At 35.3% G+C, this 57,671-nt stretch carries 53 protein-coding genes (1 of these 53 cut by a window edge); 39 read left to right on the top strand and 14 right to left on the bottom strand.

From position 1 onward, the window contains the following. The first annotated feature begins 19 nt into the window (after positions 1-19). The 6 genes from CHB72_RS09580 (at position 20) to CHB72_RS09555 (ending at position 5,591) form a co-directional block, all read left to right on the top strand. Positions 20-226, top strand: coding sequence for a hypothetical protein (locus tag CHB72_RS09580; protein WP_207652534.1), 207 nt, complete (start codon positions 20-22; stop codon positions 224-226). A 1,023-nt stretch (positions 227-1,249) separates the two neighbouring features. Beyond that, positions 1,250-1,891: a PAQR family membrane homeostasis protein TrhA gene (gene trhA / locus CHB72_RS09575; RefSeq protein ID WP_089282689.1), complete on the top strand. Its 642-nt coding sequence runs from the start codon at positions 1,250-1,252 to the stop codon at positions 1,889-1,891. A gap of 68 nt (positions 1,892-1,959) precedes the next feature. Then, the gene (locus CHB72_RS09570; protein WP_089282661.1) at positions 1,960-2,718 is read left to right on the top strand and encodes a transposase; all 759 of its coding nucleotides are present in this window, start codon (positions 1,960-1,962) and stop codon (positions 2,716-2,718) included. 149 nt (positions 2,719-2,867) lie between these two features. Further along, positions 2,868-3,968, top strand: coding sequence for an NAD/NADP octopine/nopaline dehydrogenase family protein (locus CHB72_RS09565; RefSeq protein WP_089282660.1), 1,101 nt, complete (start codon positions 2,868-2,870; stop codon positions 3,966-3,968). Positions 3,969-4,324: 356 nt separating this feature from the next. After that, on the top strand, positions 4,325-5,311 hold the full coding sequence (locus CHB72_RS09560) for a Gfo/Idh/MocA family protein (RefSeq protein ID WP_089282659.1): 987 nt from the start codon (positions 4,325-4,327) through the stop codon (positions 5,309-5,311). Between the two features lie 118 nt (positions 5,312-5,429). Further along, positions 5,430-5,591 (top strand): transposase, encoded by a 162-nt coding sequence (locus CHB72_RS09555; RefSeq protein ID WP_207652532.1) that lies wholly within the window; start codon positions 5,430-5,432, stop codon positions 5,589-5,591. Positions 5,592-5,711: 120 nt separating this feature from the next. Here CHB72_RS09555 and CHB72_RS09550 read toward each other — a convergent pair whose 3' ends face one another. Further along, positions 5,712-6,503, bottom strand: a complete 792-nt coding sequence (locus CHB72_RS09550) for a hypothetical protein (RefSeq protein WP_176431295.1) — start codon at positions 6,501-6,503, stop codon at positions 5,712-5,714. A gap of 524 nt (positions 6,504-7,027) precedes the next feature. Beyond that, entirely contained in the window at positions 7,028-8,446 is a 1,419-nt protein-coding gene (locus CHB72_RS09540; protein ID WP_089282656.1) for an aminotransferase-like domain-containing protein, read from the bottom strand. Between the two features lie 139 nt (positions 8,447-8,585). Between CHB72_RS09540 and CHB72_RS09535 the strand changes: the two genes are divergently transcribed. The 4 genes from CHB72_RS09535 (at position 8,586) to CHB72_RS09520 (ending at position 11,058) form a co-directional block, all read left to right on the top strand. Next, a complete protein-coding gene (locus tag CHB72_RS09535) occupies positions 8,586-9,566 on the top strand; it encodes a threonine ammonia-lyase (protein WP_089282655.1) in 981 nt (326 codons plus the stop codon). A gap of 1 nt (position 9,567) precedes the next feature. Next, positions 9,568-9,699: a peptide deformylase gene (locus CHB72_RS28090; RefSeq protein WP_089282688.1), complete on the top strand. Its 132-nt coding sequence runs from the start codon at positions 9,568-9,570 to the stop codon at positions 9,697-9,699. Positions 9,700-9,814: 115 nt separating this feature from the next. Further along, on the top strand, positions 9,815-10,396 hold the full coding sequence (locus tag CHB72_RS09525) for a helix-turn-helix domain-containing protein (RefSeq protein WP_089282654.1): 582 nt from the start codon (positions 9,815-9,817) through the stop codon (positions 10,394-10,396). Continuing rightward, positions 10,396-11,058 carry a CatA-like O-acetyltransferase gene (locus CHB72_RS09520; RefSeq protein ID WP_089282653.1) on the top strand — a complete coding sequence of 221 codons (663 nt, stop codon included), beginning with the start codon at positions 10,396-10,398 and terminating at the stop codon, positions 11,056-11,058. The genes CHB72_RS09525 and CHB72_RS09520 overlap by 1 nt, the downstream gene beginning before the upstream one ends. Positions 11,059-11,706: 648 nt before the next feature. Here CHB72_RS09520 and CHB72_RS09515 read toward each other — a convergent pair. Continuing rightward, the gene (locus CHB72_RS09515) at positions 11,707-13,059 is read right to left on the bottom strand and encodes an MATE family efflux transporter (protein ID WP_089282652.1); all 1,353 of its coding nucleotides are present in this window, start codon (positions 13,057-13,059) and stop codon (positions 11,707-11,709) included. A 97-nt stretch (positions 13,060-13,156) separates the two neighbouring features. Here CHB72_RS09515 and CHB72_RS09510 point away from each other — a divergent pair, with 97 nt between their 5' ends. Beyond that, entirely contained in the window at positions 13,157-13,981 is an 825-nt protein-coding gene (locus CHB72_RS09510) for a MerR family transcriptional regulator (protein WP_089282651.1), read from the top strand. Between the two features lie 236 nt (positions 13,982-14,217). Here CHB72_RS09510 and CHB72_RS09500 read toward each other — a convergent pair whose 3' ends face one another. After that, positions 14,218-14,415, bottom strand: coding sequence for a hypothetical protein (locus CHB72_RS09500; protein ID WP_089282650.1), 198 nt, complete (start codon positions 14,413-14,415; stop codon positions 14,218-14,220). A gap of 155 nt (positions 14,416-14,570) precedes the next feature. On the opposite strand from CHB72_RS09500, the gene CHB72_RS27015 reads away from it, so the two are divergent. From CHB72_RS27015 to CHB72_RS09490, 3 genes are all read left to right on the top strand, one after another. After that, complete coding sequence (locus CHB72_RS27015) at positions 14,571-14,714, top strand: hypothetical protein (protein WP_207652531.1); 144 nt, start codon at positions 14,571-14,573, stop codon at positions 14,712-14,714. 598 nt (positions 14,715-15,312) lie between these two features. Further along, positions 15,313-15,852 (top strand): nitroreductase family protein, encoded by a 540-nt coding sequence (locus CHB72_RS09495; RefSeq protein ID WP_089282649.1) that lies wholly within the window; start codon positions 15,313-15,315, stop codon positions 15,850-15,852. Between the two features lie 47 nt (positions 15,853-15,899). After that, positions 15,900-16,529: a CatA-like O-acetyltransferase gene (locus tag CHB72_RS09490; RefSeq protein WP_089282648.1), complete on the top strand. Its 630-nt coding sequence runs from the start codon at positions 15,900-15,902 to the stop codon at positions 16,527-16,529. A 514-nt stretch (positions 16,530-17,043) separates the two neighbouring features. Here the strand turns inward: CHB72_RS09490 and CHB72_RS09480 are convergent. The 3 genes from CHB72_RS09480 to CHB72_RS09470 form a co-directional block, all read right to left on the bottom strand. Beyond that, positions 17,044-17,787, bottom strand: a complete 744-nt coding sequence (locus tag CHB72_RS09480) for an ABC transporter permease (protein ID WP_089282646.1) — start codon at positions 17,785-17,787, stop codon at positions 17,044-17,046. 1 nt (position 17,788) lies between these two features. Then, positions 17,789-18,736: an ABC transporter ATP-binding protein gene (locus tag CHB72_RS09475; RefSeq protein WP_089282645.1), complete on the bottom strand. Its 948-nt coding sequence runs from the start codon at positions 18,734-18,736 to the stop codon at positions 17,789-17,791. 131 nt (positions 18,737-18,867) lie between these two features. Then, positions 18,868-19,809, bottom strand: a complete 942-nt coding sequence (locus CHB72_RS09470; protein ID WP_330397027.1) for a MerR family transcriptional regulator — start codon at positions 19,807-19,809, stop codon at positions 18,868-18,870. 195 nt (positions 19,810-20,004) lie between these two features. Between CHB72_RS09470 and CHB72_RS09465 the strand changes: the two genes are divergently transcribed. Beyond that, a complete protein-coding gene (locus tag CHB72_RS09465) occupies positions 20,005-20,577 on the top strand; it encodes an immunoglobulin-like domain-containing protein (protein ID WP_089282644.1) in 573 nt (190 codons plus the stop codon). Between the two features lie 101 nt (positions 20,578-20,678). Further along, positions 20,679-20,846, top strand: coding sequence for a hypothetical protein (locus tag CHB72_RS26490; protein WP_176431294.1), 168 nt, complete (start codon positions 20,679-20,681; stop codon positions 20,844-20,846). Positions 20,847-20,956: 110 nt separating this feature from the next. On the opposite strand, the gene CHB72_RS09460 is transcribed toward CHB72_RS26490, so the two are convergent. After that, positions 20,957-22,324, bottom strand: a complete 1,368-nt coding sequence (locus CHB72_RS09460) for an IS1634 family transposase (protein WP_089282643.1) — start codon at positions 22,322-22,324, stop codon at positions 20,957-20,959. A gap of 13 nt (positions 22,325-22,337) precedes the next feature. Here CHB72_RS09460 and CHB72_RS09455 point away from each other — a divergent pair, with 13 nt between their 5' ends. Genes CHB72_RS09455 through CHB72_RS09445 form a run of 3 tightly spaced genes read left to right on the top strand, consistent with a single transcriptional unit; the run spans position 22,338 to position 24,131 of the window. Then, on the top strand, positions 22,338-23,126 hold the full coding sequence (locus CHB72_RS09455) for a hypothetical protein (protein WP_089282642.1): 789 nt from the start codon (positions 22,338-22,340) through the stop codon (positions 23,124-23,126). A 34-nt stretch (positions 23,127-23,160) separates the two neighbouring features. After that, positions 23,161-23,556, top strand: a complete 396-nt coding sequence (locus tag CHB72_RS09450; protein WP_089282641.1) for a GLUG motif-containing protein — start codon at positions 23,161-23,163, stop codon at positions 23,554-23,556. Then, a complete protein-coding gene (locus CHB72_RS09445; RefSeq protein WP_330397030.1) occupies positions 23,508-24,131 on the top strand; it encodes an RHS repeat domain-containing protein in 624 nt (207 codons plus the stop codon). Before CHB72_RS09450 ends, CHB72_RS09445 begins: the two co-directional genes overlap by 49 nt. Before the next feature lie 103 nt (positions 24,132-24,234). Here CHB72_RS09445 and CHB72_RS09440 read toward each other — a convergent pair whose 3' ends face one another. Beyond that, positions 24,235-24,942: a response regulator transcription factor gene (locus CHB72_RS09440; protein ID WP_089282639.1), complete on the bottom strand. Its 708-nt coding sequence runs from the start codon at positions 24,940-24,942 to the stop codon at positions 24,235-24,237. A 24-nt stretch (positions 24,943-24,966) separates the two neighbouring features. Further along, entirely contained in the window at positions 24,967-26,835 is a 1,869-nt protein-coding gene (locus CHB72_RS09435) for a sensor histidine kinase (protein ID WP_089282638.1), read from the bottom strand. A gap of 301 nt (positions 26,836-27,136) precedes the next feature. Here CHB72_RS09435 and CHB72_RS09430 point away from each other — a divergent pair, with 301 nt between their 5' ends. The 3 genes from CHB72_RS09430 (at position 27,137) to CHB72_RS09420 (ending at position 32,223) form a co-directional block, all read left to right on the top strand. Further along, the gene (locus CHB72_RS09430; protein WP_242975088.1) at positions 27,137-28,456 is read left to right on the top strand and encodes a YjiH family protein; all 1,320 of its coding nucleotides are present in this window, start codon (positions 27,137-27,139) and stop codon (positions 28,454-28,456) included. Between the two features lie 622 nt (positions 28,457-29,078). After that, positions 29,079-30,554: a protein adenylyltransferase SelO gene (locus CHB72_RS09425; protein ID WP_089282636.1), complete on the top strand. Its 1,476-nt coding sequence runs from the start codon at positions 29,079-29,081 to the stop codon at positions 30,552-30,554. Between the two features lie 271 nt (positions 30,555-30,825). After that, on the top strand, positions 30,826-32,223 hold the full coding sequence (locus CHB72_RS09420; protein ID WP_089282635.1) for a L,D-transpeptidase: 1,398 nt from the start codon (positions 30,826-30,828) through the stop codon (positions 32,221-32,223). A 280-nt stretch (positions 32,224-32,503) separates the two neighbouring features. On the opposite strand, the gene CHB72_RS09415 is transcribed toward CHB72_RS09420, so the two are convergent. Further along, positions 32,504-33,547 carry a YeiH family protein gene (locus CHB72_RS09415; protein WP_176431293.1) on the bottom strand — a complete coding sequence of 348 codons (1,044 nt, stop codon included), beginning with the start codon at positions 33,545-33,547 and terminating at the stop codon, positions 32,504-32,506. A 137-nt stretch (positions 33,548-33,684) separates the two neighbouring features. Here CHB72_RS09415 and CHB72_RS09410 point away from each other — a divergent pair, with 137 nt between their 5' ends. The 10 genes from CHB72_RS09410 (at position 33,685) to CHB72_RS09365 (ending at position 47,365) form a co-directional block, all read left to right on the top strand. Further along, positions 33,685-34,572, top strand: coding sequence for a LysR family transcriptional regulator (locus CHB72_RS09410; RefSeq protein WP_089282634.1), 888 nt, complete (start codon positions 33,685-33,687; stop codon positions 34,570-34,572). A gap of 666 nt (positions 34,573-35,238) precedes the next feature. Next, positions 35,239-36,633, top strand: coding sequence for a M20/M25/M40 family metallo-hydrolase (locus CHB72_RS27735; RefSeq protein ID WP_089282633.1), 1,395 nt, complete (start codon positions 35,239-35,241; stop codon positions 36,631-36,633). A gap of 444 nt (positions 36,634-37,077) precedes the next feature. After that, positions 37,078-38,412: a magnesium transporter gene (gene mgtE / locus CHB72_RS09400; RefSeq protein WP_089282632.1), complete on the top strand. Its 1,335-nt coding sequence runs from the start codon at positions 37,078-37,080 to the stop codon at positions 38,410-38,412. 375 nt (positions 38,413-38,787) lie between these two features. Continuing rightward, positions 38,788-40,767, top strand: a complete 1,980-nt coding sequence (locus CHB72_RS09395; protein WP_089282631.1) for a toprim domain-containing protein — start codon at positions 38,788-38,790, stop codon at positions 40,765-40,767. 22 nt (positions 40,768-40,789) lie between these two features. Then, a complete protein-coding gene (locus CHB72_RS09390) occupies positions 40,790-42,985 on the top strand; it encodes a DNA gyrase/topoisomerase IV subunit A (RefSeq protein ID WP_089282630.1) in 2,196 nt (731 codons plus the stop codon). 391 nt (positions 42,986-43,376) lie between these two features. Continuing rightward, entirely contained in the window at positions 43,377-44,495 is a 1,119-nt protein-coding gene (locus CHB72_RS09385) for a coiled-coil domain-containing protein (RefSeq protein ID WP_089282629.1), read from the top strand. Between the two features lie 89 nt (positions 44,496-44,584). After that, positions 44,585-45,259: a cell division ATP-binding protein FtsE gene (locus CHB72_RS09380; RefSeq protein WP_089282628.1), complete on the top strand. Its 675-nt coding sequence runs from the start codon at positions 44,585-44,587 to the stop codon at positions 45,257-45,259. Next, positions 45,228-46,148 (top strand): cell division protein FtsX, encoded by a 921-nt coding sequence (locus CHB72_RS09375; protein WP_242975087.1) that lies wholly within the window; start codon positions 45,228-45,230, stop codon positions 46,146-46,148. Before CHB72_RS09380 ends, CHB72_RS09375 begins: the two co-directional genes overlap by 32 nt. Positions 46,149-46,316: 168 nt before the next feature. Then, the gene (locus tag CHB72_RS09370) at positions 46,317-46,799 is read left to right on the top strand and encodes a permease (protein WP_089282627.1); all 483 of its coding nucleotides are present in this window, start codon (positions 46,317-46,319) and stop codon (positions 46,797-46,799) included. Next, positions 46,796-47,365 carry a permease gene (locus tag CHB72_RS09365; RefSeq protein ID WP_242975086.1) on the top strand — a complete coding sequence of 190 codons (570 nt, stop codon included), beginning with the start codon at positions 46,796-46,798 and terminating at the stop codon, positions 47,363-47,365. The genes CHB72_RS09370 and CHB72_RS09365 overlap by 4 nt, the downstream gene beginning before the upstream one ends. 154 nt (positions 47,366-47,519) lie before the next feature. On the opposite strand, the gene CHB72_RS09360 is transcribed toward CHB72_RS09365, so the two are convergent. Then, entirely contained in the window at positions 47,520-47,948 is a 429-nt protein-coding gene (locus CHB72_RS09360) for a hypothetical protein (RefSeq protein WP_089282626.1), read from the bottom strand. Positions 47,949-48,277: 329 nt separating this feature from the next. Between CHB72_RS09360 and cotE (CHB72_RS09355) the strand changes: the two genes are divergently transcribed. The 5 genes from cotE (CHB72_RS09355) (at position 48,278) to CHB72_RS09335 (ending at position 52,660) form a co-directional block, all read left to right on the top strand. Beyond that, positions 48,278-48,856, top strand: a complete 579-nt coding sequence (gene cotE, locus CHB72_RS09355) for an outer spore coat protein CotE (RefSeq protein WP_176431292.1) — start codon at positions 48,278-48,280, stop codon at positions 48,854-48,856. Between the two features lie 218 nt (positions 48,857-49,074). Then, the gene (locus CHB72_RS09350) at positions 49,075-49,329 is read left to right on the top strand and encodes a hypothetical protein (protein WP_089282624.1); all 255 of its coding nucleotides are present in this window, start codon (positions 49,075-49,077) and stop codon (positions 49,327-49,329) included. Positions 49,330-49,450: 121 nt separating this feature from the next. Beyond that, positions 49,451-50,479, top strand: coding sequence for a CotS family spore coat protein (locus CHB72_RS09345; protein WP_089282623.1), 1,029 nt, complete (start codon positions 49,451-49,453; stop codon positions 50,477-50,479). A gap of 17 nt (positions 50,480-50,496) precedes the next feature. Next, positions 50,497-51,519 carry a CotS family spore coat protein gene (locus tag CHB72_RS09340; protein ID WP_089282622.1) on the top strand — a complete coding sequence of 341 codons (1,023 nt, stop codon included), beginning with the start codon at positions 50,497-50,499 and terminating at the stop codon, positions 51,517-51,519. Position 51,520: 1 nt separating this feature from the next. Next, positions 51,521-52,660, top strand: coding sequence for a glycosyltransferase family 4 protein (locus tag CHB72_RS09335; RefSeq protein WP_089282621.1), 1,140 nt, complete (start codon positions 51,521-51,523; stop codon positions 52,658-52,660). A 70-nt stretch (positions 52,661-52,730) separates the two neighbouring features. On the opposite strand, the gene CHB72_RS09330 is transcribed toward CHB72_RS09335, so the two are convergent. Both CHB72_RS09330 and CHB72_RS09325 read right to left on the bottom strand, forming a co-directional pair. Continuing rightward, entirely contained in the window at positions 52,731-53,729 is a 999-nt protein-coding gene (locus tag CHB72_RS09330; RefSeq protein ID WP_089282620.1) for a GDP-mannose 4,6-dehydratase, read from the bottom strand. A gap of 5 nt (positions 53,730-53,734) precedes the next feature. After that, positions 53,735-55,057: a UDP-glucose dehydrogenase family protein gene (locus tag CHB72_RS09325; RefSeq protein ID WP_089282619.1), complete on the bottom strand. Its 1,323-nt coding sequence runs from the start codon at positions 55,055-55,057 to the stop codon at positions 53,735-53,737. A gap of 304 nt (positions 55,058-55,361) precedes the next feature. Here CHB72_RS09325 and cotE (CHB72_RS09320) point away from each other — a divergent pair, with 304 nt between their 5' ends. Further along, positions 55,362-55,991, top strand: coding sequence for an outer spore coat protein CotE (gene cotE / locus CHB72_RS09320; RefSeq protein WP_176431291.1), 630 nt, complete (start codon positions 55,362-55,364; stop codon positions 55,989-55,991). A gap of 418 nt (positions 55,992-56,409) precedes the next feature. Beyond that, on the top strand, positions 56,410-57,671 hold the 5' portion of the coding sequence (locus CHB72_RS09315; RefSeq protein ID WP_176431290.1) for a phospholipase D family protein. The gene runs 190 nt beyond the window's last position; 1,262 of the gene's 1,452 nt are visible here — the first part of the coding sequence; the start codon lies at positions 56,410-56,412; its stop codon lies beyond the right edge, outside the window.

Here is a 57,671-nt window from a genome sequence, read left to right as displayed (position 1 = left end):
AAAATTGAGAATGGTGAAAATGAAACAATGGAAAACCTATAAGGCAATGCATAAAGAAATGAGAAAGAAAGGCATCAAGGGAAATGGTTTGAAAATGGATGTCACAAAGTGGAAAAATTCTAATGTTCACATTGTGCATCAGATATTACCGAATCAATACTTTGAAGACATAGGTCTCATTAATATGCATAAATACGAAGTTGGGTTGTTGTCGAATTATTATTAATTCGGTGAGAAATTTCAGGAGCCGGATACGGCAAACGTAAGTCCGGTTCTGTGAGAGCAAAGAAAACAGGATTAATTATCCTGTTTTCTAGCTACTCGATTCAACAGTGAATTCCCAAAATCTGAGGTGATATGTAAGTATTAACCAGACTTCGGGAATTCAAGGGACGTTATGCAAGAGATGATTATTTTAAGAATAACCTAATAAAGGGGTATTTACCTGCGGACGGGAATATAATGCTTTTTGGGACATCAGGAGCAGGGATATTGATACAGGAATATCTTGCAAAATATGGCGACCATGTTTCCAGGGTTATTTTGGAAGCAACTGGAGCCCCTGTAATTTCCTGCGTGTGAATTGACAGGTAAGCTTACCCAATCGAAAAAAAGGATAGCTGAAGGATTATAGGGAGCCGGATTAACCCATAGTGTGTGACTTGAAAGTTGCTGTTTAAATTGTACGTAAGTACTTCCACATCCATTTCATGGTATTCCTACCGATAAGTGCCTAGTAAGAAATGAATGGTGCAGAGCAATCGGGACAAAGTGAAATCAATGGTAGTCACGCCATACTATTGCGAGGAAAGATGAGCATGATTGACAAATGTGAATTGCCATAAGGGTCGTCAGTCGATAAGGAGTGAAATGTGACTGTTACACTTCAACCAAAATGGTACGAAGACAGGGGGATAGCAGGATTCTGAAAGAGTTTATGAAGTGTGGATATGTATATCAAAAACAGATGTTTCCAACCGATGATGGTACTCATCAAGGAGGATTATGCTAAGCTTTGCATAAGGTGGAGTAATTAGTCCTTTATTAGCTAATATCTATCTACATGTAATGAATATGTATTGGAAAAAGAAATTTAAAGAGTTAGGTCAAATTTTTAGATGAAATAAACGGCTCATGTTGAGTGATAATGATTGAGATATTATGCTATAATATGAAATAGTGAAGTTAAAAATAGTGAAGTTAAAAATAGTGAAGTTGAAAATAGGAAAGAAGTGCGTATACTTTGAAGATGACAAAGATTATTGTAAGAAAAGATTTTTCTATGGGAGAAGAAATTGCAAATGCCGTAACTCACGGTCTGGGAGTGCTATTAGGTATTGCTGCTCTAGTTATATTTGCTATTAAAGGTGCAAAAACTCAGGATATTTTATATACAGTAAGTATGATGATTTATTCAGTATCTACTATTGTTTTATATGCAAACTCTATGCTATATCATGCTTTTAAAGAAGGAAAGACGAAGAATGTATTTGAGAGGTTGGATCATTTATCTATTTACATTCTAATAGCAGGCAGTTACACTCCCTTATGCTTAATTGCTATTGGCGGCATGAAGGGAATCATTATCTGTAGCATTCAATGGACATTGGCAATTGTCGGAGTTACATTTAAGGCGATATGGATTGATCGATTTGTCAAAATACATGTATTAATTTATTTGATTATGGGATGGATGATTAGCTTTTTCATTAGCAGTATTTTTAAATCTGTATCATTTACTGGATTCTATTTGTTGTTGGCTGGAGGCATAGCCTACAGTATAGGTGTTTTGTTTTACGTGTTCAACTGGTTTAAATATCATCATTTTGTTTGGCATATCTTTGTATTGGCTGGAAGTATATTAATATTCTTTAGTTTATATTCACTATAGAAAGACAGGGGGACAGGGACTTGTCCGGACGGGTGAAATATGATATAATCTTGAAGAGGTGGTAGGATATGCCAAGACAAGCACGAAAAAAGAGTAAAACAGGGATTTATCATATAATGGCAAGAGGAAATAACCGTCAAAACATATTTGAAGATGACGAGGACTGTATGAAATTCATTGAAATAATACAGCAAAGCAAAGAAAAAAGTGGAATTAAGCTTTATGGATACTGCTTAATGGGAAACCATGTACACTTATTATTATGTGAAGGTATGGAATCATTATCTTTGACAATGCAAAGAATATGTTCTAGTTTTGTATATTGGTATAATTGGAAATATGATCGTTTTGGACATTTGTTTCAGGAACGGTATAAAAGTGAAGTTGTAGAAAATGAGGCGTACTTGATAACAGTATTAAGATATATCCATCAGAATCCGATTAAGGCAGGAATAACAAATTCAGTAGCAGGATATAGATGGAGTAGCTATCATGAATATATAAATAAGCAGAATATTATAGATACAGAATTTATATTAGAATTATTTGCCACAGAAAAACAAATAGCAAAGAAAGAATTTGAAAAATACATGCATGAGAAGAACAAAGATGTATGTTTAGATTATGAAGAAAGACATAGGATTGACGATGAGGAGATAATTAAATTAATTGAAGAGAAATACGGAGTTAAAAAGGGGTTTTTTCATTTATTGGGGAGACAAGAAAAGGAAATGATACTGAAAAATTTAAAGGAAATAAACGGTATTACAATAAGACAACTTGCGAGAGTAACAGGGGTAAGCAAGTATATGGTTGAAAAAGCATAGCAGACAAGTCCCTGTCCCTTTGTCTTTCCTTTGTCTTTTTTGATAGCTTTAATACAATAGAACTCAATTGTACCTACTGCAATTGAGTTCTATTAAAGTCCATTCAAATTATGCAAAGCACATAAAATTTTTAAATAGGAGGAGATATTATGATTAAAAGAATTGCTATCATTGGTGGAGGTAATGGAGCTTTTGCTGCAGCAGCAGACCTGACATTGGCAGGATATGAGATTACTTTATATGAAAATGAAAGATTCAAAAACAATATAAAGGAGTTATTACAAACAAAAACCATCAACTTAACTGGATTTGGCAGAACAGGTGAAGCCAATATCCATAAAGTTACCACCGACTTAGAAGAGGCAATAGATGGAGTGGATTTAATTATGCCTATAGTTCCAGCATATGCATTGAAAATATTTGCTGAAAATATTGCTCCTTATATTAAAAAAGGTGATAGAATTGTTTTAGCCCCTGGAAGTACTGGTGGATCATTAATTGTTGCTAAAGTATTAAATGAAAAGGGTAAATTAGATGGGGTAAAAATAGCAGAAATGCATACGTTACCCTATGCGACACGTAAAATAGGGCCAACCAGTGTTAAAATATTATTAGAATGTAGAAAATTATATTTTGCCGCTTTTCCATCCAAGTATAACCAAGAAATGTATGATATAGTAAAGGAATTTTATCCTACGGTAGAGTTAGTAAATGATGTTTTAGAGAGTTCATTGAATAATGGAAATCCAGTATCTCATCCAGCTCCAGTGGTATTAAATGCTGGGAAAATTGAATATCCTAAAGGTGAACATTATCATTATAGGGAAGGTATCACACCATCAGTTGCCCGCGTTAATGAGAAAATAGATAATGAAAGAATAAACATATGTAAAAAGTTTGGATATAACTCCATAAATGTTAAAGATAGATTGTTCTTAATGGGATATGCACCAAAACGAGAAACTCTTTATGAATGTTATAGAGATAGTGAAGTATTTAACCCATTAAAGGGTCCAAATGATTTAAATGATAGATATTTGACAGAGGATACTCCATGTTCGTTAGTTGGGCTATCTAGCCTTGGGAAGGCTATAGGAATAAATACGCCTGTAATGGATGCTGTAATAACATTGGCGTCAGCTTTAAAAGACGAAAATTATTGGGACACTGGTTATACAGTTAAGGACTTAGGGTTAGAAGGTATGAGTATTGAAGAGATAAAAGCGTTTTTACAAAAAGGTTATAAATAATTAGCTTAATAGGTTATCCTTTTATCTATATGAAATTGCTTTGAATTTAAGGAGAAAAGCTGAAATTGCAAAAAAGATATTAAAGCAGAAGAGGGTAAAGCATATGCGAAATGGCTAAAGGATTTGTTGATTTTAAGTACAGAGGAATAAAATTTTTAGGTGATAAGTTTTTAAAATTCATCAGGGTACGGTATTACAATAAGACAACTTGCGAGAATAACAGGGGTAAGCAAGTATATGGTTGAAAAGGCATAGCAGACAAATCCCTGTCCCTTTGTCTTTTTCATAATTGTGCTTGATTTGTTTCGGAATAAGTATTACTATATTCCTATAAATGGAAGACGGGGGAGACAAATATGGGAAAAATTAGAGTTGGGTTAATCGGGTTTGGTGCATGGACGAGAAATGCATATTTATGTGCTTTACGGTATGATGGACGTGCTGTAGTAACAGCAGTAACTGCTGCAACAGAAAGAACAAGGAAGCTTGCTCGCGAGATACTAGGGAATAGTGCAACGGTTTATGATAATTTTGAATTGCTTTTGAAGAGAGCAGAAATCGATGCAGTGATGATAGCGGTTCCTGATGAAGCTCATCAAGCTGTACTGTCAGTAGCAATAGATTCCGGAATACCGGTATTTTATGAGCCGCCAATTGCAGTGAAAAGGGATCAAATTCCGATTATGTTAAACTCTTTACTAAGAGCGAAACAGATTACTTATGCAGATTTGGAGCTGGGCTGCCATCCAATGATTTACCGTGCAATTGAGTTAATTGAAAATAACATGGTTGGATGCTTACATAATGTTACGATAACTCTGCATGCGGGCTGGGGGCCTTCTGATTCGGATTTATGCCTAATGAACCGTATGTCTTGCTGGTATGTGGATATATTAAACCAGATTATAGGGAAAATTCCCAAACGAGTTTTGGTACTTGACGGTTATGGTAATACTGGTCGGATGCAGGCGATAAGTACGGCGGTATATGATTACGACAGAATATGGGGCGTCTTTAAAGCTAATATTTACAGCCAGGAGGATTTATCCATCAATATAGAGATAAGTGGGGATGAAGGCATCATTTATTTGAATTATTTCACAGGTGAAATCCGTTATCGTTCGATAAAAGATTCTTACTGGATTGTTGAAGCCTGTCCTTCATTGACACCTTATGCAGATTGGCCTGGGGTACGTGAGTCCGTTTCTACATTTCTTGATATAATTTCAAGCGGAGAAGCATCCAGGGGAAATGCAAAAAAGGTTGCTCAACTGAACATAATTGGTCTTGCTGCCGATGAATCAAAGGATTTGGGAGCATGGGCAGAGGTACAGATAATATAGGAGTAAGACGAGGGGACAGGGACTTGTCTGGACGGGTGAAATATGATATAATCTTGCAGATATGGTAAGATATGACAAGACAAGCACGAAAAAGAGTAAAACAAGAATTTATCATATAATGGCAAGAGAAAATAACCGTCAAAACATATTTGAAGATGATGAGGACTGTATGAAATTCATTGAAATAATACAGCAAAGCAAAGAAAAAAGTGGAATTAAGCTTTATGGATACTGCTTAATGGGAAACCATGTACACTTATTATTAGAAGAAGGAATTTAAAAAATACATGAATGAGATCAACGAAGATGTATGTTTAGATTATGAAGACAGACATAGGATTGACGATGAGGAGATAATTAAATCAATTGAAGAGAAATACGGAGTTAAAAAGGGGTTTTTTCATTGTTTCCCGTAGGCATCCACCCATACTTCTTTCCACCAGAATTTATTTTCCTCAGTGTAGCCATACCGCGCCTTTGGTGCCCTCATGGATATTTCTTCCAGATAAGCGCTGGTTATATGTTGCATATGGCGGTCATTGGCCACATGCTTCAGCCCGTCCCTTGTATAGATTACAATCAGTCCGAGCCGCATTCTTGTTGCCAGAGACATTGTATCCGGCCTTGAGAACATATTCACATGCATGTATTTTATGTAGCACCAGGCGATTTCCTCATACGGAATATAGTTCGTAAATCCTATATAACATCTGTCATTGAAGTACATACCCTCTTCTCCAAAAACAATATTCTTTACACGATGTATCTCTTCCAATTCCTTATGAATCTGCTGCTTCGTTTCCATTGGCCGGGCCTCATAGACGCCATAGACATACTTTTTTACCTTGCTGTATTTAAACAGCAAAACGCATATCATACCGACTACAATCAAATAACTGAATCCCAGGCAGCCAACAATCACCAGCATGTCCCCATCCCATTCAAAACCATAGGTCCTGGCATCCATAATAAACAGTGGTATCAGCCCGGTGAGAATTATGCCAAAAAAAACAGGAATAGTCATGAGTAAGTAAAAATTCTTAAGCTTCCGCTCCCTTTGTATTAAATAAAATGCTTGTTTTTTGGTCATATAAGTCCCTCCAAAAATTGAGATAATATAAATATATCGGTAGCAGGTATCTATTTTTTTACGGTTTTCTTCAAAGAACAAAGCGGTTGCAGTTATTGTCATTTTTTAGAACTCCAAAAGATTCTTCTACCTGTATTGAACGGTTTACCCATAAATTGAAACAGAAATCTCCATATATTTCAGGCAAATTAAAGTCCTTGGATTGGAACAAGCAGAGGCAATGCAGCTGAATTTACCTGAAGAACAAAAGCCGTTTGGATTAGCTTTCTGTAATATCATCATTTCGGTCGGTATAGTATTTCGTAATTTCTTTTTGGTTCTCTCCCCGAACCAGTTCCGCGAAAGCTGTGCTGGAGCCGGGATAGTCTGTCTGGCAATCACATCATCGACCGCAACATGCTTTAAAAAGCGGTAATGAGCCAAAAACGCATGACCGGAAAAGCGGGTTTTACCGGAAAGCTGCGCGGAATCCGCTCGGGTTTCTTCGCCGCCAAGGAGCTACCATCTTCAACAGTCATCTTTTTTATATCCTCAAGATATGTGGAATGTGTCGTGAGGATCGAGAGGGAGCGAGAAATAGGGTCAGGCTTGAAATATTCACTAGCAGTAAATTTAAAGAGGTATCTTTAAACAATGAACTCATATTTTAAGGTGGAAATATCTTTGTTTTCTAGCAATGACTTTATTATTTTAAGTCCCTTTTCGAGTTCTGCAATATCTGTCGGGGAAGAAAGGGCAATACGTGCATAAGTCTGTCGCTTAGTATTCCCAACTGCAAATCTATCTGAGCAGAATACGTGAACCCCATGAACTTTTGACAATTTTTCGAAGAAGTTACCATCCATATGTTTTGGCAGCGGAAGCCATTGAAAGAAGCAAAGATTATCTGCATTTATTTCATGATTTGAGAAATGCCTTAAAAATACATCCTTTCTCTCTTTTGCTAAATCAATTTTTTTATTAACAATTTTTTCTGCGGCTCCGCTGCAAATCAATTCGGCAATAACCTCGGCATTAAATGAGGAAGTTTTTAAATTGATATTATAAATACCGCTTATGATACGTGACCGGTAGCAATCCGGAAAAGCAGCAAATGCAACTCTTAAGCCTGCACAAAGAGATTTTGAAGTACTGCAGATATAGACAGAGTTTTCTGGAATCATTCCTGTAATTGGTGCTATTTTCTGTGGCTGTAAAAACGCGTACACATCATCTTCTATCAAGATAAGTTTATGCTTTGTTATGACATCTGCAAGCTCTTTTCTACGCGCTAGACTAATTGTAATATTGGTGGGATTACTGAAGTTTGGCATTAAGTAAATCCCGGAAATATTGTTTGTTTTGCATATTGTATCCAACGCATCAGGCAACATTCCGCATTCATCTCCCGCAATAGAGACAAGTTGAATATCCATCAAGTTGGCGAGATTCATGAAATTTGGATGTGTAAATGTATCGGTTGCAATTTTATCTCCCGGTTTAAATAATGATATGAGCGTTATGGTCAAAGCATTTTGAGCTCCGGAAGCAATCATAATATTATCTATGGACGTATTGAGCTGAAATCTGGCAAGCCACTTTTGTGCGGCTTGTTTCTGAAAAGGGGTTCCCAGAGGGTTGCTATATTCCAAAAGCCTTTCGGCGCAAGGCTTATTTAAAACAGATTGAATCGTATTTAAAATAATTGAATTGGTTTGATAAAACGGTTTTATGACACCCATTTCAATAAAATCTATAGCTGATTCGTGATTTGTAAATACATTGGGCATATTTGCACCTGGAGATACAAAGGTTCCTTTTCCAGTGGTGGCATAGATCAGCCCTTTTAGCTCACAAATTTTAAAAGCTCGTGTAATTGTGCTCAGGTTTACATCCAAAAAGTCAGCCAGCTCTCTTTGAGGTGGCAGCTTTGTGTGTGGAGCTAATATACCCGCTGCAATATCTTGTTCAAGTAGCTTTGTAATTGATACATACAAGGGATTTGTCAGTTGATTCCGTTCTGGTTTCCAAGACATTGGGTAATGCTCAAATGAATTTACCGGCATGTTTGTTATTCCTTTCAAATTGTATTGCATACAATTATATCATTTATTTTCCATATTTTCAATGATATAATGATAACAATGTATGCATTGTGTGAATTGTATGCATAATTACAGACAATGAATTGGAGGGTGAAAGTAAATGATTGCCGGAAAAAATGAGTATCCCATTTCGCTTAAGGAAGTGCTAAGAGCCGAACAGCTGGTGTATAAATTAATTAAACCCACACCGCTTGTTAATTATAAAAGTCTTTCAGATGCAGTTGGTGCGGATATTTATATCAAACATGAGAACCATTTGCCTGGAGGAAGCTTCAAAATTCGCGGCGGTCTCAATATAATGTATCACTTAAAGCAACAAAAGGTAAAAGGAGTCATTACATTTTCGACAGGAAACCATGGAATTTCAATTGCAACAGCGGCGAAAGTGTATGGGATTGAAGCGACCGTCGTTGTACCAAAAGGAAATAATCCGGAAAAGAATCAGCGGATAAAAGACGCGGGTGCGATTTTAGTGGAGGCGGGAGATAATTTTGAACAGGCGGCTCATGCAGGGATGCAGATTCAAAAAGAGAGGGATCTTTATTATATCCATGCGGCAAATGAACCTCATTTGATTAATGGAGTCGGTACTGAGTTTATAGAAATTTTGAGAGAACTACCTGATATCGATGCCATCATTCTGCCGATTGGCGGGGGAAGTGAACTGGCGGCAGCCGTTACCGTTTTCAAATCAATCAACCCTGAAATTGAAATTTACGCTGTACAGGCTGAAGCCTCCAAAGCTGCTTATCTTTCGTGGAAGACGGGCAAAATTATACAATCTTCCAATCAGACGTTTGCGGGTGGATTTGCCACTGGAGCGGCTTATGAAATTCCTTTTGGAATCTATAAGAATCAGCTGACTGATTTCATCTTATTATCTGAAGATGAGATAAGAAAGGGAATCTATCTGGCGCTGTATCATACGCACAATCTGGCGGAGGGCGCTGGTGCTTCGACAATAATTGCCGCTCAAAAAATCAGCCAAAGATTAAATGGGAAAAAGGTTGTTCTGCAAATGAGCGGTTGTAATGAAACAATGAGCAGTGTCCGCGATTCATTAAAGACCTGCAAGTGTTAAGATCCGTGCATTAGATGAAAATGGGGAGGAAATAACTCTCGAAAGAAAAGGAGACCTTGCAAAGTGTTTCTGTCATGAAATAGACCATTTAGAAGGAAGTCTATTCACTGATTTAGTTACAGAATATATATAACAAATCTCTGACTTTCCCGCAGTCTTTGTTCTTAAAGATACTTTACCAACTCTACGGAGCGTTTATTGAAATTTAATTCGTCTGCGTTTATTCTTAGTATATGGAGGTGAGCAATATGGATTGCAATAAGGTTGGAAAGCTGATACTCGGCTTGCGCAAAGAAAAAGGTATGACTCAAAAGCAGCTTGCCGATGCAATGAATATCAGTGACAAAGCAATCTCTAAGTGGGAGCGTGGGTTGGGTTGCCCTGATGTAGCCTTGCTCTATGAACTCTCCGAAGTATTAGGTGTAAACATTGAAAAAATATTATTGGGGAATTTAGAACCCAATGATGCAGACGGAGGAAATATGAAGAAAATTAAATTTTATGTATGTCCAACCTGTGGAAACATACTTACCGCTACCGGGGAAGCAGAGGTTTCTTGTTGCGGACGGAAGCTTGTGCCCCTCATCCCTAAGCCATCTGATGAAATGCATAGATTAGTTGTGGAAAAAGTAGAGGATGATTTTTATGTCACCTTTACGCATGAGATGAGCAAGACACATTATCTTAGTTTTATAGCTTATATTGCCTGCGATAGAATACTTTTGATTAAGTTATATCCGGAACAAGGTGGAGAAGTGCGTTTCCCAAGGATGTATGGCGAAAAAATTTACTTTTGTTGCAGTAAGCATGGATTGTGGGTGAATGAATAATGAATATACAAACAAGTTTTCACCCCATCGATATGCAGGCATGGCAAATGGCACAAGCGTTTCATTATTATACGCAAATGGCTCCTACCACATATACTGTCACTGTGACAATAGATGTCACAGTTCTTAGGAAAACATTAAAAAGTAAAGGATATAAGTTTTTTCCTGCATACCTTTATTTAGTAACCAGAGCTATCAGCAAGCAACAGGAACTGCGTATAGCTATTCAAGATGGTGTTCTGGGATATTGGGACAATCTTACTCCTGCTTATCCGCAATTTCACGAGGATGATAAGACAACGTCATTGCTTTGGACGGAATATGATGAGCATTTTGAGGTGTTTTATAAACAGTATATTGAAGATACGACACAGCATGGGGACAGCCACGGTATCCTATCATCAAAAGGGCTACCGCTTCCTAATGCTTATATCATATCTTGTATTCCATGGTTTACTTTCAACAGTTTCTCATTACACAATCATGGAATAAAGGATTATTATGTTCCTAGTTTTGAAGCAGGCGGTTTTATGGAAGTGGAGGGAAAGATTACAATGCCTCTTTCAGTTACAGTCCACCATGCAACAACAGACGGTTACCACTTAAAAGTATTTTTTGAGGAATTGCAACGGACAATGAATCATCCGAATGAGTGGCTGTAAGATTATGCCCCCCTTTACCATCAAAAATAATAAGAAAACACGAAGGCATTGAGATGAAATAATCTTGATGCCTCTGTTTTCATATAAACCCAAAATACAATTTAATAAATCTGCCATCGGGCAAAAGGTTATTCTAGCATCAAATACGAATTATGATAATGAATAAGTTATTATCTATTGTCTTTGCTTATTTTACCTTTTTAAGGGTTCTATTTTCTAAAATTGGCGAACGACTATGTCCGCATTGTGGACAAATATTTTATGGAGAAGTTAAAGAAAAGGTTGAATAGTGACATTTTTTTAGTAAGTTTTAAGGCAAAGAAATTGATGAGAATTTAAACAAATGCAGAGATATAGAAAAAATTGATATAGATTGGCTTTTTAGGATAATAGTACTCTTTCTTCTATTGCAGAAGGAATAAAGAAGTAGTATAGTATTTGTTAAATTGAAGATGCCTCCATTAGGTTTCAGGGAGGTTTACTTGTGGGATAGTCAGTTGTACATTTATAAACGATGGTTTTAAAATTCTAAATACTAGAAATAGTAAAGGTGAGTCTAGAACTTGGGAACTCAAAAGTTCTTTAAGGTGGAAGAATTTTGCTAGGAGTGATGATCCAACCTAGGAAGCCTAGTCTAGGATAATGAGGCTAATTTCTAGAGACATAAGGGGTTTCTTTTAAGGCAAATTTAGACTTAAAGTATATTACTAAGGTGACACTTAAAGATAAAGCCTCATAAAATAATGGGGCAACCCAAATACCAAAATTTCCCCATGCGGCCGGCAAAATAAATAATACGATACACATTAATATATATCCTCTTAAGGATGAAATAATAGTAGCTTTTTTTGTTTCTTTCAATGCAGTGAAATATCCAGAAAAAATAATATTAAATCCACAAATTAAAAATCCAAAACTAAATATTTTTAGGCCTACTAACGAAATTTTGAGAGCTTGTTTGTTTGCGGTATCTATAAAAAGAGAAACCAACTGTTCGGTAAATAGTTGAGAGGAGACAAAAAACAATAACCCAAAGACTAAAGATGTTTTTAAAGCTAACTGCAGTAATTTTTTTATACTTTTATAATCATTTTTCCCATTATAAAAACTAATTAAGGGTTGCATTCCTTGATTTACCCCTATCATTGTCATTAATACAAGGTTATTCAGATACATAATTATACTGAAGGCTGCTAAACCATAAGATCCAATATACTTTATAACAACAAAGTTAAAGGCAAAGGTAGTGAATCCAGTAGATAATTCAGTCAGGGATTCAGGAGTACCTATGGTAAGTATACTTTTTATCAAGGTGAAATTCAGTTTGGGCTTAACAAATTTTAGGTTGGATTTTCCTAAAATGAAATGTATTAAAAAAGTAATACAGGATATAAGCTGAGAAAAGCCTGTTGCTAGAGCTGCTCCTTTTACACCATAACCTAAATGAATTACTAAAATATAATCTAATAATATATTTATTAAAGCAGCAAGCATCACAAATATAATAGAATAAATTGGAAAACCATCTGCTTTAACAAGTACTTCTAAAGAATATGCCACTATAAAAAAGGTACTAAAAATAATAATTATTCTTAAATAATCCTTTACATAAAGTAAAGTGTCCTCAGTTGCTCCTAAAAAAATAGCTATTTCTTCCAAAACGATCAAGGAAAAAACACTTATGGTAATGCCTAAAACAGAAAGAATGATTACATTCAAAGTAAATATTTCGTTACTTTTCTCTCTTTCATCCTGTCCGAGATAAAAGGTAATTAAAGTAGAAGAACCAATTGCTACTAAAAGTGAAATGGCAAATACAGTGTTAATATAGGGCATAGATAAATTAACAGCTGCAAGGGCTAAAGGCCCAACTCCTCTTCCTACAAATATACCATCAATCATTGTATAGATAGAGAAAAACCACATAGCACTTACTGAAGGTATTAAATACTTAAAAAACTCTTTTGCTAATTGTGTTGCTTGTGAAACTTGTTGTTGCATGAATATCGACTCCTTATTTTTTGTTATGGATGTCCTTGCTTAGTACTATAAACCTTGGTATAGTACTAAGGTCAAGAGAAAAATAGAGGTGATTTATGTGAAAAAAAAATATGAATACAGAATAGGAGAAATATGTAAACTGTATGATATAGGTCCTGACTCTATTCGTTACTATGAAGAGAAAGGCTTAATTTTTCCTGCGAGAAAAGAAAATGGTTATAGAGTATATTCTCTTGAGGATATTTGGAGATTAAATGTAATAAAAGATTTAAGGAAGTTGAACTTCTCCATCAAACAGATAAAAAGATATTTAGAGGATAGAAACATAAATACAACGATTCATTTAATGGAAAAGGAAATCAGCTTAATAGAGAAAGAAATTATGCCTCTAGTAACATTGAAAAGAAATTTAGAGAAAAGGATTAAGGTACTTAAAGATGTCGAAAAAATAGATGATTATGGAAAGATAAAGATAAGAAAATTAAAGACTAGAAAAATTATTTTGATAGAAGAATCCATGTCTAAAGAAGAAGAAATAAACTTGGCATTTCGTAAGCTGGAAGGTAGAAATGACTCAAAATTATTTTTATTTGCTAATAAGGATATGGGGGTGTTTATCTCGGAGCAAGGCATGAAAAAGGGAGACTATACCTTATACCAAAATGCTTTCTTTTTTGTTGATGACAATGAAGAAAAATATAATATGATCTTACCGGAAGGTTATTTTGCAGTCTTGGTTTATAGAGGAACTTATGGAAAAAGCCAGCAATTATTTGAAAAAATGGTAGAATTTATCGAAATGGAAGGATATTTTATAAAAGGGAGTTCTATGGAAATTTATCGCTTGGATATCCATGGCACATCTAGAGAAGAAGAATTTATAACTGAAATACAGATTCCAATAGAGAAAGAGAATAATTAACTTGAGTTGCTTAACTACTAATAATGCATAAGAAAAGTTGGATAAGTCCACAGGTGAGTAGCATCCATTTGAAGGTTTCCTTGGTACAAAGCATAAAGACCATTATAGCTTCCGATATAGGAACGTAAAGCTTGAACTCCTTTGGGATGGACATGAAGATGACGAGATAGAATATCCAGCAAGACATCCTGGCCACAGATGACAAAGCCGCTGCTTTATTATTGGACGTACCACGGTTAAAAACCTTCATTAATGCCTATAACTCTAATAATAACGTTCTTAAGCAAGTAGGGACGGTTTTTGTCTTGACTGTAATAAGCAAGTCTTACCAACTGATAGTTCATCACATATTTTGCAACGCTCTTTTTGCTCTTTAAATAGTCTTCTACAGCTGTTATTTTTATTTCAGATAATACATCAGATTTTCTTCCCATAATAAAACTCCCCTCATAATAAACGGTTATATTATTTTAACTGTCTACTATAAGGGGAGCATATCATTTTGTGACGGCTTCAGAGATAACAATTCATTTTTTAATTTTTATGGTATAATATCCATGGTAATTCTATGATAGGAGGTATTGTTATAATGATGAACTTATACGGAGCGGATGATCATTTGCTGGCTTTAACCAACACGATTGATGCCGATTTCCATCAGCACTTATTTATACAGGTGTCCATTTCGCTTGAGTCTCCTTTTGAAATACAAGTTGACAAAGATCTTCTTTAGCTGCAAAGGTATTATTATCGATTCCAATGTCAGTCACCAGTTCAATGGTCATCACAATTTATTGCTTTTTCTGTTAATCGACAGCACCTCTAGCTTGGCAGAGCCGTTTAAAAAACGAATTGATAATCGAAAGATATATATTTTTCCTGATGATATGATAAATAATATCACAGCGTTTGTGAAAAACAACTCTAATAGTATCGTTGACAGTATCGGTTACGCTCACTTTTTAGCACAGCTTCTTCAGTTTTGCTGTTGTTTTCACCGTCTATAACTAACATGTCGGGTATTCACGCAAGGCCCAAACGCAACGAAAGGTGTTGCCGCAGATGAAGTGATCTGTGTTGAATTTGATGATGGAGAGAGCTATTATGTCGAGAAATTCTTGGATACGGACATCTTCTTGTGAAGCTACTTGGACTTTTGTTTTTCTTGGCATAGAGATCATTCCTTTCTGGTATGATTTTAAGCATAAAAAAGGCCGCCACGAGTGTGACAGTTAGGAGGATAACAGTTCACTTTTATTACATTTTATGGTACAATAACAAAGGCTGATGCTCAGGCCTTTATTTATATTTGCACACGGAGGAATTTTAAAATGAATTTTTTAGAATTAGCAAAACAACGGTGTACGACTCGAGGATTTACAGATAAACAAATTGATAAAGATGATCTTGACGGAATTTTATCTGCTGGACGTATGGCACCAACCGCTTGCAATAAGCAACCACAGCAGATTATTGTTGTTCAGCGGCCGGATAATATTCTCAAGGTTCAAAAAGCATATCAAACTTTCGGTTCTCAATGTATACTTATTGTTTGTCAGGACAAAAGAAATGCTTTAATACGACCTTTTGACGAAAAATGTTCGGGTGATTTAGATATTGGTATTATTTGTGATCACATGATGCTGGCTGCAAGGGAATTAAATATTGGGAGCGTAATGGTGGGGTTGTTCGATCCTCATATTATAAGAAAAGAATTTAACATACCCGAATACATTGAACCAACTGCATTACTTGTCTTAGGTTACCCCGCCAAGGGATTTTTGAGTCCTAACCGCCATAATACTGAGAGAAAACCACTTGAGGATACAGTAATGTATGAGAACTATAGCGAGGACAGGTCGCAAAACTAAAAAGGAAATATATTGTAATGTAGATTATATTGAACGAAGGTGTGAATATGGGAAACAGATACAAAATAATAGATTTTGAAACATGGAAAAGAAAAGAGTATTGTCAAATATATAGGAATGCGGTGCAGCCTCAATATTGTGTGAGTTTTGAACTTGATGTGAGTAATTTTAAAAAGCATGTTAAAGAAAAAAATTGGTCATTTACGATGGCATTCATATTTACTATTACGAAATGTGCAAATGAAATCGAGGAATTTCGGTATCGTTTTCTTGATGGTGAAGTTGTGTTATATGAATCCATTGATACATCATTTACTTATTTGGATAAAGAAACAGAATTATTTAAAGTAGTAAATGTACCCATACAGGATACAATTGAGAAGTTTGTGCAATTGGCAATCATAACAGCAGAAAATCAAAAAGTACATTTCACAGGACCTGTAGAAAATGATGTATATCAATTTTCTGCCTTGCCATGGATAACATTTACGCATATTTCGCACACAGATTTTGGAAATAGGGAAAAAGCGCAACCCATATTTGATTGGGGGAAATATTATGAAAGCGAAGGCAAATTCATGATGCCGTTTGCAGTCCAGGTTCATCATGCATTTGTTGATGGTATTCATATTGGTAAACTTGCGGACAAGCTGCAGCGATACCTTGATGAAATGTAGATTATAAGTATAATGAGAAGTCGCTAGCTAACTCATAACTGCCCATTTTATAATCCATCTACGCTGTTTTTTCATCCTCTAATAAGTTAAAGGTAGGATATTCACGGAGTGCCCACACGCAGCGGTAGGTATTACCGCAGATAAAGTAGTCGGTGTAAAATTTAATTACCGATGGGGCAATCATGTCAAGGAATTCTTGGATACGCACATCCTCTTGTGAAAAAACTAGGGATTTCGTTTTTCTTACCATAGGAATCATTCCTTTTGTATTTTTATTTGATGCATTAGAAAAGCCGCCACAATAATGTAACGACTTGAAGTCAAAATATTTGTTATAGAACTTTGTAGTATGAAGAGGTGACCTAACTAAAAAATATTATTGAATAGAACAGCTTACTGACAAATTACGATTTGACATACAATGAATTGGGCAAATCAATCTAAGAAACGATTGCAATACAGCGCGGCACCCTATCCACTGATTTCTCTCAGCTTAAATGTTCATCAATCAAAATTACTGGCTATCCCTTTTTAATGAATGGATAGCTAGTACGAAGCTACAAATACACAAAATCAGCAGTAATCCTACTGTAAATAGAAATTGCCCCCAATCCACTAAGCCCCCCGATACAAACCTCCGCAGACTATTGATAACATGGGTAAACGGGTTGATAAGTACAGGGATACGAAAACCCCTCGGTATTTGCTCATATGGTATCAGTGCCGAACTGACAAAGAATAATGGCAAAGTAAATGTATTCACGAGGGCGATAAAAGAATTTTCATCTGGCAAAGCATGGCTTATCGCATATGAAATAGCTGCTACAAATGCCACGGTTAAAAACAGCAATAACGCCATGAGGAACACTCCACTTACCCCCGATGCAATCCGAACCGACATCATAAAAGAAATTCCCATCAAAATCGCAATTTGAATAAACGACAATACGGCAGCATCCAAAATATGGCTTAACACAATGGAACTTTTTTTGACTGGGGAAATGTAAATACGGTAATAGCTTCCCCCTGTTTTTAATGAATAGTTTGCAATTCCGCTCATTCCTGAACTGGATAATACGCACATCAGCAGGATTCCGGGAAGGATAAAAGCCGTATAATTCCCGTTTGTTTGATTTCCACTGAATATTGTGCTAAACAGTAAAAGCCATAGCAGCGGCTGAGTCAAAGTCATGATGATGATCACCGGGTTTTGAAAGCGCCACTTGACACTTCTCCAAAGGAGATTGAAAGTTTCCATTTTAAACACTCCTTCCTTTGCTTTGCGTGAGGGACAGAAAAACATCATCAAGGCTGGGTGTTACAATACCGATTGAGGAATAGCGTATTTGCTTGTCCATCATCAATTGATTGAGGATGTGAAAATCCTGCGCTGCATTTTGAATGTTAGCATAAACGGTATTTTGTTCCTGCCGTATTCCTCTGACAAATTGCAGGTCTGAAATCCAGTTTCCAAAATCCCGCTGATTTTCCGAACTATCCAAATCAATTCTGATTGTATTTTGGTGAGTATGCTGCCGCAAATTTTCGGGCGTATCCTGCACCAATTGGTGTCCATCCTGCATAATGCAGACTGTATCGCTTAGCATATCGGCTTCTTCTAAATAGTGGGTCGTAAGAAAAATGGTTGTGCCGAAATCATCCTTGATTTTCTTCACAATATCCCACATGGCTTTGCGCGATTCAATGTCCATCCCCACGGTCGGTTCATCCAGAAACAGAATTTTGGGAAAAGACATCATACTCATGGCAATATCCAAGCGTCGTTTAATCCCTCCAGAATAAGCTGCGATCCTGTGCTTTTCATATTCCTTTAGTCCAAATGCAGCAATAAGCGCATCCATCCGCTTGTTAGCGGTTGCGGTATCCAGCTTGTATAATCGGCTCTGGAACAGCATATTTTCTTTTAGAGATAGGTGGTTATCAATAGATTCCTTTTGTGCCACACAGGCAATAAGACAACAAATGGATTTTTGTTCCGTACATACATCCTTACCCATTATGGATACCTTCCCAGCGGTAGGTTGCAGATAAGTTGTCAGAATATTGATTAACGTTGATTTACCTGCTCCATTCGGCCCCAATAAAGAAAATATCTCGCTTTCTTTTACCGTGAGGCTTAATCCGTCCAGCGCTTTTTTTCCGCTTTTATATACTTTTGATAGATTGTTGATTGAAATTGCTTCCAAATTCGATTCCCCCTTTTTGTTTTAATTCAAGTGTAAAGTATCGCATTGTGCTAGAGTCAATAGGTGGAAACGAAATATTTTGCAAAAAAATCACTGCCTTGTGAAGGACAGTGATTCAATCGGACAAATGCCTATTTGCTTTTTATCGGAAAACAGACTTCGGTAATAAAATTGTCCGGTTCGGGTTCTGTTTCCGGCGAAACATGGTAGATGTTAAAGATGGAACCATTGAATTCATAACCATTGTCGGAAATCCAGCTTGCAATTGCTTCGTTAACTTCTCTTAGCTGAATATAACCGCCTTTGTAGGTCAGCGTGGCGGCAGTTACAGGGTCAACGGTTTTAAATTTAATTGTGTCTGTATCTTGGTATGTTCCCACAACCGCCCGTTGAACTTCTGTGTCAATTCCATGCTCTACAAAACCCTCATTGTGGAATATTGCAATGTTGTAGCACGGATTGGCAAACTGTACCTTCTGCGCTGAAATTTCTTCGGACAATTTCTTCCATAATATGCCCTCCTGATCGTAGGTGGCTATCGTGCTGCGATAGCTTATCACATTTCTTTTGGGAAGTTCCTTGATGGCGATATTGCACTTAGGAAGATGGGAAGTCTTTTCAAGGCTTTTAATGGTCGTTTGAAGGAGCAACAACTGCTTTTGCATGGTGACTATTTCTTCCTGTTTTTGAGTCGCTTGAAGCATTAGATATCTTTTGAGGCTCTCTTCATTATCGTATTCCGATAAAATATCCTTGATAATGGATAAACCCAATCCCATACTTTTAAGTGCCTGTATCCGATTCGCAACGGGAAGCTGTTCCTTGCTATAGTAGCGGTAACCCGTAAATTCGTCAATATGAGCCGGAATGAGGAGCCCTATTTCATTGTAGTGTCGAAGCATATAGATGCTTATTTTAGACAGGGCGGAAAAGTCCCCAATTTTCAACATGAATATCACCTCCACATTACCTGCGCAATGTCTGATTCTATCTTTATCAGTCTTCGTAAGCGGCATGCCTTCCATTGACATTGAGCCGTTAACCTGATCAATTAGTTTTTCCAAATCTCTCATATAGACACCACCTTATCTATATATTATACTATATTTTCGCATTCAAAGTAGAAGCCATTGGCGCCGATCTTTCCTGAGTAGTCTTTATGGTACAATATTCCGATTATTTATAGAACCCCGTAGGAACCTTTTTAGATTTCTTTCGTCTAATAAGCAAAGGGCTAAAAAAGGAAATCGGATGAAGGAGGATTACTCATGAAAAAGAAACTGTTAACCATGCTTATGTCAGGCGCCTTGATTTTCGTACTAACCGCCTGCTCTGCCAGTGGCTCCGAAGTCAGTAACGGCCTCGATGGTGCAAGCAACAGTTACACTGATGTCGATGGCAATGCAATTGCCGTTGACGGTGTCAAAGGTGAAATTGGCGAAACCGACTTCGAAGTGGTGACTACCGACTATGCAGTTGTAAATGAATTGAAAGGCGTTACGCTTCGTGTCAAGAAGGACAGCATCTCACCTACCAGCATTACACTGATATTTGAAAACAACAGCGATAAAGAGTACCAATATGGCACTTTTTATTGTATCGAAAGGAAAAATGATGATACATGGACCAAGCTTTCCTATGATATAGAAGGAGCGGTGGGCTGGAATGATATTGCGTATATGCTTCCGGCAAAGCAATCTCTGGAGGAAACCGTTGAATGGGATTGGCTATACAGCTCCTTGGCTGAAGGAGAATATCGCATTATTAAGCAATTCTTCGATTTTAGGTCAGCCGGAGATTATGACAGCTATGATTTAGCTGCTGAATTTGTTATTGAATAAAATAGCTCATGATCATAACGGGAAGCAGTGAGTAGAGACAAGGGGACAGGGACTTGTCCGGACGAGTGACATATGATATATTCTTGCAGAGATGGTAAGATATGACAAGACAAGCACGAAAAAAGAGTAAAACAGGGATTTATCATATAATGGCAAGAGAAAATAACCGTCAAAACATATTTGAAGATGATGAGGACTGTGTGAAATTCATTGAAATAACCGATATTTCGCAGGATGAAAATACCATACAAATAAATACGCATACATAGATAAAAAGTAGGATATTACTCTACCGATTAGCCAAATAACAACAGACTATACAACAGAACTACCAGTTTGTAGCAGGGATTTCTATTTTGTGGCATAGCAAACAGAGCTTCTAATAAGACTTTGAAGCATTAAAGAGATTTTGGAGTCTATGCAATGTATTCTGTTGTTTGGTTATCAGTACGAATAAGCCAGCCTTTTCCTTGTGCTGATCAATCTTTACATGTTCTTCAAAAACCCTGATCTTTACTTTATGCCAGGTTGCTACTTCCTTCGTTTCGTTTTTTCGGGGCTGTCCTTGGTGGGAGCGCTTTTTTACCTTTTTCTCTACTGTTGTTTTGCCGGAAAGGCTGTGATATTCTAAGGGATTCTCGGCGATGAACTTGTCTAAAGCTGCCTTTGCATCTTCGTCGCAGTAATAATCAACAGCTTCAAGTTCAGCCACGGCCTTGGTAATCTGATCATTCTCTCTTTTTATAACTGCCTGCAGAGCTTTGAGCTTACGTCCGTCTAGATGGTTGGAATGACAGACAATAAATCGGTACGGAATATCGTAAAGGAAATCGGTAAAGCTCTGGATTTTGTAGATAGCAGCATTCTTTTTATCATGAAGAGTGCCTACCTGGACCCAAGCTTCAGGTGCTGACAAGGCCTTTAGCTTTAGTTTTTCCTCTAGATTGAAGTTTCCGGGGAGTCTTGAGATAAAGATGGTCTTAGGAGTCTTATCATTTCCCTTTGCCACCGTTAGGTTATCCTCTGTAACAAAGCTGCCGTCTGATGTATAGATGATATCTTCTATGCCAGCTTGACACAAGGTCTTACGGATCTTCTGGATGAAAGCATTGTTCCAAGTTTTATCACTGGTATTTCCATTTAAAACTTCACCACCTACAAGGACCTTCTTGTTGGTATTGGCAAGCCCAAACATAATCTGTTTAAGATCCGGGCGGTGATCTTTGCTATGACCCCTGACAATCTGAAGATCATTCTCTTCACAGGTGTTATACTCGCCATACACCGACATACTGGTGGTGTCGGCATGGATGGTCTTTACCTTGATGTTGTAGGTTTCAATACTCTTTAAGGCAATACTGGTGAATATCTCCTTGGGATTCGCCTCATAGAAGGCATCCAGGATGCGGCCTAATGTGTCATCATTAAAATGTTTAGCTTGAATCCCGGGCCAAAAAAATTTTTCCACATCCTTATCCGCGTAGAATTCCTGGATCTTGTACAGTGCTTTACGGTCTGTAAGGATGTTGGCAATGATAGCTTCTATACCCATACCAGTAGAGATGATGCTCTTCTCGTCATCACGGGTAGTACGACTATTTATTTCATCGGCTATTCCCAATTTCCTTGCATGACTTAATATTAAGGGGATAGGCCCATCAATTACGGAAGTTATCTTATCGGTATTGATATTCATGTGATTTCCTCCATTAGGATATTTTCCTTCATAGTACCACAATTTATCCATCTGGAGGATCGGTTTGCATAATTATTCTAATGGCATTTTATACCTGCGGAATATCAGATGTAAGCATATCTCAGTTATTTTAATAATAGCATTTTTTGTCCAAATCCTGTTTTTATCAGGAATACTTTTTACTAGTAATCATGTTTTTGCAGAACAAACCGGTGTAGATGCCAAAGTAACAAATGCCCTAGTCAACCAGACAAGTCCGCTGCAAACAGATACAGCAGAAGAGCTTGCAGGAGAGCTTCCTACTCATCTACGGGATATTCTTAAAAGCCATCCCAGGTTCTTGAAATCATCGACAGAGGGATTGAGGGACGGGTTAATAATGAATGATGAGCAGAGGGATACTACTCATGAAAAACACCTGCTAGAAACAGAAGACCTGGAAGAGGAACAGCTGACTTTACTGAAAGAAGAAGCAATTAACAAAACCACAATATCTATGGGGGATGGTACTCCGGAAAACCCTTATCAGATATGGACTGCCGAAGACCTAAATAATGTACGTTATGATTTATCAGCCCATTACATACAAATGGCAGATATTGATTTGAGTGGATATAGAAATTGGCAGCCTATTTGGGATAAAAATTTATGGATTCCATTCACTGGAACCTATGATGGTAACTTTTTTTCAATATCTAACTTGAAAATTGAAAGTAGTGAAAGCTTTTTAGGATTGTTTGGTGCTTGTTGTGATGCTATTCTTACCAAGATAAAAATAATCAATACAGACATAATAGGTACTGGTTCGGGCTTTTTTCAATATGCCGGGATACTATGTGCCGTAGCTGGATAATACCCTCATAAAGCATTGTTCCTTAAATGGACAAGTGGAAACAATATCAAGTGCATCTGGTAGCACAAGAGGTGCTAGTGGTGGAATAGCTGGTGTAATAGAATATGGCTCTACTGTTTCTGAATGTCTTGTTAAGGCAACTTTAAAAGGAGCTTTTGTTGGTGGTCTATGCAGTTTTACAAGTGGTAAAATTATAGATTCATACTTTATAGGGAGTATAATTAATGATCAAACAAATGCTTATTATAGCTTAGGTGTTTTAGTTGGCCAAGCATATGACTATACAGATATACAAAACTGTTATTCTGTTTCGGAAATATCTGAACAAGGAATTAGTTATTCAGATGTGGGAGGTCTTATAGGTAGTTTCTATGGAACCATATCAGTTATAAACTCTTTCTCAGAGCAATTCCTGAAACTCCTGCATTAAAGTATATTACAGGTTTAAATGCAGAATGGGAAATAGCAAAAATAGATCCAGCTAAAATTTGGCTCTTATCTTTATGCAATGACCCAATAGATACTTCAACAGGTGCTCAAATTATTGATTTTCCCTTACTTACTGTAAAAGGAGCACAACCAATTGTGTTTTCTATAAATTACAATTCCCTTTTACTAAACGAAGGCTCTTTAGGCAAAGCCTGGAGTCATCCCTTTGAAGCAAAATTAGAATTTCTTCCCGATGAAAATATTAACATTTTATGGTCTCAAAACCGAAGAAATCTATTTATAAAAGAAAATGACAATAAGTATTTTTCTTCAGATTATTCCGTCCGATTTGACACTATAACAAAAAAAGAAGATGAAAGCTATGAGTTGGTACGAAAGGATAAAACCACTTACCTTTTTGATTCAACAGGAAAACTGACTGAAATCATAAATCCCGACCAATTTTCAACTGTTTTAAGTTATGATGAGTCGAACCGATTAAAGGAGATTATTGAACCTATATCGAATAAAAAATTGATCTTTTTCTATGATGAGAATAACCTGATTCAAAAGTAAGCGCTCTTTGTCGCTTACGTATTTCAGTAGTACGAACATAAGTATATCCGGCCCTGCCTTTGGTATATTGGTATCAGTTCAGCAAAGACAGCAACAATCTCTGCTAAAAATTTTTATCGGATTCTGCCTCAAACATATACCCTATGCCTCTGACTGATCTTATATATTGTTTACCTTCATTATTTCTCTCCAGTTTCTGCCTAATTCTCTTAATATATGTATTTACAATTGCTTCATCATATAATTGACTGTTCCATACATTTTTTAAAATTTCTTTCCTAGAAAGTACAATAAATGGATGTTCTACTAAATATATTAACAACTTAAATTCCGTTTTAGAAAGCTTAATCTCCTTATCTTGTTTTAAAATCTTATGGGCATCCTTATATATTTTTATATCTGCAAATGTTATAGTTTTGTTCTCATACTTTGAAGGGCTATATCTTCTTGCTCTTCCTATGTGAGCTTTAATCCTAGCAATTAGTTCCATAGGATCAAACGGCTTTATCACATAGTCATCTCCTCCAACCCCAAAGGCACGAATTTTGTCATAGGAAGCTGTATTTGCACTTAAAAAAATTACTGGTACATCAAAGTTTTGTCTTACTTTTTCACAAACTTGTATACCATCAAAATGATTCATGTTTATGTCTAGTATTATTAAATCAATGGTTTCATCACAAAATGCTAAAGCATCTTTACCACTATAGGCTTTAACTACTTTAAATCTACAAAGATTTAAATATTCCTCAATCATTTTTACTAAACGTTTGTCATCATCTACTACCAATATTTTTCCTTCAAAGTCCATTTTATTTTCCTCCAACAAAATCAATTATTCTTCCCTATTTTCAGGCTTTAAGTCCAAATTAAACCAAAATGTGCTACCTTTGCTTAATTCAGATTCAAAATAAATATCTGAATGATGGGTATTTAAAATAGATTTTGATATAAACAACCCTAATCCATAGCTGTTTTTATCTGAAAGGTTAGATTTGTAAAACATTTCACATATATATTCTTTATCGTTTTCTCGTATTCCCATACCTTCATCCTTGATCTTAAATAACATTTTATCATGTTCCTTACAAATAGTGACATAAATGTTGGTAAACTCTTCCGTATATTTTATTGCATTGCTCAAAATATTTTGCCAAACTCGTATAATTTTGATTTTATTTATATATAACAACTCATTTCCACAATTAAAATTACCTATAAATATTCTATCAGAGTTTTCAATATATTCCTTAGAAAAATGAAATAAATACTCACAAAACTCATAGCTTTTTACATATTCCTTCTTGCTCTCGTTTGTACAATGAGCTTCATATGTAGAATCTAGCACATCATTAACTATATTTTGAAGATTTTCAGCACTATCATATATTTCTTCAACAAATCTATTTTTAGTATCTTCATCTAACTCAAAATTAGATAATAATCCTTTTGCATACCCTTTTATAAGGGTAAGAGATGTTCTTATATCATGAGATAAAGTAGATAAAAATTTTACTGTAAGATAAGATTTCATCTCTAAGGAACTGCTTAAATCCTTGGATTTTTTAATTAAAGATTTTGCATCCTCCTCAAATAAATTAAAGTTTTTATCCATTTTTTTCCTTGCACTGTCCAAAAATGACTCTACATGATGAAGACTTAGATTGTCTAATGAAAAATCAAATTTATCATTTTCCACATCAATTCTTGTGTGATAAATTGCATCATCTAACATTTGATTATTATTTTTTGCTTTATCTATATAGTTTGTAATATGAATAATAGGTCTAGATATCTGTTTTGATAGGAAAATACTAAAAAATATTGCACTGATGGATATAATAAATCCATATATAAGAACATATTTTAATAAACCAACAGATTTAACGTTCAACTCCTCTTTAGGCATCAGCGTAAGTAATATCCAATCATTATTCTTCATTTTCTTGTAAGTATAAAGATATACATCATCATATGTTTTTTGCAAATTTTCATCCCTTGTATGGATATTTTCTAATCCTGAAATCTCTTTTGAGTAGATACTCCCAATTAAAGAAGTATCCTTATGAGAAAGTATATACCCATTAGAATCAATTATAACAAAATAGCCAGTTTGTCCTACATTATAGTCTTTGATAAAATTCACAAAATTTTCAGCCCTTATAGCTATACCTGCTAAACCGATGATCTCTTGACTTTCATTGTATATGGGCGTTACTGTATTTACTATATTTTTTCCATCTGTTAAAGCGATCAATATATCGCTTGTTTGGGTTTGGTGGGTAAAAAAAGATTTTTGGATGTATTCTCTCTCAGATAAATCTACATACATGGCATCACTCATAGTAGATGCGATAATGACTCCCTCTAGGTCTACTATAAATAAATCTTTGTAATAATTATCCTTTTGATTTTTACTAATCATCTCGTAGGTTAAAATTAAATTCAAATCCTCGTTAGTAATCTTGTTATTTAAAAAATCTATCACATATTTATCTCTAGCTAAGAGTTTGCTCTCCATTTTTATTCTATCTACTAAAAGATCTATCTTTTCTTGAGCTCTAAGAATCTGAATTTCAGTAAATTTATTAGCTTCTTCATTAAGAATTTCTGCAGATTTTCTATATATGGACATGCATAGTGTAACCAAAGAAATTAAAACAATGATACATATACTTATAGTGATTTTTTTTCTAAGCTCCATGATCTCACCCTTTGCCAACATTAGTTTGTTTTCACAGTATCCATTATGCTATTAATACCAAAATATCTTTTATGACTTTTTGATGTCTATTTACTATAAAAATCATAAAAAATCTATTTGTAGGTCCTTTTTCTTATTATACTTTTATTATACATTATCGGATAAGTAATTTGACATCAGGAAAACGTTTTTTAATCTTGTGGAAAATTTATTTAGAAAAAGGGGGAACACATAAGCAAACTATACGTATAAAAATTACTTTTATAAAACAACTTTCAATTTAAACAAAGGAGAATATATGATGAACCCACAAAAAACTGCTTTATCTCATGCACATAGCACAAAGGATGTTTTAAAATTTATTATTTGTAGTTTAATTGGTCTTATCATGTTTTTTGTTCCTGTTAATTTAATGGGCACATCTACCATATTAATAGATCATATTGTAACGGTGCTTAAAAAAATTTTAGGCAATGGTGTTAATTATTATGCTTTTATCATAATCATATTTGGTGGCTTAAGCCCCTTTTTTCAAAAAAACTGGAATAAAGATAATGTTACCATCGTCTTTTCTATTTTTAAGATTATTGGAATTATATCAGGATTTATGTTCTTATTCAATATAGGTCCAGCATTTTTATTCGAACCTGGTATGATGCCATTTTTATACGATAAACTCGTTGTTTCTCTTAGTTTGCTAATTCCTGTAGGTGCCGTCTTTCTTTCATTTTTAGTAGGATATGGTCTTATGGAATTTATAGGGGTATTAATGCAGCCCATCATGAAACCTATATGGAAAACTCCTGGAAGATCCGCTATAGATGCTGTCGCTTCTTTTGTAGGTAGTTATTCTTTGGGATTACTAATTACCAATAAAGTATTTCTTCAAGGAAAGTATACAATAAAAGAAGCCGTAATCATTGCTACTGGATTTTCTACCGTATCAGCTACATTCATGATTATCGTTGCAAAAACTTTAGGGCTTATGGAACTATGGAACTTTTACTTTTGGTCTACATTGATTATTACCTTCATCGTTACAGCAATCACCGTAAGAATATATCCTATTAGCAAAAAAAGTGATGCCTATATTACAGAAAGTAACGATCCAGAAGTTATTGTCAAAAACAATCGATTTAAAATAGCTTGGGATGAAGCTTTGCAAGTTTCTCATAGTTCTGAAAATATTCTCAAAAACACTTTTATAAATCTTAAAGATGGTATTAAAATGATTGGTAACATACTTCCAACCATTATGTCTATTGGTCTTTTAGGTCTATTATTAGCAAAATTCACACCAATATTTGATATCTTAGGCTACATTTTCTATCCATTTACAGCTTTACTTCAACTTCCTGAACCTATGTTAATAGCTAAGTCCCTTGCAATTAGTATAGCTGAAATGTTTTTACCTACAAATATCATTATAGATGCACCATTGCTATCAAAATATGTGGTAGGCGTATGCTCTATATCTTCTGTATTGTTTTTTTCAGCATCTATCCCATGTATACTATCTACAGAAATACCTATTTCTATAAAAGAATTAGTGATTATATGGATAGAAAGAACCATATTATCATTAATCCTTGCTGCAATGGTTGGAATCTTCCTCTTCTAAACCGAAGAGACGAGGGGACAGGGGAGACTGCTGAAAAACGATGTAAATAAATGTAAGTAATAAATCAGTAATTAAATAAAAAAGCAAAAAAACTCTTTAATTTGCTATAATGGAGTTGACAAGAAACCATATCCCAGAGGAGGCTTTGCAATACTTAAAGATAAAGATAATCAATTAAGCATCTATTCAATTGAAAAAGAAATAGGAGTACTTCCGGAAAATATAGATCGAAATATTCCTGATTATAAGGAACTAGCAGATAATAAAGAAGCAAAGAAAGTTAAGCTGACTGAAACAGAGAAAAAACTAAAAGTGGTATCAAAGGGCAGTTATAGCATAAGCCAAATTATCGGGTCATGACTAGTTTGACGGACACAGAATTTTGGCGGGTTTTTTATGTAAGAGATTTAGATTATTTCGCATAATGGTATTGGCGTAAAGGGCGTTATCTTTGTGTAGAAAGGGTATAATAAATTGACAGAAGCAGACACTAAAAGAGGCTCCATTGTGTTGATATAGAAAGTAGATAATTAAAAATTTCATAGAATACCTATGATTTTTATTTTATGTAAAAGGAAAAGCTAAGATATAAAAAGACAAAAAAAGGAGAAAAGGAGATACGATGACAAAGGAAAAAGCAATAATAGAAACAGGATGGAACTTAGACAACAGTTATGCTCGCCTGCCCAAATCATTTTTTACCAGCCTCAACCCAGCTCCTGTACGTTCACCGAAGTTGATCATTCTCAATGATCCCTTGGCAACATCCCTAGGGTTGAACGCCCAGGCGCTGCAAAGCAATGATGGCTTAGCAGTGCTTGCTGGCAACCGGATTCCCAAAGGCGCTTTACCTCTTGCTCAAGCTTATGCAGGACATCAATTTGGGCATTTTACGATGTTGGGGGACGGGAGGGCTCTGCTGATTGGCGAACAGATTACGCCTTTAGGCAAACGGTTTGATATTCAGCTCAAAGGTTCAGGTAAAACGCCATACTCCCGCCGTGGCGATGGTCGAGCGGCACTTGGACCGATGCTGCGGGAATACATCATCAGCGAAGCAATGCATGCCCTTGGTATTGCTACCACCCGTAGTCTAGCAGTGGTGACAACCGGTGAGTCAATAATCCGCGAAACTGACTTGCCTGGTGCAATTTTGACCCGTGTGGCTGCCAGTCATTTGCGGGTCGGCACCTTTGAATATATTGCAAAATGGGGCACAGTTGAGGAACTCCAGGTCCTAGCTGATTATACACTAAAGCGGCACTTTCCAGGTGTTGAATCTAATGAGAGTCCATATCTTTCGTTACTTCAAGAAGTAATCAAGCGTCAAGCTGTGCTGATTGCCAAATGGCAACTGGTGGGCTTTATCCACGGGGTGATGAACACTGACAACATGACTATTAGCGGAGAAACGATTGATTATGGTCCTTGTGCCTTCATGGATGCCTATGATCCGGCAACGGTATTCAGTTCCATTGACATTCAAGGTCGCTATGCCTATGGCAATCAGCCGCGTATCGCCGAATGGAATCTCTCTCGATTTGCAGAAACTCTATTGCCGTTGCTGCATGTCAATCAGGGGCAGGCTGTCAAATTGGCCCAGAATGCAATTTCAGATTTTGCAGGGTTATATCATTGTAATTGGCTGGTGGGAATGAGAGCAAAACTGGGAATATTTAACGAAGAGCTACAGGATGAATCTCTTATTGAAGATCTCCTTAGTATGATGCAGAAGTATCGTGCGGACTATACCAATACCTTTCGCGCATTAACTTTTGATAAGCCAGAGGATACGGTTCTGTTTGGTACTGTAGAATTTACCCAGTGGCATGAACTGTGGCAAGCGAGACTAGAAAGGCAGCAGGAACCGAAAGCCTCCTCCCAGCAGTTGATGCGGAACTCCAATCCTGCGCTAATCCCTCGTAATCACCGGGTAGAAGAGGCACTAGAAGCTGCAGTGAAACAAGGAGACTACAGTGTGATGGAGCGGCTTCTTGATGTTCTTTCAACCCCCTACGCCCATTCCCCCGAACAGGGTGATTACTCTACACCGGCTGCACCATCTACCCGTCCTTACCGAACCTTTTGTGGTACTTGATATAAAAGCATTAGACTAGTTAACTGATGCCAAGTAAAAATTAAAAGTAACTGGTATATGAAAAAGGGCATAATTAATAGCCCTTTTTTCATTCTGTATATTTTTCAAAGGGCTATCTAAGTTTTGTTGTTATAAAAAACTGAATTATCAACGCTAAGGGGAAAGATTCATCCTGAAATAATTATAATGTACATAATAGCGAAATTATTTGTGAAAAATATATAAGGATATATATTGAAGCAAGTAATAAAACATTAGATTGGGGATGCATATGTATAAGAAGATTACTCTAATATTAATGGTAGTATTAATGGTTATAGTACCAGGATGTAGTGCATATCGAAGAAGTGTGCCTCCTAGTGAGACTCCCCCTCCAAGGCAGCAGTCAACACCCTCGGGAGACCTGACTAAGGAGGATAGGCTAGCTAAGTCTGACTTAGAAGCTGTGGAGGAAAATATAAACGGTTATAACATTGAAGATGATCTGAGGATTACCCAAACCACAGAGCAGGAGGAAGAAAACAGGATATCCTGCCTTAGTGAGGAGCAGAAGGCACAGGTATTAGAAAATATCGGATCCAAAAGGATGAATACTGTCCTCGAAGAATATGACAGTCCCCTTCCTGAAACGATCAATGCTTCAATCCAATATTTTCAATATGACATGGCCTTTGATTATTTTCTCATAACAGCGGAGGATGGCGCTGAAATCAGAGAAAATCCAATCCCCGATGCTACTGTCGTTGACCGTGTAGAGAACTTAGACAAGGTGTCACTGCTTCAAAGGGTTGAAGGCGAAGAGTTGGAGGGTTCAGAAATATGGTACAGAGTAGCATTCGCAAATGGAGATGAAATAAACGAGGGATATCTTCATTCAACAACAGGTACTCCTAGGAATTTCCGCTTTGAGAGGATGCAGAATGCTATAAACCAGCTAAAACAGCAGGTGGATGAGGGAAACTTACATTTTATAAGTAACTATAAAAATCAAAACGGTGCACCCCCTCAAGAGGGAGATGCTGCAGTAGATGAATATGGATACAGGGTTTATCACAGTGCTCCTGCATACGAACAGGCAGACACAGATAGTGATTTTCGGTATATACCAGATGGGATGCTGATACGAATATTAGAGGAGACGGATGCGTTCTATTATGTAAACGTTCCGACATTTGATGGAGATTACTACATACCTAAACAATATATAGATCCCGATGTTACGTTAAGCCAGTTAAACCATGTAGTTGTAGTAGACAGAAATCAGCAGAACCAAGCCTCCTTTGAAGTCAGTGAACAAGGTCTGAATCTTGTCTCCTATACACTGTCCACTACTGGAATTCCAGGAGATTTTTCCTTTGAGACTACTCTGGGCACTTACAAGGCAATTGAAAAAAGGGATCGCTTTGAATATCTACAAAGCGGTACACAGGATATTGCAGGTTATGCTCCCTTTGCCATACGATTTACCGGTGGAGCCTATATTCATGGTGTTCCTGTAGCATATGAAGAACAGGATGGCGAGAAGGTTGATCCAGGACTGATAGAATACCTTCATACCATAGGCACATTTCCTCGTTCAAATATGTGTGTCCGGAATTTTACCAGTCATGTAGAATTCCTTTATAACTGGATGGATATTCAAAACGGTGCTGTCATCGTTATAGAATGATATTTTTATATTTTGTTCTTTATACTCAATAACATATCTTTCATCATCAATCTCAACTCTCGGGAATTGATGAAATAACTATGCCCCCTAAATAAAGGGGGCAATCCCTATTGTGCAGAAAATGTCGGATAGGCAGATAACACTTCTGCTATTCTATTGGTAAGAGGGAGGTCATACAGCGGAAATTTTGGTAAAAACTATGGCTGTCCACCTAAAGCTAGAACACCAGATAAAGTTAGGATGTTGATTTTATCCTCAATTGGTGTTTTAGCTGGAAGTATTAAACTTGACCTAGAGTCATTTGTACTAAAAATGACACGATAACCACTAATGCAGAGATAATGAACCCATATATCATTGGAACAAATCCTGATTTTGCCACCTTACTGAAATTTGTTTTAAATCCTATTGCACCAAGAGACATAACCATTAAAAATTTGCTTGTGCTGGAGATAGAATGACTTACCGACTGTGGAATTAATCCTGTGCTTCTAATAACGACCATACCAAGAAACGCCAATATAAACCAGGGGAAAATCTTTTTTATATCCACTTTTTCCTTTTGGCGAAGAGCTGATGTTGTGTTTACCCCTGAAGATGTCCCCTCGACTTTACTTATAAGTCGCTGATTGATATATGCAAATACAAGTACCACAGGAACGATTGACAAAGTACGTGTAAGCTTAACTATAACGGAAAAGTTACCTGCGATGTCAGAAAAAGCGTATCCTGCTGCAACCACCGATGAGGTATCATTGACTGCTGTTCCTGTCCAAATCCCATAGCCTAAATCAGTCATTCCAAAGTATTTACCCATTGTAGGGAAAAGGACTACCATAATAATATCAAATATAAAGGTTGCAGAGATGGCATAAGCAATATCACTGTCCTCTGCATCAATAACAGGAGCAATAGCACTAACGGCAGAACCACCGCAGATACCTGTCCCGGCTGATATAAGCCCTGACAGCTTCCAATTCATTTTTAAAAACTTTCCTAGCAAATATCCTCCACCGAAAGCTGTGATAAGGGTAAACATCATAACAATTAAGGAGAATTTACCTACTTCCAGCACCTGTGAAAAGTTAAGCGTAAAACCCATAAGGATAATTGCAAGGCGGAGTACCTTCTTTGATGTATAATTGAAGCCTTTTTCAAACATATCATACTTCGAAACTACGGGATTTAAAAGCATACCCATAAGCAATGCAAAAACTCCTGCACCTATGAGATGGTATGGAATAAGCTGGCTAATAAAAATTGATACAACTGCAAGTATTACAGTAAGCAGTGTTCCTCCTGCAATATTTTTAATAAATGACACAAAATCAACTCCTTTTTAATCTTACACTTGATTCTAACATCTATTTATCATAAGATCTAATTATAAATATTTATGAATCTATAATATGTGTTTATATATAATATTTGTGATGGTGAGATTAGAAAGGTGTGATTATAATGCTGGACCCAAGAATAGAGTCATTTTTGGCTGTATATAAAAACAAAAGTTATACAAAAGCATCGAAAGAACTTTGCATAACTCAACCTGCGGTAACTCAGCATATTCAGTTTTTTGAAAAACGGTATGGCTGCAGGCTACTTGAGTATTCAAATAAGGAATTAAAGCTTACAAAGGCAGGAGAACTTCTCTATAAGTATTTTCAAAATGCAAAAGCTAATGAAAAAATTATTACACAGAGACTCAAAGAGATGAATAGAGAAAGCAAGACACTCAAATTTGCAGCTACTTTAACCATCGGCGAATTTACTCTTTCACCAATACTCAGTGATTTCATAAAAGCTTTTAGTGAATATGATATAACTATGTATATTGATAATACCCAAGCGGTTCTCAGGATGCTGCAAAATGGCGAAATTAGATTTGCATTGGTTGAAGGGCTGTTTAATAAAGCTGACTATGAAAGCAGGTTATGGAAAACTGCTGATTTTATATTAACAGCACCTTTCAAACACCCATTGATCACTAAAAAGAACATATCTTTAGAAGATCTAAAAAATGAAACTATTATCGTACGTGAAAAAGGTTCAGGTTCACGGGAAGTACTGGAGAGGGGACTTTTTGATAAGAATTACACTCTTGAAAATTTCAAAAATATTATTGAAATAGGGAATGTTAATGTTATAAAAAACATGGTTAAAAACGGTATGGGAATTACCTTTATATACGAGGATGCAGTACGAGAGGAAATAAAAAAACAACAGCTAGTAGAGATCAAACTATCGGACTTTGCAATTAATAGAGAATTTAACTTCATACACTTAAGAAGTGACATAATTCAAAATGAAGTGGATATGTTTTATTCCTTTTTTAAAAACAATATATAGATAACCAACTACAGAACTTAATTTTAATATACTAAGAGCTACATTTGCAGCCCATGGTTTTGAGCGAAACCGTAGACCGTGTATATCAAAAATTAAGGTTTAATATTGGTTATCTATAATTTAATGAACTAATTATAAATATGATTTATTGAAGGCATAGAGAAAACCACCCGGGATACGGGTGGTTTTCTCTATGTTAAGCTTTCAGAAATTTTTGCTGCCATATTTTTCAACTGTTTTACCAACAAAGGTTTATTAGATAACATTCTAGTAGTTGGACCAAATACACTAATTGCTGCTAATGGATTAGCTAGGGTTCTTTTTTTATTGGAAAATCCCAATTATCTTATTTGAATTTTTTTAAAAAGATGTAGTATTTGGAGTATCTGTATTTAATTAACGTAGCAAACATAAAAATACCTTTAAATGACATGCACAACATGTCTACAGCTGTCAAAGGACAACTATATTTAGAAATTTTTCATGGATACTTTTTACAAACGACACCAAGTTATGACAAACAATAATTACTAATATCTATATAATGGTATATATAAAAACAGTATTATTATTAAGATAATACATAAATTAAGGTACTGAGCATCAAATCTATTTTAAAGTTGTGGTAGTCAATAGTACAATAAAAAATATAAAGGAGGACAAGAAATGATTAAAAACACAAGAATTAAAGGAATAATATTGGTACTGGCATTTGTTTTCCTTATGTCATCAGTAGCTTTTGCGGCTCCAGTACATAAGGATCTTTTACCAGAGGTATCTCCAGACAATATTTATAATCATATCGCCGCACTAGTATTTGCAGATGAAGAAAACCCAAATGGTATAGATAATGCCAGAGTCACTGGATTTGAGGGGGAGTATAGGGCAGCAGACTATATTGCTAAGCAGTTTCAAAAGTATGGATTAGAGGTAGAGAGACAAGAATTTCCAGTACTTTCATATGTGAGTAATGGTGTGGAATTAAAAATGGTCTCACCAGAGGAAAGAGAGTTTACAACTAGAAACTTTGATTTTACACCAGATACAACAGAATTTGAAGGTGGAGAATTAACAGCAGAAATAGTGCATGTGGGTTTGGGGTATGTATCAGATTATGAAGGAAAAGATGTAGAAGGTAAAATTGCACTAATTTCAAGGGGGGATTTTACATTTTTTGAAAAAGCTGAAAATGCTGCTGCAGCTGGAGCCGTTGGAGCAATTATTTATAATAATGCCACTAATGAATTAGATATGATTATGGGGACATTAGGTAGTCCTACTGATATTCCAGTAGTAGCAATGTGCAAGAAGGACGGCCTTGAGTTAGCAGAACTGCTAAAGGATGAAATAGTTGTTATGACTATTAAAAATGATACATCTATTGCTGACAGTTACTCTCAAAATATAATAGCAACCCTAAAGGCGACTGGTAATAATAAAAAAGCTCAAACCATAATAATTGGAGCTCACTACGACTCAGTAGATTGTCCAGGAGCTAATGACAATGCTTCTGGTACAGCGACTATGCTAGAGATTGCAAGGGTGCTTTCTAAGGAAAAGCTAGCTTATAATATTAAATTCATCGCCTTTGGAGCAGAAGAAGTAGGATTAAATGGTTCCTATGAATATGTGGAATCCTTAACTGATGAGGAGTTAGATGATATATTGGCAATGATTAATATGGATATGGTTGGGGTAGGTAATGGAATAGGAGTAATGACCGCAACAAATAGAGAATCCTTTGTAGCTGATTTAGCTGAAGTATATATACAAGAATTCGATTTCCAATACGAAAGAAGTATCTCTACAGCAAGTGATCATGCACCTTTTGATTATGTAGGAATACCTGTAGTGTTCTTAAATTATGGTCCAGACCCATACTACCATACGGATGAAGATAGCCTTGATAAAATTAGCAAGGAAAATTTATACAATATGGGCTCTTTAGTAACTACTATGACCTATGACCTAGCCAAAGCTCCATCTAAGAAGGTAGAAAAAGAACTAAAATCAAAAGTACCTAAGTCTGAATTACGCAATACTGAGATACCAGAAGAATAAATAATAGAATGAAAGGCACTATGTAAATATTCATAGTGTCTTTTTCCATTTCTACGGGCCATTATCCTAGCTATAATATTTTGAGAAGATATGTATATTTTTCATTTTACTTAGAGGTCTAATTGACAAGAAGAAATATGCAAATCACTGAATAAAAACACAAAAGCAGATATTGAATTGCTTATTTTAAAATAAATAAGCTTGTAAGATATCATTGTTAGCAACTATAATGAAAAATGAAGATAAAAAATATTATTATTTTATACAGATGTTGGCTCCTATACTTTAATTAAATATACACGGTCTAAGGTTTCACTCTTGGATAAAAGAAGAGGTGGCCAAGGACTGCAAATGCAACTTTTAGTATATTAAAATTCGGAGGTGAATATCTACAAAATTATATATATTTGTAATTAAATAAATAACATCAAGGAGGGAGTACTGATGTTCTATGAAGATGAAATTATCACGTTTCTATTAAACTCAAGTAAAGAAGAGATCTTAGAACGTATTGAAGATATACATCCTGCAGATATTTTAGATGCTATCAATGATTTTGAAGGTGATATCGTATCTATTCTACGAAAACTACCAGATGACTATATTGCATTGATTATAGACCAAGCTGAAAATGATGAAAAGTACAATTTATTGTCCTTGTTTACCGAAAATAGACAGAAAAAAATAATCAGTGAAATGTCTTCAGATGAACTAGTAGATTTACTGGGTAACATTGATGAAGATAAAAAAGAAATGATCATTCTACAGATGGATAAAGAAGAAGCAGAAGAGGTGAAAGAACTACTGGGGTACGCACCTGATACGGCGGGTGGAATTATGGCAACTGAATTTCTTGCCATAAAGGAAAATATGACAGTGGGTCAAACTCTTCAATACTTACAAAAAGAAGCACCTAGTGCAGAAACCCCTTATTATCTTTATGTTATAGACGATAAGGAAGTGTTGAAGGGGGTAGTTGCCCTTAGAGATATCATCATCAGCAGTTTTAGCACTTCAGTTACAGAGATTATGAACGAGAAGGTCCTAAGTGTACCAGCGGAAATGGATCAAGAAGAAGTAGGTCATTTATTTGAAAAGTATGGATTTCTAGTCATGCCTGTAACCAACGGTTTAGGAGTTATGTTGGGAATCATTACAGTTGATGATGTGATGGAAATTTTAAGAGAAGAACATACGGAAGATCTGTATCGGTTAGCAGGTTTAGGAGAAGGTGAAAAACTAGCAGGCTCTGTGGGTAACTCCATTCGAAGCAGATTACCTTGGCTTTTGGTTAATCTAGTTACAGCAATTATGGCGGCGGCTACAGTTAGTTTATTTGAATCTACTATTTCTAGAATTGTTGCTCTAGCCACGTTTATGCCGATCGTCGCAGGTATGGGGGGAAATGCAGGCACCCAGACATTAACAATGATTATTCGGGGAATTGCACTAGGTGAATTGACACTAGAAAATTCAAAGCAAGTACTTATGAAGGAAATATATGTAGGGATGATTAATGGGGTCTTACTGGGGTTAATAGTAGCATTGCTAGGCTATTTATGGGTAGGTAATCCAGTATTTGGATTTGTCATTGGGATGGCTATGTTTCTAAATTTAATCGTTTCTACTATATCTGGATATTTCGTTCCAGTTACGTTAAAGAAGCTTAATATCGATCCCGCTTTAGCTTCTGGAGTCTTTGTAACTACAGTGACGGATGTTTTAGGTTTTTTCTTCTTTCTTGGTTTAGCGACAATTCTTATCCATGCATTGATTTAGTTTTAAATAAAGTTAATTATTGCATCCACTTGGTGGATATGGATAAATTGAATATCTGCCAAGTGACTTTGTATTGGTAGGGTTAGCAGTATTAGCAAGAATCTGGTTGAATGAAAAACTAAATTCCAGTGTCTTGAAGTTAGTTTTTCATTCAACCAACATAATCAACATAATCAATTTGAAATAATGTAAGAAGGTAAAAAAGTATGAATGTCTAATATCAAATAAAAGACAGGCCATAAGATGGGTCGCTAACTTATTAATTATGTGATATTATTATTAATGTTGTTTATAATGACTGTGGCAGAAAACTCTCCTCTTTGTGTAAAGGGATGAGTGCCACATAAAGTTTTATAAAAGGAAAGAGGGGCAAATATGACTGCAAAAAATCAACACAATTATGGAAACGATAGTCTTTCAACCTTAGAAGAAAAGGATAAGGTTAGACTTAGGCCAGGGGTAATATTTGGTAGTGATGGTGTAGAAGGATGTCGCCATACCCTTGTAGAGATAGTAGCAAATTCTAGAGATGAAGCACAGGAAGGTTTTGGAGATTTAATAGAAGCCTTTCGGTACAAGGATAAATCCATAGAAGTAAGAGATCAGGGGAGGGGAATCCCCTTAGAGTATAATACGAAGGAAGAAAAATATAACTGGGAGATTGTATTTACGATCCTTTATGGTGGTGGAAAGTACAATAACAATACAGGTAGTAACTATCAGTACAGCATCGGTTTGAATGGACTCGGTACTGCTGCTACCCAATTTGCATCTGAATACATGGATGTAGAAGTCTATCGAGATGGACACAAATATAATCTGCACTTTGAAAAGGGAGATAATATTGGTGGATTGATCAAGGAAGCATATGATTATAAGCATACCGGTACCATCATTAGATGGAAGCCTGACCTTGATGTTTTCAACGATATCGACATCCCCCTAAGCTTTTTTAAGGAAACTCTTAGAAGGCAGGCGATTGTAAATAAGGGAATCACATTTAAGCTATATGACGAAGAAACTGAGGAAACTTTTGAGTATTATTATGAAAAGGGTATTATAGACTATGTTAAGGAAATCAATGGAGAAAAGGGTTTTACTGAACCTCAGTACTTTGAGCTTGAAACAAAGGGAAGAGATCGTGAGGACAAAGAAGACTATAAGCTTAAAATTGAAGTGGCTTTTGTCTTTAACAATGAGAACACAATACTTGAGTATTATCATAATTCCTCTTTTCTAGAGTACGGGGGATCGCCAGATAAGGCTGTAGATAGTGCCTTTTCTTCACAAATACATAGCTTCGCAAAAGACAAGAATAAATATACCAAAAACGAGAAAAGAGTAACCTTCACCGATATTAAAGATAGTTTAATATTGGTTACCAATACATACTCTACCATCACAAGCTATGAAAACCAAACAAAAAAGGCTATTACTAATAAGTTTATTCAAGAAGCCATGACGACTTTTCTAAAGGAAAAGCTAGAGGTTTATTTTATAGAAAACCAAATAGAGCTAGAGAAAATTATAGATCAAGTACTAATAAATAAGCGAAGCAGAGAAAAAGCAGAACTGACTAGGATCGATGTTAGAAAAAAACTAAGTAAGAGTATTGATAATTTTTCTAATAAGGTTAAAAAGTTTGTGGATTGCAGAAGTAAGGATTTATCGAAGAGAGAGCTCTTTATAGTGGAAGGGGATTCAGCTTTAGGCTCCACAAAAATGGGGAGGGATGCAGATTTTCAAGCAATTATTCCGGTCAGAGGAAAGATATTAAACTGTTTAAAATCTGATTATGAAAAGATATTTAAAAATGATATCATCGTAGATCTTTTAAAGGTATTAGGATGTGGCGTGGAGATTAAAAACAAGCACAACGATTTAAGCTTTTTTGACCTTGAAAAGCTTAATTGGAATAAGATCATTATTTGTACAGATGCGGATGTGGACGGGTTTCAGATTAGGACACTGATTCTAACCATGTTATATGTTCTGACCCCCACCCTAATTGAAAGAGGATATGTATATATCGCAGAGTCACCACTATATGAGATTACTGATAGCAAAGGGAATGTGTACTTTGCATATTCAGATGGAGAAAAAAACACGATTTTAAAGAAGCTAAAGAACAATTATAAAATTCAAAGATCAAAGGGATTAGGGGAAAATGAGCCTGAAATGATGTGGCAAACCACCATGAATCCAGAAACAAGAAGACTGATTAAGGTTACTCCTGCAGAAGCTCAAGCTACGAAAGAAGCATTTGAGTTGTTCTTAGGAGATAATCTAACAGGAAGAAAAGAATATATTTCAGAACATGGATATAAATACATCGAAGAATCAGATGTTATCTAATAATCAAAAGGAGTGGGTACATATGCAGTCTAAACTAACCCATCTGAATGTAATAGAAACTTTAGAAAAAAATTATATGCCCTATTCAATGAGCGTTATTATCTCGAGAGCATTACCTGAGATTGACGGATTAAAGCCATCCCATCGCAAGCTACTCTATACAATGTTTAAAATGGGGTTGCTTAAGGGGGCAAAAACTAAATCAGCAAATATTGTTGGACAAACCATGAAATTAAATCCCCATGGAGATGGCGCCATCTATGAGACGATGGTACGGTTAACGAGAGGGAATGAGGCACTATTACATCCCTTAATCGATAGTAAAGGGAACTTTGGAAAAAACTATTCTAAAGAAATGGCCTATGCAGCACCCCGATATACTGAAGCAAAATTAGAGGGGATTTGTGAAGAGTTTTTTAAAGATATTAACAAGAATACGGTAGATTTTGTGCCAAACTATGATAATACTATAGAGGAGCCAAAATTACTGCCTACTACCTTTCCAAATATCCTTGCCAATCCCAATATGGGGATTGCCGTAGGTATGGCAAGTTCAATGTGTAGTTTTAATTTAAAAGAAGTATGTGAAGCTACCATTGAATTTTTGAAGGATGAAGAGGTGGATATAAGTCAGTTTTTAAAAGCGCCTGACTTCTCATCCGGAGGACAGTTTATCCTTAATAAATCAGAACTTAAAGCCATCTATGACACCGGGAAAGGTAGCTTCCATTTAAGGGGAAAATATCGATATGACAAGCAAAACAACTGTATAGAGATCTATGAAATTCCCTATACAACTACTACAGAGGCAATCATAGAAAAAATCATCGAGTTAGTAAAGGCAGGAAGGATTAAAGATATTAATGATATTAGGGATGAAACCGATAAAGAAGGTTTGAAAATTACCCTGGATTTAAAAAGAAATACTGATGCTGATCACTTGATGAATCGATTGTTTAAGATGACAACGTTACAGGATACATTTAGCTGTAATTTCAACATCTTGATTAATGGCAACCCCAAGGTTTTAGGTGTAAAACAGATTATTAAAGAATGGACAACCTTTAGAGTGAGCTGCATTAAAAAGCAATTAGCCTTTGATATTGATCAAAAGCAACAAAGATTGCACCTATTAAAGGGTTTAGAGAAAATCCTTTTAGATATAGATCGGGCAGTAAAAATTGTTAAGGATACAAAAAAGGATAAAGAAGTTGTACCCAACCTAATGAAGGGCTTTGAAATAGATGCAATTCAAGCTGAATTTATTGCAGATATCAAGCTAAGAAACTTTAATCAAGAATATATTTTAAACAAAACCAAAGATATTAAAATTCTAGAAAAGGAAATTAAAAATCTTGATGCTACTTTGAAAAATGAGGATAAGGTGAATAAACTCATTATCAAGGAGCTAGAAACTGTATCTGAGAAGTATGGAAACCCTAGAAAAACAGAAATTATTGAAGAAAAGCACATAGAAGTAGTTAAAGAAGAACTTTTGATTGAAGACTACAACGTAAAGCTATTCTTAACCAACGAGAACTATCTAAAAAAAGTGTCATTGGCATCCTGGAGGAGTAGTACCAATGGTCATAAGTTAAAGGATAATGACTTTATTGTTCAAGAAATTGATGGTACTAACAAGTCAGATTTACTACTGTTTTCTAACAAACATGTGGTTTATAAAGTTCGATGCCATGAGTTAGAGGATAAAAAGACAAGTATCCTAGGGGATTATTTGAAAAACCTACTGGCCTTAGCAGAGGAGGAAAAAATCATCTATATGACAGCTACCGATGACTATAGTGGACATATGTTGTTCTTCTATAAAAATGGTAAGTGCGGGAAAATTGCTATGGAAAGCTATCAGACAAAGACCAATAGAAAACAGTTGGCAAATGCTTATTCTAATGAGGCTGAATTAGTTTATATCGAACACATTAAAGAAGACAAAGAGTTGGTGGCAGTAAGCAGCATTAAAAAAATCCTAGTTTTTAATACTAGTGAGATCAGTGTAAAAACTACCAGAAATTCTATTGGAGTTCAGGTGTTGAAATCAAAGAATCACAGTACATTAACAAAGATTAGAGCTCTGGAGGATGTGGTATTTGCAGATGTAAAATACTATAGGGGAAAAATACCTGCTATTGGTACTTATCTAAAGAAAGAAGATTTGCTAGAAAAAGCATTGGAAAATTTAAGCTTTATAGAATCTGAGTAAAATCTATAGATTTCAAAGGGGACTGTCTCAAGAAAAAGAAAACCAGTCTTACTATGATGAAAAACACCAAATACAGCAGTGTTTTGAGAGATACTATTCATATTTATCAATACTATGTTCAAACAGATCTCAGCAAAAAGCGATTGGCAAAAACCAGTCGCTTTTTTTACTTCCTTTGGACTAAAATACAGTCTTATTTCACTTGATTTATTGATCGGTTAAAATTCATTAATAACTAAAGTTGTGGAAGTTTATCATTTGGGAAGACTTTCAGATTAAGTAATATCTTTCATAAAAAAAGATTTTAGTATGGAAGACATTCTGGTAAAATTAAACTATGATTTAGACAAAATAGAATTTGCTAAGTGATGTTAAGAGGGGGACAAGCTATATGTCTAAAGTTCAGAAGATAAAATTATTTCTGATTTCAGGACTAGTCATTGTTTTTGTTACGATGGCTTTTTCTCCGTTTACGGCGGCTGGCCGAGCAGGGCCCTTTGGGGAGGTTGAGGATAGATTAGTGGGCATTTCTGAGGAGGAAAGGGAAATCCTTAAAAACCTGTTTACCTTGTTGCAGGAGATAGAAGAAATAGAGAGAGAAGAAGAGGAAATTACCCAGGAAATAGAATTAATGAATCGAGAAATTCAAGATTTAGAAATGGTGATTGCAGGTGAAGAAATCGCCTTTAAAAAAAAGCAAGAAGATTTGAAGCAGGTACTTAAGAGCTATCAGAGGAGGGGGCCTGGATCTTATTTAGAAATAATTTTAGATTCGGATAGCCTAGCGATGTTTCTTAGAAGGATAAATATTTTACGAGATCTTACCCGTAATACAGGAGAGCTATTGGAGTCACTAGAGGAAAGCAGCGAGAAGTTGTCAGCAGAAAAGACAAAACGTATTGAAAAGCTCTTGTTAATGGAGATCAGTCAAGAAAAGTTAAGAGATTCTTTGGTGAAAAAGTTAGAATTAAAAGAAGAAATGGAAGCCTTTCTGGTATCTCTTGAGGAAGAAAAGGAGTATTATCAGGAGCACTTGGCAAATATACAGCAGGTATGGGACCAACTTAAGCCTTTACTCTCAGAAATCACACAAGAGTTTTCGCGTATCATCGAAGCTGGCAACTGGCCACCAGATGCTTTAAAAACAACTTTTTCCTTTTTTAGCATTAAGGGATCCATAGATGAGAAAGCCCTCAATGATATAATAACAGGAGATTCTGGTCTTCAAGAAATGGCATTAAGGTTATATCAAGGGAAATTTGAAATGTCCTTGCCGAAACAACATCTTGTTCTTTCGGGTATATTTATTATTGAGGGTGAGCAAGTTTTAAGTTTTCAGCCGAATGAAGGAAGCTTTTACGGGATGCCGCTGGAGCCCGCCGCTATAGAAGAATTGTTTCGAGAAGGTTATCCAGTGTTAAACCTCAAGCCATTGATAGGGAATAATATTATACTTTCTATAGAAAGTATGGAGGGGTATTTAGAATTACAAGTTAAACCAGTCTTATGATACGAGCTAAAAGCAGGATGAATGCTAATAAATTACAAGATAGGTGGAGATTCTTTTGTTCTAGTACAATACTGGGGAGGTTAATAAAAATGATTGAAGCACAAGGAGTGTCTTTGCAATATACTGATGGCACCATGGCTTTAAAAGATGTAGATTTGGGAGTGGAACCTGGTGAGATGGTATATATCACAGGACCTAGTGGATCGGGAAAAACAAGTCTCTTAAAACTTTTTATGGGAATGGAGTATCCAACATCGGGGAAATTAAATGTGCTAGGACAGCCTATAGTGAAAGGTCAAGCTACCAACATTAGGCGATTGCGTATGTCGATTGGTCCAGTTTTTCAAGAGTTTAAGCTAATAAAAGGGAGAACCGCTATAGAAAATGTTATGTTGGGGATGCGATTTTTAGGTATTTCCGCTAGTCAACTAAAGGAGAATGCCAATAATGCCCTAGTAAAGGTAGGGTTAGGACATAAGATATTTTCACTGGTGGATAACCTGTCTTGGGGAGAATGTCAAAGGGTAGCCATAGCTCGGGCGGTGGCTAGAAAGCCAGTATTAATACTGGCAGATGAACCTACTGGCAATTTAGACCTGAAGAATGCCTTAAATATATTAGAACTTTTGACTTCCTTCAAAGATCATAAAACAGCGGTAATCATTACTACCCATGCAACCCACTTGATTGATGATAAAGAAGATATCAAGCTTATACAGGTGGATAAGGGAAATGTTTGCTGGGAAAGGCTGGGACGAGCATAAAATGAAAAATATATTTTATAATACAGGTTACTTTCTAAAAGAAGTAAAAACTATGATCCAGTTAAACTTACTGTCCAATATTTTCTCGCTTTTTAGCACAGGACTTATTTTCTTTATTCTTGCTATGGTGATTTCTGGTTGGTGGGTAAGCAGTCAAGTGGTGGAAGTTATTCAAGGAGAAGCGGAAATGAGTGTCTATTTTGATGAAAGCATTGATGATACAGAGGTCTTGCAGTTAGTTAAAAAGCTAGAGAGTATAGAGGGTGTACGGGAGGCACGGGTAGTCGATGAAGATGAAGCCTATGGTAGGATGGTGGAAATCTTGGGGAAAGAAGCCCGCGTCTTGGAGTTTTTTGATGATAATCCCTTCAGTTCCTTTATTGAGGTGAAAATTCATCTAGAGAAAATAGAACCTATCCTAGAAAAACTAGAGATGATGACGGGAATTGAGCATGTTAGAGATAACGGAGAGGTTTTAGAACGTCTTCGTAGCATAGCTGAGATATTAAGGTTTATAGGATATTTGGTTGTAGCTGCTGTCGGAATTTCTACGTTGGTTATTACATCACATATTATTAGGCAAGGAATCTACAACAATAGGGATCAAATAAATACCTTGAGACTTCTAGGGGCACCTGAAAGCTTTATTGCATTCCCTTTTATACTGGAAGGATTGTTATTAACACTAGGAGGAGGCATGTTAGCTTCAGCAATGACAGCTGTTACGTTAAAACAAGTCTATACTCAAATGGTGGGGCCTTTACCTTTTATCCCTTTACCTCCCCGTGAAGCTCTTATATCTAACATGACCCTATTGATTACGATGATGAGTGGAATTCTTGGAATCGTGGGTAGCATGCTGGGACTATCGTCCGCAAAAAGCAATTAGAAGGATAGGCATTATATGAATGAAAGTAAGAAGGAGATTTTTCTGTTTAAAGATGGGTTTGTTTACAAATTCATAACCTATTTTAATATGTGTTAAAATAAAAGATAAGTAGATATATAAATAAGAAATACTATAAATAAGAATGTTAGATTCATAAGGAGGGAAATCATGACAAATAGAATCTTATATGCTGTTGTATTTATATTACTAATGGCTTCCTATAGAAAAGATGCAAGGAAAACCAAAACAGCCTTAAAAAAGGCATGGAAGTCTTTTGAGAACATTTTGCCACAATTTTTAGGCGTCATCATATTGGTAGGAATTCTGCTTTCTGTTTTAAATCCACAAATTATTGGCGCAATAATCGGTGGACAATCAGGCTTGATGGGTACCGTTATTTCAGCTGTTATAGGAGCAATTACTTTAATCCCTGGCTTTGTTGCCTTTCCAACAGCAGCTTTACTGTTTGAAAATGGTGCTGGATTAGTACAAATTGCAGCCTTTATTTCATCTCTTATGATGGTGGGCGTAGTAACAATACCAATAGAAAGCCAATTTTTTGGAAGAAAGCTAACTTTTTGGAGAAACATTAGTGCTTTTATATTTTCTTTTGTTGTGGCTTATATTATGGGGAGGGTGCTTGGAACATGAAGAACTTTTCAGCAAAAAATCCATCAATGAAGACTTTACTTAAGCGTTATCGTTTTTTTACAATTACACTGGTTGCTCTTGGCATTTTAACAGCTATAGACCAAAAATTAGGTATAGAAGCTATAGGTGTAGTTGGATTTAGTTTTAGAGAAATGGCTATGGTGATTCCTCCAGTTTTCATTTTACTAGGTCTTTTAGATGTATGGGTTCCCAAGGAAACTATGGTAAGGTACATGGGAGAAGATTCTGGCATAAAAGGCATAGTTCTAGCCTTCCTACTGGGTTCTGCAGCAGCAGGTCCTCTTTATGGTGCCTTTCCAATTGCGCTTATTTTGATGAAAAAGGGAGCAAAATTTAGTAATATTTTAATATTTATTGGAGCATGGTCTACTACTAAGATACCAATGTTTCTCTTTGAAATGACTGCTCTAGGGAGCGATTTTGCTATCACACGTTTATTAATCAATATTCCTGGTATCATGATAATTTCCCACTTATTAGATAAGTTTATTGTTACAAAAGAAAAGAATAATATATATGAAAATATAAAGAAAATGGATTACTAGAACCATTTATCATGTTAAACGTAAAGGAGTATCAAAAGAATCAACTTCCCTAAGAGCTTGAGGGAAGCGGTTTTAAAGGAAAGAAGCACTTGTTGATTTGTATTTGTGCAAGTTCAAGAGGAGACCTCCAGCTCTATAACTGGAGGTCTCCTTATTATCCTTGTATATCCCGTTTGTTGTATCCTATAAATCTAATCACGATTAAGCTTAGTGCTATAGCTATCATTATTAAAATTTGGGTGAAATTCAAATCTTCAATTGGTACTTTAGGCACATTGCCGAATGGTGACAACTTACTCATTAAAGGGGAAAATTGAAGTAATCCCCCTAAGTATACGGCAAAGAATGAATATCCTAAATATAGCCAGGTTAAGCCCGCTGCTTGTGGTACAAAGCCAACAAACAACACTGCGACACCAATCATTATCCACATTGCTGGTAAATAAACCATCGCAGCATTAAAAACCGTACCAAAGGAAATAGGGTCATCCATTACTCCTGTTCCCGCAGACCACAGACCTAATACAGCAAGTAGTAAGGTAAAAAATCCAATGACAATAGAAATTAAGAAATAGCTTCCCATTATATGATTGCAGGAATTATTACATCTATCATTTAATTCTGTATTGTCTAAAATACACTATTTTGCAGTCATATCATCTGTTCCTTGGAAGGATTCAGGTCTGTAAACTTGAAACGGTTGTCAAATGCGACGTCAAACCGAAAACTTTAGTTATAACAAAATTGTAAATAAGAGAGGGACTCTACTTTATATAGCTAAATATAGCTAATTCTGTAGAATATATAATCAGGTAAAAAAATCATCTAAAATAGAACATCTTACTATATTTAGAATATTATGAATGTAAGAAGGAAAATTTTATCATTTCATAAGAGAGGAGGTTGTTAATGATGGATAGCAATAAAAATGAATGTTTTAGGACGATTTTTACCAATGTAGTTTTAGGAAGTGGCCATCACACATATCACACCACTATGCACATGATCGTTAATAAAAACGAAGTCCCAAGTGGTGTGTTAGGGTGTACCATTACTAATGCTGAGATTGTTGATACTAAATTTGAAAATTCCAATAGAAAAATAATTAATGTAAGAGTAGATGGCAAATTCGAAGTTCATGTATGGTACCTATCCAATGGCGATACAAAAATTTCAAAAAATATTGCAAAGTTTTCGAAGGTAATAGAGGTTGAAAATATAGAGGAAATCAGTTTTGATAAGGAAAGCGATCATAGAAGTTCAATCATAGCAAAAATCAATAAAGGACCTGCAGTTCTTGGAACTTCATTGGTAAATCAATCTGGGATGCCAACAATTGCCATTCAGGTGGAATATGAATTAGAGATAGAAGTGACGGGAGAAGTGAGATTGAAGGTTTTGACGTATCTCAATAACTCCCAAAATGAGGAGGATGAAATCCTTATACCCGAAACGATTTATTTAGAAGAATACGGGGAAGATGATGATTAAACTACTTTAGTGTAGCTGCAAAATAATAGAAATATACTAAAAAAAGAACTGCTGGGGTGCAACAGCAGATCTCTTTTGATTAATATATTTTAAAAGGCACAGTATTTTCCTTACATCAATATTTCCATAAACTCATATTTTTTTAAAAAAATATATGAATTTATGATACCTTTTTTCTTAACAAGAATATAATATACTAAAAAAAGGAGGTTGTAACAATGGGTTATAGTGAAAAATATGAAGGTTCAAAATCAGAATGCCTAAAGTATGTTAAGGAGATAGTTGGCGAATTAATGAAGGAAGATTTGGAGGTAGAAGGAGAAAAAGTAATTATTCCCAATGATAGAGATCTAGATTATAAGGTTAAATACGAAAATGATGAATATGAAGGAAAGTTTTCTATTAAAATTGGTTGGGTTTATAAAGAAAGGGAAGAAGAGGAAGAAGAACAAGAAGAGCAAGAAGAAGATTAAAAATTAGAGAAAAAATAGTGAATAGGGGGATGTCCCCCTATTCAAAATATTTCTATTGATTGTTTTACCAGTTACCAATGTATCTCAGCTTATATCCTTTTGTTGATAAGGAGGAAAATATGTGTCTAACTTTAATGAGGAAATTAAAGAAGCTTTACAACAATATGATATTACTGTTGTTGGCATCAAAAACGAATCCTATAAAGATAAAAAAGGAGTTTGGTGGATTCAGACCCCTGCAGGATATAAAATATTAAAGAAACAATCTCAATCTAGTGATACGCTAAATTTCATCCTAGATGCTGTAGAACATTTAAAGCAGAAGGGTATTTATATACCTGACGTTATAAAAACAAAAGAAGGTAAGCGCTTTGCAATAATACATAACACTTGTTATGTATTGAGTGAAGCGATTAGTGGAAAAACACTTAATTATTCCAACAACAATAATATTAGACTAATTGTACAGGAATTGGCTAAGTTTCATAAAGCTTCCGAAGACTTTTTTCCTTCACCAAATACAAAAGTCAGAAAGCATTTGGGAGAATGGATTACCAAATATCGAGGAGAGATGCATAAATTAGAAGGCTATTATAAAACTGAAAGCCTTAATCAACAGCCAACGGAATTTGGAAAAATAATTCTAAAAGAGTTTGAAAGCTTTTACAAGCAAATGGAAGACGCTGTAAATAAACTGGAAAAAAGTAATTATCATCAATGGTCTAAAGAGGCAGGAGATAAAGGTTGTCTGTGCCATCAAGATTTCGCCGCAGGTAATTTAATTTATACTGAATCCAAAAAGCTATTTGTACTTGATATTGATTCAGTTACGTTGGATATCCCCATAAGAGATATTAGAAAAATATTAAATAAGATTATGAAGAAAAAAGGTGGATGGGATGCTGAAACTTTTAAATATATAATGACTTGTTATCATGAAATCAATCCCTTAACTCCTTGCCAATGGCAGGTTTTAAAATCAACACTACTATATCCCCACTTATTTGCAGGAATTATGAGTAAGTATTATGAGGGTCGTGACAAAAGCTGGACTCAATTAAAATATCTAAAGCGTTTAGAGGAGATGCTAAAAGTTGAAAAATCCTTAATACCTGTTTTAGAAAATTTTGAAAAACTAATACCGTCATAGAGAAAGGAGTTTAAAAAATGAATTCAAAGCTTTCCTCTACGGATTTAAATGTGTTAGCTAAAAAAGTACTTTTGAATTATCAGCTTATACCAGAGGATTTAGTAATCATACAAAACAACGGTTTAAAAACCCTTTGGAAATTTAAGGATAAAGAGCAGACTTTTTGTTTGAAAAGATTAAGACATCAAATGGATAAAGCAGCCTTTACAGTTAATGCACAAATTCACATATATAATAATCAGGGTAAAGTACCGCAAATCTATCGTAATAAAGATAATGAAGCCATTACAGAGCACGAAGGGCAGCTTTTTGTGCTGTATGAATGGATTCAAGGTAGAGACTTGAATTTTAGCTTACCCTCAGATTTGGCTATTGCAGTAAAGGGTCTAGCAAGATTTCACTTGGCTTCTAAAGGTTATACACCACCTGATTATGCTAGAGTATCTTCTAAATTGAACAATTGGCCGAAACAATATGAGTCCATGCATAACAGACTTGAAAATTGGAAAGAAGTAGCTATATCAAAGGAAGAGATGTCATCACATCAGGCGTATTTGAGTTGTATTGATGAAATGCTAGAAATTGCAAAAATGGCTATTGAAGCCTTAAAAAAATCCTCCTATGAAAAGCTAACAAGTATACAACTTCAAGAGTGCACTCTTTGTCATCAAGACTATGGAGAAGGAAATGTTATCTATAGTAAGGATATTTTATATGTAATTGATCTCGATGGTACCACCTATGATTTACCCCTTCGTGATTTGAGAAAAATCATTGGCAAACAAATGCAAAATTCTCGTAACTGGAATGAAGACAAAATCATGTCACTACTAAAATGGTATGAAGAAGTTAACCCACTGTCTCAGGAAGACAAAAAAATATTGATTATTGATTTAATGTATCCCCATTGGTTTTTCGGAACGGTTAAGGATATTTTTAAAAAGGATAAAGTCATTAGTTCAAGTAAAATTAAGGGAGCGGCAACATTTGAAAGAAGAAAACTACAATTGTTAGAAAAATTATTATTAAAGGTGGATTAATATGAAAATTGCTCTCATATGTACAGAAAAGCTTCCTGTACCTCCTATTTTAGGAGGTGCAATTCAAATTTATATTAGCAATATAGTACCAATTTTATCTAAACATCATGAAATCACAGTCTTTAGTTTGAAAAATGATAAATTAATTGATCAAGAAAGGGTGGGAAATGTACAATACGTACGGGTCTCAGGAAAAACAACAGATGAATATATTAAAAATATTATAAAAGCTGTCACAGATGAATATGACTTGATTCATGTGTTTAACAGACCCCTGTGGATTTCAAGATTAAAATCTACTTTGCCTAATGTAAAATTCAGTCTCAGTCTTCACAATGAAATGTTCGCGCCTAAAAAAATTGATAAAATACGTGCAAAGAAATGCATTGACAGCTGTGAATTTATTACAACCGTTAGTCAATTCATAGCCGATGATTTAAAAGGGATGTATCCTGAAGTGGAAGGAAAGGTAACCCCCATCTATTCAGCAGCAGATATAAAAGAATTTATACCCCCTTGGTTTGATGAAGCAAAAGAAAACAGTAGAAAGATGCGTGAAGCACTTGGACTTACAGACGAAAAGGTAATCTTGTTTGTTGGACGGTTTAGTCCTAAAAAAGGTGCACATATCCTATTGCAAGCTGTTGAAAAAGTGATGGAAGCTTATCCTAATACGGCCTTGGTTTTGGTAGGAAGTAAATGGTATGGTGGTAATATAACAGATGATTATGGTAGAGAGCTTCAGCGAATATCCACTAATCTAAAGGGAAAAGTTATATTTACTGGATTTTTACCTCCTTCAGATGTTCCAAAATACTTTCAATTGGCGGACATTTTTGTTTGCGCCTCCCAGTGGCGAGAGCCCCTCGCTCGAGTCCATTATGAAGCGATGGCGTCAGGTCTACCCATTATTACTACAAGACGGGGAGGAAATGCTGAAGTGATAGAAGAAAATGTAAATGGTTTCGTTCTTTATGAATATGATAATCCCGAAGTGATGGCTGAAAAAATAACATATCTTTTGGAACACCGTGATATAGCACAGAAAATGGCAGAAATGAGTAGAAAGCTTGCAGAAGAAAAATATAATTGGAATCGTGTTGCTGGACAGCTTTTAGCATTGTTTAATCAAGTGAAATAATATAGTAAAAAAGAAAACTAGAAGGAATACCTTCTTAAAGATAGATGTATAAAGGAAGACTGTTGATTTTTCAACAGTCTTCCTTTATGTGTTTTCTTAGCCATCTGATATAATCCTTTATTCCCTCTTCAAATGCTTTACTGGGATGATAACCGAGAATCTCTCTAGCCTTTGAGATATCAGCAAAGGTTTTATCCACATCTCCCGGCTGAATGGGTAATCGATTGACCACTGCTTTAATATTCAATGCTTTTTCGATGGTTGCTATCATTTCATTCAATGTAATCTTCTTTGATCCTCCTAGATTAAATATTTCATATTTTTTCTCTTTTTTATCAATCCAATCTATCGTTTTCATAATGCCATCAACGATATCTCCAATAAAGGTATAATCCCTTTGAGTAGAACCATCTCCATAAACTGGAATGGGTTGATCGGTCATCATCAACCTAGTGAATTTATTAATGGCTAGATCAGGTCGCTGTCTTGGACCGTATACGGTAAAAAAACGCAAACAAGCTATACTCATTTCATAAAGATGATGATAGGTATAACATATTAATTCTCCTGCTTTTTTTGAAGCAGCATAGGGTGAAATAGGGTAATCTACAGAATCATCTTCTTCAAATGGAATTTTTTGGTTATTTCCATAGACAGAAGAGCTAGAAGCAAATATAAGCTTGTTCACTGGGTTTTTCCTGGCTACTTCCAAAAGAGCAAGGGTCCCATTAATATTTACATCATAATATAGGTTCGGTTTCTCTATGGAGGGTCTCACTCCTGCCATGGAAGCCAGATGGATAATAATTGTAATTTCATGATTAGTAAGTATTTCTTCCATTTTTTCTCTGTCTCGAATATCTTCTCGATACAGTTTAAAACTGTCTGGTTCAATACTTAATCTACGCATATTATCCAGTATGTCCTTAATATTATTTTCTTTTATCTTTGGATTATAATAGTCATTAAAATTATCCACTGCCACTACTTTATTATGGGTTCTTAAAAGCTCATCGATCAGATTTGAACCAATAAATCCAGCACCGCCAGTTACCATTATTCTACTCATCTATATTATCTCCCCACACAATAGTATTGAAATCCCTTTGCTTCTATGGCACTTCTTTCAAAAATATTTCTAAAATCAAAAAAGTAATTCCCTTTCATCTGATTTTTGATATAATCCAGATCGATTTTCTTAAACTGAGGCCACTCTGTTAAAATCAAAATTCCATCTACTTCCTTTATAGCAGTATATTCATCCTGACAAAAAACGACCTTATCTTTAATATGATTAAACCGTAATCGACCCTCTTTTTCTCCAGCAGGGTCGTAAACCTTTATATAAGCGCCTTTTCTCACCAATGCCTCTAAAATAACCAGTGAAGGAGCTTCTCTCATATCATCTGTTTCCGGTTTAAAGGTAATTCCCAGTACGCCTAAGGTTTTGCCCTTTAAATCACCCATATTATTGCTGATTTTTTCGATCATCCGATGTTTTTGAAGCTCATTTGCTATAATTGTTTGCTCCACAAGGGTAAGTGGAAGGCTATTATCCCGTCCAGTTTTTGCTAAGGCTTTAGCATCCTTAGGAAAGCAACTACCACCAAAGCCTGGTCCAGGTTGAAGAAACTTAGGACTGATTCGGTGATCCATCCCCATCCCCTCGGCAATCATTTTAACATCCGCTCCTACTCTTTCACATAGATTTGCTATTTCATTGATATAGGTAATCTTAAGGGCTAGGAAGGCATTTGCAGCATATTTTATCATCTCTGCAGTCTCCAAATTCGTAACGATAAAGGGTATTCCATGACCATTAGGTACGGCATATACCTCGCGCATTACTTTTTCAGCCATTTTTGACTCTACTCCTAACACGATGCGATCCGGTTTAAGGAAATCATTTATAGCAGAGCCTTCTCTTAGGAATTCTGGGTTTGACACCACATCAAAGCTGGTATTATTATTTTTATTCGATAATATATTACGGATGGTTTGCTTCACTTTTTGGCCTGTTCCTACAGGAACCGTTGATTTATCTACTATAATTTTATAACCATTGATATATTTAGCAATGTCTTCAGCCACCTGTAAAACTGATTTTAAATCAGCACTACCATCCTCTTTTGTTGGTGTACCCACTGCAATAAGAATCACTTCACTTTCCTCAACGGCAGTCTTTATATTTGTAGTGAAATGTAGCCTTTTGTGATGAAAATGTTTTTTCACCAGCTGTTCCAACCCAGGTTCATAAATTGGAATTCTTCCATTCTTTAACCCATTAATCTTTGCTATATTTCTATCGATACAGGTAACCTCCATTCCAAATTCTGCTAAGCATGCTCCTGTCACCAACCCAACATATCCTGAACCTACCACAGCTATTTTGTGCATAAGCTATCACCCTTTGATTATGAATTAAGGCCAATGTAGTATTTTATGTTTCGACCTAATACATAATATTCATTTTGTCATATAATGAAATAAGAAATCGTAAGAGTTAGGTGGGAAAATAAAATAAAAATACGCAAAGCAATTATTCCAGCGGCGGGACTTGGAAATTATAAACTTTTAAAGCTTCTAAAGGAAGGCTTTAGGAAGACTTTTTTACAAAATAAATGATATTAAATAGCACATCTTAGTAAATGGTGAATACAATAGGTATAAAGAAAACTTTTTGATGCGAAGGAGGGTAATGATGGATAAAAAAAATAAAGGAAATATGCGAACAATTATCACCAATGCTGTTTGTGGAAGCGCTAGTCATATATATCAAACAACCATTCATATTACAGCCAATGAAAATGCATACCCTAGTAGTGTATTAGGATGTACCATTACTAATGCTGAAATTGTCCATAGTAAATTTGAAAATTTCGATAGAAAAAACATTAATGTAAGAGTAGATGGTAAATTTGAAATTCATGTATGGTATGAAGCCAATGGAGATACCAATGTTTCTAAAAAATATGGGAATTTTTCTGAATTAATCCAAGTAGAGAATATTGAGGGAATTAGCTCTATTGAGGGAAATTACTTTAATCGGTTAATTTTAGCACGAATCAAAAAAAATCCTGTTTCTCATGGAACCTCGATTGTTGATCTATCTGGAGTACCAACCATCGCTATTCAGGTAGAATATGAACTAGGAGTAGAGGTGGTTGGAGAGGCTAGATTAACTATTTTAACACAACCTATAGAACATAATGTTGAAAGCTACGAAACGATTATACCAGCAGCTATTTATTTAGAAGAAAAAAAGGCAACAGAAGAAAAGAAAGAAGAAAAGAAAGAAGAAAAAAAGGCAACAGAAGAAAAGAAAGAATAAAAAAGAAATAACGATTTAATGGGCTACACAGAATGGAGACTGATTAATATTATTGAAAGATTTGCGATTGCAGATCTTTTATTTTTTTCCCAAAAGAGGATATTCGTAAAAATAACATTAAGAATGCAATAGATGCAGCATCTAATCATAACAGTATAGTATTTGATTAAAGAAACCATAGAAAGACATTATCATAAATAACGGGGGTTTCCCCCGTGAGATGCTATTGAGTAGAATTGGTATAGGCCAAGATGCCATGCTTGCTGTAATATTTAATTATACCTGAGTGACGCCTTAGGAGGCACTTTGGCAAGATTTTTATTAAAAGTAAATATTACCTCGTCAGTAAAAATACGATTATGCTTACACCAAGCTATGAAATAAGATATACTTAATATATTATGACGGGGGTGACATGATGGAAAAATTGAAATCATTAGATATGCCTATAAAAAAGCAAAAAAATAAATTGATAAAATTAGGACTATTGCTAAGTCTATTAATAATCCTGTTAATAAATAGCTTTTTCATTCCTATGCCTAAAGGTACTTCTTATGAAGGAGCTTTGCATAATGTATCAAATATAGAGTTTATATATGACCTATCCTATAGGAAAAATGGTGAAGTTGTACAGGAGCATAGAATATTCCAAGAATTAATAGAGTTAATTGAAGAAGCAGAAGAATTTATTATTGCAGATATGTTCTTATTCAACGATGACTACAGCAGAGAAAGTGAATTTCCTAATTTATCAGGAAAACTGACAGATACGTTAATACGGCAAAAGGAAAGATATCCTAATTTAAAAGTAGTTTTTATAACAGATGAGATTAATAATTTTTATGGTGTATATGAATCTAATAATTTAAAGGAATTAAAGAATAATGATATAGATATCATTGTCACTGATTCTAGTAAAATGAGGAATTCTAATCCTTTATACTCCGGGTTTTGGAAGACATTTCTACAGTGGTTTGGAACCGAAGGGAAAGGGTGGATTAGAAATCCCTTCAGTGAAGATTCTCCTAAAGTCACACTACGATCCTATTTAAAACTATTAAAGTTTAAGGCGAATCATAGAAAGGTATTGATTACAGATAAGGCAGCAATTGTAACTTCTGCAAACCCACACGATGCTAGTGCATATCACTCTAATATTGCTTTTAAAGTTGAAGGAGAAATCATTAATGATTTAATTAAAACAGAACGAGCTGTAGCAAAATTTTCAGGCAATGATTTTGGAGATATTAAATATGTTAGCAGCAAAGATGTTATGGATAATATAAAAGCTATGGTGATTACTGAAGGAAAAATAAGAAAACATATTGTTGATGAAATAAAAAACACTAAGGCTAATGATAGAATCACATTGGGAATGTTCTATTTATCTGAGCGAACCATTATCAAAGAACTAATCAAAGCATCTGATCGGGGAGTAGATATTCGATTAATACTTGATGCAAATAAAGATGCTTTTGGTATTGAAAAGAACGGTATTCCCAATAGACAAGCTGCAATGGAATTAGTAAAAGAATCGGAGAATAAAATAGAAGTAAAATGGTATGATACTTATGGTGAACAATATCATACAAAACTGATAGTTATTGAAAATAATAATGTAGTCACTATCATAGGAGGTTCAGCAAACTTTACTGTCAGAAATATAGGAGATTATAATTT

Origin of the sequence: Anaerovirgula multivorans, from assembly GCF_900188145.1 — a bacterium.
Taxonomy (GTDB): domain Bacteria; phylum Bacillota; class Clostridia; order Peptostreptococcales; family Natronincolaceae; genus Anaerovirgula; species Anaerovirgula multivorans.
This window is presented reverse-complemented; position numbering and strand designations above follow the sequence as displayed.

Bases quoted from the DNA above. Each gene is read 5' to 3' on its own strand.
- CHB72_RS09560 (WP_089282659.1), top strand. From the start codon at position 4,325: ATGGGAAAAATTAGAGTTGGGTTAATCGGGTTTGGTGCATGGACGAGA.
- CHB72_RS09430 (WP_242975088.1), top strand. From the start codon at position 27,137: ATGAACCCACAAAAAACTGCTTTATCTCATGCACATAGCACAAAGGAT.
- CHB72_RS09325 (WP_089282619.1), bottom strand. From the start codon at position 55,057: ATGCACAAAATAGCTGTGGTAGGTTCAGGATATGTTGGGTTGGTGACA.
- CHB72_RS09520 (WP_089282653.1), top strand. From the start codon at position 10,396: ATGAATATACAAACAAGTTTTCACCCCATCGATATGCAGGCATGGCAA.
- CHB72_RS09435 (WP_089282638.1), bottom strand. From the start codon at position 26,835: ATGGAGCTTAGAAAAAAAATCACTATAAGTATATGTATCATTGTTTTA.
- CHB72_RS09425 (WP_089282636.1), top strand. From the start codon at position 29,079: ATGACAAAGGAAAAAGCAATAATAGAAACAGGATGGAACTTAGACAAC.
- trhA (WP_089282689.1), top strand. From the start codon at position 1,250: ATGACAAAGATTATTGTAAGAAAAGATTTTTCTATGGGAGAAGAAATT.
- cotE (WP_176431292.1), top strand. From the start codon at position 48,278: ATGGATAGCAATAAAAATGAATGTTTTAGGACGATTTTTACCAATGTA.
- CHB72_RS09390 (WP_089282630.1), top strand. From the start codon at position 40,790: ATGCAGTCTAAACTAACCCATCTGAATGTAATAGAAACTTTAGAAAAA.
- CHB72_RS09480 (WP_089282646.1), bottom strand. From the start codon at position 17,787: ATGGAAACTTTCAATCTCCTTTGGAGAAGTGTCAAGTGGCGCTTTCAA.
- CHB72_RS09385 (WP_089282629.1), top strand. From the start codon at position 43,377: ATGTCTAAAGTTCAGAAGATAAAATTATTTCTGATTTCAGGACTAGTC.
- CHB72_RS09335 (WP_089282621.1), top strand. From the start codon at position 51,521: ATGAAAATTGCTCTCATATGTACAGAAAAGCTTCCTGTACCTCCTATT.
- CHB72_RS09465 (WP_089282644.1), top strand. From the start codon at position 20,005: ATGAAAAAGAAACTGTTAACCATGCTTATGTCAGGCGCCTTGATTTTC.
- mgtE (WP_089282632.1), top strand. From the start codon at position 37,078: ATGTTCTATGAAGATGAAATTATCACGTTTCTATTAAACTCAAGTAAA.
- CHB72_RS09375 (WP_242975087.1), top strand. From the start codon at position 45,228: ATGTTTGCTGGGAAAGGCTGGGACGAGCATAAAATGAAAAATATATTT.
- CHB72_RS09470 (WP_330397027.1), bottom strand. From the start codon at position 19,809: ATGAGAGATTTGGAAAAACTAATTGATCAGGTTAACGGCTCAATGTCA.
- CHB72_RS09350 (WP_089282624.1), top strand. From the start codon at position 49,075: ATGGGTTATAGTGAAAAATATGAAGGTTCAAAATCAGAATGCCTAAAG.
- CHB72_RS27735 (WP_089282633.1), top strand. From the start codon at position 35,239: ATGATTAAAAACACAAGAATTAAAGGAATAATATTGGTACTGGCATTT.
- CHB72_RS09535 (WP_089282655.1), top strand. From the start codon at position 8,586: ATGATTGCCGGAAAAAATGAGTATCCCATTTCGCTTAAGGAAGTGCTA.
- CHB72_RS09540 (WP_089282656.1), bottom strand. From the start codon at position 8,446: ATGCCGGTAAATTCATTTGAGCATTACCCAATGTCTTGGAAACCAGAA.
- CHB72_RS09410 (WP_089282634.1), top strand. From the start codon at position 33,685: ATGCTGGACCCAAGAATAGAGTCATTTTTGGCTGTATATAAAAACAAA.
- CHB72_RS27015 (WP_207652531.1), top strand. From the start codon at position 14,571: ATGATGAACTTATACGGAGCGGATGATCATTTGCTGGCTTTAACCAAC.
- CHB72_RS09395 (WP_089282631.1), top strand. From the start codon at position 38,788: ATGACTGCAAAAAATCAACACAATTATGGAAACGATAGTCTTTCAACC.
- CHB72_RS09570 (WP_089282661.1), top strand. From the start codon at position 1,960: ATGCCAAGACAAGCACGAAAAAAGAGTAAAACAGGGATTTATCATATA.
- CHB72_RS09365 (WP_242975086.1), top strand. From the start codon at position 46,796: ATGAAGAACTTTTCAGCAAAAAATCCATCAATGAAGACTTTACTTAAG.
- CHB72_RS09555 (WP_207652532.1), top strand. From the start codon at position 5,430: ATGGCAAGAGAAAATAACCGTCAAAACATATTTGAAGATGATGAGGAC.
- CHB72_RS09420 (WP_089282635.1), top strand. From the start codon at position 30,826: ATGTATAAGAAGATTACTCTAATATTAATGGTAGTATTAATGGTTATA.
- CHB72_RS26490 (WP_176431294.1), top strand. From the start codon at position 20,679: ATGACAAGACAAGCACGAAAAAAGAGTAAAACAGGGATTTATCATATA.
- CHB72_RS09360 (WP_089282626.1), bottom strand. From the start codon at position 47,948: ATGGGAAGCTATTTCTTAATTTCTATTGTCATTGGATTTTTTACCTTA.
- CHB72_RS09550 (WP_176431295.1), bottom strand. From the start codon at position 6,503: ATGACAATAACTGCAACCGCTTTGTTCTTTGAAGAAAACCGTAAAAAA.
- CHB72_RS09580 (WP_207652534.1), top strand. From the start codon at position 20: ATGAAACAATGGAAAACCTATAAGGCAATGCATAAAGAAATGAGAAAG.
- CHB72_RS09490 (WP_089282648.1), top strand. From the start codon at position 15,900: ATGGGAAACAGATACAAAATAATAGATTTTGAAACATGGAAAAGAAAA.
- CHB72_RS09440 (WP_089282639.1), bottom strand. From the start codon at position 24,942: ATGGACTTTGAAGGAAAAATATTGGTAGTAGATGATGACAAACGTTTA.
- CHB72_RS09495 (WP_089282649.1), top strand. From the start codon at position 15,313: ATGAATTTTTTAGAATTAGCAAAACAACGGTGTACGACTCGAGGATTT.
- CHB72_RS09515 (WP_089282652.1), bottom strand. From the start codon at position 13,059: ATGCAACAACAAGTTTCACAAGCAACACAATTAGCAAAAGAGTTTTTT.
- CHB72_RS09380 (WP_089282628.1), top strand. From the start codon at position 44,585: ATGATTGAAGCACAAGGAGTGTCTTTGCAATATACTGATGGCACCATG.
- CHB72_RS09525 (WP_089282654.1), top strand. From the start codon at position 9,815: ATGGATTGCAATAAGGTTGGAAAGCTGATACTCGGCTTGCGCAAAGAA.
- CHB72_RS09370 (WP_089282627.1), top strand. From the start codon at position 46,317: ATGACAAATAGAATCTTATATGCTGTTGTATTTATATTACTAATGGCT.
- CHB72_RS09340 (WP_089282622.1), top strand. From the start codon at position 50,497: ATGAATTCAAAGCTTTCCTCTACGGATTTAAATGTGTTAGCTAAAAAA.
- cotE (WP_176431291.1), top strand. From the start codon at position 55,362: ATGGATAAAAAAAATAAAGGAAATATGCGAACAATTATCACCAATGCT.
- CHB72_RS09565 (WP_089282660.1), top strand. From the start codon at position 2,868: ATGATTAAAAGAATTGCTATCATTGGTGGAGGTAATGGAGCTTTTGCT.
- CHB72_RS09330 (WP_089282620.1), bottom strand. From the start codon at position 53,729: ATGAGTAGAATAATGGTAACTGGCGGTGCTGGATTTATTGGTTCAAAT.
- CHB72_RS09500 (WP_089282650.1), bottom strand. From the start codon at position 14,415: ATGGGAAGAAAATCTGATGTATTATCTGAAATAAAAATAACAGCTGTA.
- CHB72_RS09460 (WP_089282643.1), bottom strand. From the start codon at position 22,324: ATGGATAAATTGTGGTACTATGAAGGAAAATATCCTAATGGAGGAAAT.